Annotated in this window: 59 protein-coding genes, 1 tRNA gene and 1 pseudogene (1 of these 61 only partly in view); 35 read left to right on the forward strand and 26 right to left on the reverse strand. The window is 67.1% G+C overall.

Annotation, left to right across the window (positions count from 1 at the left end):
* Positions 1-183: the 3' portion of a hypothetical protein gene (locus O3139_RS10175; RefSeq protein WP_269513971.1), read on the forward strand. Its footprint begins 249 nt before the window's first position; 183 of the gene's 432 nt are visible here — the last part of the coding sequence; its start codon lies off the left edge, out of view; the stop codon is at positions 181-183.
* A 52-nt stretch (positions 184-235) separates the two neighbouring features.
* Positions 236-871, forward strand: a complete 636-nt coding sequence (locus O3139_RS10180; protein WP_269513972.1) for a S24 family peptidase — start codon at positions 236-238, stop codon at positions 869-871.
* Positions 872-956: 85 nt separating this feature from the next.
* Here the strand turns inward: O3139_RS10180 and O3139_RS10185 are convergent, their stop codons facing one another.
* Both O3139_RS10185 and O3139_RS10190 read right to left on the reverse strand, forming a co-directional pair.
* Positions 957-1,436 carry an SH3 domain-containing protein gene (locus O3139_RS10185; protein ID WP_269513973.1) on the reverse strand — a complete coding sequence of 160 codons (480 nt, stop codon included), beginning with the start codon at positions 1,434-1,436 and terminating at the stop codon, positions 957-959.
* Positions 1,437-1,541: 105 nt separating this feature from the next.
* A complete protein-coding gene (locus O3139_RS10190) occupies positions 1,542-3,212 on the reverse strand; it encodes a lysine--tRNA ligase (protein ID WP_269513974.1) in 1,671 nt (556 codons plus the stop codon).
* Between the two features lie 155 nt (positions 3,213-3,367).
* On the opposite strand from O3139_RS10190, the gene queA reads away from it, so the two are divergent.
* The 6 genes from queA to O3139_RS10220 all read left to right on the forward strand — a co-directional run bounded on the left by queA (position 3,368) and on the right by O3139_RS10220 (position 9,365).
* Positions 3,368-4,438 carry a tRNA preQ1(34) S-adenosylmethionine ribosyltransferase-isomerase QueA gene (queA, locus tag O3139_RS10195; RefSeq protein WP_269513975.1) on the forward strand — a complete coding sequence of 357 codons (1,071 nt, stop codon included), beginning with the start codon at positions 3,368-3,370 and terminating at the stop codon, positions 4,436-4,438.
* Positions 4,439-4,529: 91 nt separating this feature from the next.
* Positions 4,530-5,894, forward strand: a complete 1,365-nt coding sequence (radA, locus tag O3139_RS10200) for a DNA repair protein RadA (protein WP_269513976.1) — start codon at positions 4,530-4,532, stop codon at positions 5,892-5,894.
* Positions 5,895-6,068: 174 nt separating this feature from the next.
* Positions 6,069-6,665 carry a CvpA family protein gene (locus tag O3139_RS10205; RefSeq protein WP_269513977.1) on the forward strand — a complete coding sequence of 199 codons (597 nt, stop codon included), beginning with the start codon at positions 6,069-6,071 and terminating at the stop codon, positions 6,663-6,665.
* A gap of 28 nt (positions 6,666-6,693) precedes the next feature.
* Entirely contained in the window at positions 6,694-8,208 is a 1,515-nt protein-coding gene (purF, locus tag O3139_RS10210; RefSeq protein WP_269513978.1) for an amidophosphoribosyltransferase, read from the forward strand.
* A complete protein-coding gene (locus O3139_RS10215) occupies positions 8,205-8,567 on the forward strand; it encodes a VOC family protein (protein ID WP_269513979.1) in 363 nt (120 codons plus the stop codon). Before purF ends, O3139_RS10215 begins: the two co-directional genes overlap by 4 nt.
* Positions 8,568-8,606: 39 nt before the next feature.
* Positions 8,607-9,365: an SDR family NAD(P)-dependent oxidoreductase gene (locus O3139_RS10220; protein ID WP_209320924.1), complete on the forward strand. Its 759-nt coding sequence runs from the start codon at positions 8,607-8,609 to the stop codon at positions 9,363-9,365.
* Here O3139_RS10220 and O3139_RS10225 read toward each other — a convergent pair.
* Genes O3139_RS10225 through lipA form a run of 3 tightly spaced genes read right to left on the reverse strand, consistent with a single transcriptional unit; the run spans position 9,362 to position 11,896 of the window.
* The gene (locus O3139_RS10225) at positions 9,362-10,474 is read right to left on the reverse strand and encodes an NAD(P)/FAD-dependent oxidoreductase (protein ID WP_269513980.1); all 1,113 of its coding nucleotides are present in this window, start codon (positions 10,472-10,474) and stop codon (positions 9,362-9,364) included. The genes O3139_RS10220 and O3139_RS10225 overlap by 4 nt on opposite strands.
* Positions 10,471-10,926, reverse strand: a complete 456-nt coding sequence (locus O3139_RS10230) for a type II toxin-antitoxin system RatA family toxin (protein ID WP_269513981.1) — start codon at positions 10,924-10,926, stop codon at positions 10,471-10,473. Before O3139_RS10230 ends, O3139_RS10225 begins: the two co-directional genes overlap by 4 nt.
* A gap of 7 nt (positions 10,927-10,933) precedes the next feature.
* The gene (lipA, locus tag O3139_RS10235) at positions 10,934-11,896 is read right to left on the reverse strand and encodes a lipoyl synthase (RefSeq protein WP_269513982.1); all 963 of its coding nucleotides are present in this window, start codon (positions 11,894-11,896) and stop codon (positions 10,934-10,936) included.
* A gap of 1,117 nt (positions 11,897-13,013) precedes the next feature.
* On the opposite strand from lipA, the gene O3139_RS10240 reads away from it, so the two are divergent.
* Complete coding sequence (locus O3139_RS10240; RefSeq protein WP_269513983.1) at positions 13,014-14,570, forward strand: AMP-binding protein; 1,557 nt, start codon at positions 13,014-13,016, stop codon at positions 14,568-14,570.
* On the opposite strand, the gene ygiD is transcribed toward O3139_RS10240, so the two are convergent.
* The 4 genes from ygiD to O3139_RS10260 form a co-directional block, all read right to left on the reverse strand.
* The gene (gene ygiD / locus O3139_RS10245; RefSeq protein ID WP_269513984.1) at positions 14,525-15,322 is read right to left on the reverse strand and encodes a 4,5-DOPA dioxygenase extradiol; all 798 of its coding nucleotides are present in this window, start codon (positions 15,320-15,322) and stop codon (positions 14,525-14,527) included. The genes O3139_RS10240 and ygiD overlap by 46 nt on opposite strands.
* A gap of 3 nt (positions 15,323-15,325) precedes the next feature.
* Positions 15,326-15,928 (reverse strand): NAD(P)H:quinone oxidoreductase, encoded by a 603-nt coding sequence (gene wrbA, locus O3139_RS10250; protein WP_269513985.1) that lies wholly within the window; start codon positions 15,926-15,928, stop codon positions 15,326-15,328.
* Positions 15,929-16,011: 83 nt separating this feature from the next.
* Entirely contained in the window at positions 16,012-16,473 is a 462-nt protein-coding gene (locus O3139_RS10255) for a hypothetical protein (protein ID WP_269513986.1), read from the reverse strand.
* Positions 16,470-17,342, reverse strand: a complete 873-nt coding sequence (locus O3139_RS10260; RefSeq protein WP_269513987.1) for a D-alanyl-D-alanine carboxypeptidase family protein — start codon at positions 17,340-17,342, stop codon at positions 16,470-16,472. Before O3139_RS10260 ends, O3139_RS10255 begins: the two co-directional genes overlap by 4 nt.
* Before the next feature lie 116 nt (positions 17,343-17,458).
* Between O3139_RS10260 and O3139_RS10265 the strand changes: the two genes are divergently transcribed.
* Both O3139_RS10265 and mazG read left to right on the forward strand, forming a co-directional pair.
* Complete coding sequence (locus O3139_RS10265) at positions 17,459-18,823, forward strand: MFS transporter (protein WP_269513988.1); 1,365 nt, start codon at positions 17,459-17,461, stop codon at positions 18,821-18,823.
* The gene (gene mazG / locus O3139_RS10270) at positions 18,820-19,605 is read left to right on the forward strand and encodes a nucleoside triphosphate pyrophosphohydrolase (protein ID WP_269513989.1); all 786 of its coding nucleotides are present in this window, start codon (positions 18,820-18,822) and stop codon (positions 19,603-19,605) included. Before O3139_RS10265 ends, mazG begins: the two co-directional genes overlap by 4 nt.
* Positions 19,606-19,658: 53 nt before the next feature.
* Here mazG and O3139_RS10275 read toward each other — a convergent pair.
* The 3 genes and pseudogenes from O3139_RS10275 to O3139_RS10285 all read right to left on the reverse strand — a co-directional run.
* A pseudogene (locus O3139_RS10275) lies at positions 19,659-19,829 on the reverse strand (FAD/NAD(P)-binding protein); the annotation flags it as partial.
* A 79-nt stretch (positions 19,830-19,908) separates the two neighbouring features.
* Positions 19,909-21,273, reverse strand: coding sequence for a PleD family two-component system response regulator (locus O3139_RS10280; protein WP_269513990.1), 1,365 nt, complete (start codon positions 21,271-21,273; stop codon positions 19,909-19,911).
* A gap of 6 nt (positions 21,274-21,279) precedes the next feature.
* Entirely contained in the window at positions 21,280-21,663 is a 384-nt protein-coding gene (locus O3139_RS10285; protein WP_269513991.1) for a response regulator, read from the reverse strand.
* 118 nt (positions 21,664-21,781) lie between these two features.
* On the opposite strand from O3139_RS10285, the gene O3139_RS10290 reads away from it, so the two are divergent.
* Positions 21,782-23,041 carry a DNA polymerase IV gene (locus O3139_RS10290; protein WP_269513992.1) on the forward strand — a complete coding sequence of 420 codons (1,260 nt, stop codon included), beginning with the start codon at positions 21,782-21,784 and terminating at the stop codon, positions 23,039-23,041.
* Between the two features lie 23 nt (positions 23,042-23,064).
* On the forward strand, positions 23,065-23,805 hold the full coding sequence (locus O3139_RS10295; RefSeq protein ID WP_269513993.1) for a polysaccharide deacetylase family protein: 741 nt from the start codon (positions 23,065-23,067) through the stop codon (positions 23,803-23,805).
* Here O3139_RS10295 and O3139_RS10300 read toward each other — a convergent pair.
* The gene (locus O3139_RS10300) at positions 23,802-24,728 is read right to left on the reverse strand and encodes a hypothetical protein (RefSeq protein ID WP_269513994.1); all 927 of its coding nucleotides are present in this window, start codon (positions 24,726-24,728) and stop codon (positions 23,802-23,804) included. The two genes, O3139_RS10295 and O3139_RS10300, sit on opposite strands and share 4 nt — an antisense overlap.
* Before the next feature lie 113 nt (positions 24,729-24,841).
* On the opposite strand from O3139_RS10300, the gene O3139_RS10305 reads away from it, so the two are divergent.
* Entirely contained in the window at positions 24,842-25,300 is a 459-nt protein-coding gene (locus tag O3139_RS10305; RefSeq protein WP_269513995.1) for a RidA family protein, read from the forward strand.
* The gene (locus tag O3139_RS10310; RefSeq protein WP_269513996.1) at positions 25,297-26,454 is read left to right on the forward strand and encodes a GNAT family N-acetyltransferase; all 1,158 of its coding nucleotides are present in this window, start codon (positions 25,297-25,299) and stop codon (positions 26,452-26,454) included. The genes O3139_RS10305 and O3139_RS10310 overlap by 4 nt, the downstream gene beginning before the upstream one ends.
* 27 nt (positions 26,455-26,481) lie before the next feature.
* Here the strand turns inward: O3139_RS10310 and O3139_RS10315 are convergent, their stop codons facing one another.
* A complete protein-coding gene (locus O3139_RS10315; protein ID WP_269513997.1) occupies positions 26,482-27,708 on the reverse strand; it encodes a DUF418 domain-containing protein in 1,227 nt (408 codons plus the stop codon).
* A 178-nt stretch (positions 27,709-27,886) separates the two neighbouring features.
* Here O3139_RS10315 and mutL point away from each other — a divergent pair, with 178 nt between their 5' ends.
* Complete coding sequence (mutL, locus tag O3139_RS10320) at positions 27,887-29,746, forward strand: DNA mismatch repair endonuclease MutL (protein ID WP_269513998.1); 1,860 nt, start codon at positions 27,887-27,889, stop codon at positions 29,744-29,746.
* A gap of 181 nt (positions 29,747-29,927) precedes the next feature.
* Complete coding sequence (locus tag O3139_RS10325) at positions 29,928-30,173, forward strand: hypothetical protein (RefSeq protein ID WP_269513999.1); 246 nt, start codon at positions 29,928-29,930, stop codon at positions 30,171-30,173.
* Positions 30,174-30,265: 92 nt separating this feature from the next.
* On the opposite strand, the gene O3139_RS10330 is transcribed toward O3139_RS10325, so the two are convergent.
* Positions 30,266-30,682: a hypothetical protein gene (locus tag O3139_RS10330; protein ID WP_269514000.1), complete on the reverse strand. Its 417-nt coding sequence runs from the start codon at positions 30,680-30,682 to the stop codon at positions 30,266-30,268.
* A 580-nt stretch (positions 30,683-31,262) separates the two neighbouring features.
* Here O3139_RS10330 and O3139_RS10335 point away from each other — a divergent pair.
* Positions 31,263-31,730 (forward strand): low molecular weight protein-tyrosine-phosphatase, encoded by a 468-nt coding sequence (locus O3139_RS10335; protein ID WP_269514001.1) that lies wholly within the window; start codon positions 31,263-31,265, stop codon positions 31,728-31,730.
* On the opposite strand, the gene O3139_RS10340 is transcribed toward O3139_RS10335, so the two are convergent.
* The 4 genes from O3139_RS10340 to O3139_RS10355 are packed head-to-tail and all read right to left on the reverse strand — an operon-like array spanning position 31,703 to position 35,268.
* Positions 31,703-32,497 carry a MerR family transcriptional regulator gene (locus tag O3139_RS10340; RefSeq protein WP_269514002.1) on the reverse strand — a complete coding sequence of 265 codons (795 nt, stop codon included), beginning with the start codon at positions 32,495-32,497 and terminating at the stop codon, positions 31,703-31,705. The genes O3139_RS10335 and O3139_RS10340 overlap by 28 nt on opposite strands.
* An 18-nt stretch (positions 32,498-32,515) precedes the next feature.
* A complete protein-coding gene (rsmD, locus tag O3139_RS10345) occupies positions 32,516-33,091 on the reverse strand; it encodes a 16S rRNA (guanine(966)-N(2))-methyltransferase RsmD (protein WP_269514003.1) in 576 nt (191 codons plus the stop codon).
* Between the two features lies 1 nt (position 33,092).
* Positions 33,093-33,737, reverse strand: coding sequence for a TMEM175 family protein (locus tag O3139_RS10350; RefSeq protein WP_269514004.1), 645 nt, complete (start codon positions 33,735-33,737; stop codon positions 33,093-33,095).
* Between the two features lie 52 nt (positions 33,738-33,789).
* The gene (locus O3139_RS10355) at positions 33,790-35,268 is read right to left on the reverse strand and encodes a pseudouridine synthase (protein ID WP_269514005.1); all 1,479 of its coding nucleotides are present in this window, start codon (positions 35,266-35,268) and stop codon (positions 33,790-33,792) included.
* 12 nt (positions 35,269-35,280) lie between these two features.
* Here O3139_RS10355 and tadA point away from each other — a divergent pair, with 12 nt between their 5' ends.
* Together tadA and O3139_RS10365 are read left to right on the forward strand one after the other, a co-directional pair.
* Positions 35,281-35,733 (forward strand): tRNA adenosine(34) deaminase TadA, encoded by a 453-nt coding sequence (gene tadA / locus O3139_RS10360; protein WP_269514006.1) that lies wholly within the window; start codon positions 35,281-35,283, stop codon positions 35,731-35,733.
* 44 nt (positions 35,734-35,777) lie between these two features.
* Positions 35,778-36,182, forward strand: coding sequence for an MliC family protein (locus O3139_RS10365; RefSeq protein ID WP_269514007.1), 405 nt, complete (start codon positions 35,778-35,780; stop codon positions 36,180-36,182).
* A gap of 8 nt (positions 36,183-36,190) precedes the next feature.
* Here the strand turns inward: O3139_RS10365 and aroB are convergent, their stop codons facing one another.
* Together aroB and O3139_RS10375 are read right to left on the reverse strand one after the other, a co-directional pair.
* Positions 36,191-37,297 (reverse strand): 3-dehydroquinate synthase, encoded by a 1,107-nt coding sequence (aroB, locus tag O3139_RS10370; RefSeq protein WP_269514008.1) that lies wholly within the window; start codon positions 37,295-37,297, stop codon positions 36,191-36,193.
* The gene (locus O3139_RS10375) at positions 37,294-37,860 is read right to left on the reverse strand and encodes a shikimate kinase (RefSeq protein WP_269514009.1); all 567 of its coding nucleotides are present in this window, start codon (positions 37,858-37,860) and stop codon (positions 37,294-37,296) included. Before O3139_RS10375 ends, aroB begins: the two co-directional genes overlap by 4 nt.
* A 101-nt stretch (positions 37,861-37,961) precedes the next feature.
* Between O3139_RS10375 and O3139_RS10380 the strand changes: the two genes are divergently transcribed.
* From O3139_RS10380 to O3139_RS10390, 4 genes are all read left to right on the forward strand, one after another.
* Positions 37,962-38,864 (forward strand): site-specific tyrosine recombinase XerD, encoded by a 903-nt coding sequence (locus O3139_RS10380; RefSeq protein WP_269516467.1) that lies wholly within the window; start codon positions 37,962-37,964, stop codon positions 38,862-38,864.
* Positions 38,865-38,882: 18 nt separating this feature from the next.
* Complete coding sequence (locus O3139_RS10385; RefSeq protein ID WP_269514010.1) at positions 38,883-39,107, forward strand: DUF1902 domain-containing protein; 225 nt, start codon at positions 38,883-38,885, stop codon at positions 39,105-39,107.
* An 81-nt stretch (positions 39,108-39,188) separates the two neighbouring features.
* Positions 39,189-39,383, forward strand: a complete 195-nt coding sequence (locus tag O3139_RS14760) for a type II toxin-antitoxin system HicA family toxin (RefSeq protein WP_420022313.1) — start codon at positions 39,189-39,191, stop codon at positions 39,381-39,383.
* Positions 39,384-39,467: 84 nt separating this feature from the next.
* On the forward strand, positions 39,468-40,415 hold the full coding sequence (locus tag O3139_RS10390; protein ID WP_269514011.1) for an acetyl-CoA carboxylase carboxyltransferase subunit alpha: 948 nt from the start codon (positions 39,468-39,470) through the stop codon (positions 40,413-40,415).
* On the opposite strand, the gene O3139_RS10395 is transcribed toward O3139_RS10390, so the two are convergent.
* Both O3139_RS10395 and lipB read right to left on the reverse strand, forming a co-directional pair.
* Positions 40,412-42,268 (reverse strand): ABCB family ABC transporter ATP-binding protein/permease, encoded by a 1,857-nt coding sequence (locus tag O3139_RS10395; protein ID WP_269514012.1) that lies wholly within the window; start codon positions 42,266-42,268, stop codon positions 40,412-40,414. The genes O3139_RS10390 and O3139_RS10395 overlap by 4 nt on opposite strands.
* A gap of 82 nt (positions 42,269-42,350) precedes the next feature.
* Positions 42,351-43,049: a lipoyl(octanoyl) transferase LipB gene (gene lipB / locus O3139_RS10400; protein ID WP_269514013.1), complete on the reverse strand. Its 699-nt coding sequence runs from the start codon at positions 43,047-43,049 to the stop codon at positions 42,351-42,353.
* Between the two features lie 75 nt (positions 43,050-43,124).
* Between lipB and O3139_RS10405 the strand changes: the two genes are divergently transcribed.
* The 9 genes from O3139_RS10405 (at position 43,125) to O3139_RS10445 (ending at position 50,487) form a co-directional block, all read left to right on the forward strand.
* Positions 43,125-43,376, forward strand: a complete 252-nt coding sequence (locus tag O3139_RS10405; protein WP_209320507.1) for a FliM/FliN family flagellar motor switch protein — start codon at positions 43,125-43,127, stop codon at positions 43,374-43,376.
* 89 nt (positions 43,377-43,465) lie between these two features.
* On the forward strand, positions 43,466-43,840 hold the full coding sequence (locus O3139_RS10410) for a four helix bundle protein (protein WP_269514014.1): 375 nt from the start codon (positions 43,466-43,468) through the stop codon (positions 43,838-43,840).
* Between the two features lie 97 nt (positions 43,841-43,937).
* A tRNA-Leu gene (locus O3139_RS10415) sits at positions 43,938-44,022 on the forward strand.
* 67 nt (positions 44,023-44,089) lie between these two features.
* Positions 44,090-45,493, forward strand: coding sequence for a magnesium transporter (gene mgtE / locus O3139_RS10420; RefSeq protein WP_269514015.1), 1,404 nt, complete (start codon positions 44,090-44,092; stop codon positions 45,491-45,493).
* Between the two features lie 99 nt (positions 45,494-45,592).
* On the forward strand, positions 45,593-47,206 hold the full coding sequence (locus O3139_RS10425; RefSeq protein ID WP_269514016.1) for a lysozyme: 1,614 nt from the start codon (positions 45,593-45,595) through the stop codon (positions 47,204-47,206).
* Positions 47,207-47,247: 41 nt separating this feature from the next.
* On the forward strand, positions 47,248-48,417 hold the full coding sequence (locus O3139_RS10430; RefSeq protein WP_269514017.1) for an isovaleryl-CoA dehydrogenase: 1,170 nt from the start codon (positions 47,248-47,250) through the stop codon (positions 48,415-48,417).
* 40 nt (positions 48,418-48,457) lie between these two features.
* A complete protein-coding gene (locus O3139_RS10435; protein WP_269514018.1) occupies positions 48,458-49,093 on the forward strand; it encodes an exopolysaccharide biosynthesis protein in 636 nt (211 codons plus the stop codon).
* Between the two features lie 75 nt (positions 49,094-49,168).
* Positions 49,169-49,804, forward strand: coding sequence for an exopolysaccharide biosynthesis protein (locus O3139_RS10440; RefSeq protein WP_269514019.1), 636 nt, complete (start codon positions 49,169-49,171; stop codon positions 49,802-49,804).
* 59 nt (positions 49,805-49,863) lie between these two features.
* Positions 49,864-50,487: an exopolysaccharide biosynthesis protein gene (locus O3139_RS10445; RefSeq protein WP_269514020.1), complete on the forward strand. Its 624-nt coding sequence runs from the start codon at positions 49,864-49,866 to the stop codon at positions 50,485-50,487.
* 393 nt (positions 50,488-50,880) lie between these two features.
* Here O3139_RS10445 and O3139_RS10450 read toward each other — a convergent pair whose 3' ends face one another.
* The 3 genes from O3139_RS10450 to flbT all read right to left on the reverse strand — a co-directional run bounded on the left by O3139_RS10450 (position 50,881) and on the right by flbT (position 52,645).
* On the reverse strand, positions 50,881-51,708 hold the full coding sequence (locus O3139_RS10450; protein WP_269514021.1) for a flagellin: 828 nt from the start codon (positions 51,706-51,708) through the stop codon (positions 50,881-50,883).
* Between the two features lie 122 nt (positions 51,709-51,830).
* Positions 51,831-52,265, reverse strand: coding sequence for a flagellar biosynthesis regulator FlaF (gene flaF / locus O3139_RS10455; RefSeq protein ID WP_420022352.1), 435 nt, complete (start codon positions 52,263-52,265; stop codon positions 51,831-51,833).
* Complete coding sequence (gene flbT, locus O3139_RS10460) at positions 52,262-52,645, reverse strand: flagellar biosynthesis repressor FlbT (RefSeq protein WP_269514022.1); 384 nt, start codon at positions 52,643-52,645, stop codon at positions 52,262-52,264. Before flbT ends, flaF begins: the two co-directional genes overlap by 4 nt.
* A gap of 135 nt (positions 52,646-52,780) precedes the next feature.
* Between flbT and O3139_RS10465 the strand changes: the two genes are divergently transcribed.
* Entirely contained in the window at positions 52,781-54,589 is a 1,809-nt protein-coding gene (locus O3139_RS10465) for a tetratricopeptide repeat protein (protein WP_269514023.1), read from the forward strand.
* Positions 54,590-54,624: 35 nt separating this feature from the next.
* On the forward strand, positions 54,625-55,068 hold the full coding sequence (locus tag O3139_RS10470; protein ID WP_269514024.1) for a hypothetical protein: 444 nt from the start codon (positions 54,625-54,627) through the stop codon (positions 55,066-55,068).
* Positions 55,069-55,221: the final 153 nt, after the last annotated feature.

The following is a 55,221-nucleotide window of genomic DNA, read 5'->3' on the forward strand; positions in this document are numbered from 1 at the left end:
GTCTGGGCTATGGCGTTGCAGCTGCTGACAGTCATGAGCCACATCGTCTATCTGTTTGATGTCCGACCTCCGGTCGCCGCGTTTTATACGGTGATCAATCTGACCAGTTACGGCATCCTTCTGACCATCGGCATCGGCACCTTCTGGGCCTGGCAGGACCGGCGGGCGGCGGGGCTGGAATAGGTCTTTATTCCTGGCTAGGGTATCGACCTTCCCGTCAGCACGGTCGGCGCGCTTGCCCCTCTCCCATCATCGTCTCTGGTCGGCCCTCGACGGACTGGCGCATCGCCACGGTCTCTCGGCCTCGGCCCTGGCGCGCAGGGCGGGGCTGGATGCCACGGCCCTGAATCCGTCCAAGCGGTTCGGGCCGGGCGTTCCGCTGCGACCGCGCTGGCCCTCGACCGAAAGCCTGAACCGCATTCTGGAGGTCACCGGCACGTCGCTGGCCGAATTCGCCGCCCTGGCCGACGATTCACCCGTGCGGATCGCGACGGCGCCGCTGCTGGGCATGGCCCAGGCCGGCCCGGACGGCTTTTTCGACGACGCCGGCCTGCCGACCGGCGATGGCTGGGACCAGACCGACCTGCCTTCGCCCCGGGAAAGCCTGTTCAGCCTGCGAATTTCCGGCGACTCCATGGTGCCCCTGTATCGTGAGGGAGACCGCGTCCTGGTGGACCGCGACCACACCGACGTGCGCAAGGGCGATCGGGTGGTGGCGCGCACCCGGTCCGGTGAAACCCTGGCCAAGCAGGTCGATGCGATCAGCGCAAAGTCCGTCACCCTGGGCTCGATCAACCCCGCCTATCCACCGCGCGAGATTTCCCGCGCGGACATCGACTGGATGGCCCGGATCCTGTGGGTCAGTCAGTAGGCCGGAAATAAGCCGCCCCGTCCGGAGCGGCTTATTTCCTCAGCCCTGAACCGCGCTCAGGCGGTGAGCGGTCGCGGGGCAGGCCTCAGTAGGGCGAGACATAGTTGGCATTGACCCAGCCGCCACCGGCGATCTGGACCCATTCACCCTGCGAACCGATGGCGGTGAAGGGCTGGCCGGCCGACAGGGTGCCGGCCTGGCGGTAATTGGTGCCCGGACCCGAGCGGATGCGCAGATTGGACGAGGCGCGGTACTGGGCTCCCGACGAACTGGCCTCGCCATTGGCGCGCGCACGCTGCTGGTTGCAGCCGATGTAGGACCCGGCGGCAGCGCCGGCACCGGCACCGGCCAGGGCGCCGAGGCCGCGCTCGTTTCTGGAAATCCGGCTGCCGGCCAGAGCGCCGATAGCACCCCCGATCAGGGCCCCGGCGGTCTGACGGCCGCCGGGAGCATCACAGCTGGTGACGCCGTTGGATTGCTGGGCTGAGGCCGCCATCGGCGCGGCGGTGACCAGGGCCGCCAGGGCGGCCGCGGTGGCCAGGGTCGTCTTCATGATCTTCGACATGACTCTCTCCATTTCATCGAGGTTGGTCGATGGAGTGAGAATGCGCCAGCCGCCCTGAAGGCTCCCCAAGCCTCGCCGTTGTTTTCGGTTCATCTTCCCGAACGGCTAGGCCGCGAGTCTTCCCTCTGCGCCCGCCTCGATCAGCTGGATGGTCTGGGGCAGGCCATAGATGGCCGCGAACGACCCGAAGCGTGGCCCCTGCGACGCCCCCAGCAACACCTCGTACAGCGCCGCGAACCAGCCTCTCAGAGGCTCGAACCCGTGTTCCTTGCCCACGGCATAGACCTCGCCCTGGATCAGTTCGCCATCCGTCGTCCCGGCCGGGAGCGCCCCCAGCCGCGCCGCCAGGTCGAGCAGGGCCGCCTTTTCCCGGTCGTCCGGCAGACGGTAGGACTTCGTCGGCTTCACGAAGTCCTCGTAGTAGTTCAGCGCCCGGTCCATCAGCCCGTCCAGCACCGGCTCGTTCTCTGGCGTCGCGTCCGGCAGGTACCGGGCGAAATAGGCCCACAGCTGCGCCTTGTTCGACGCATTGGCCACGCCGACCAGGTTCAGCAGCAGGGCGAAGGACACCGGCGAGGCGACCTCGGGCGGATGGCCCGCGTGGATCGACCAGACGGCGTTGTCGATCCGCCTGGCGGGTTCCTGCGTCCGATAGGCGTCGATGGCCCCCAGCCAGTCGTCGATCGCGCGCGGAATGACGTTGAAGTGCAGGGACTTGGCCGACTTGGGCGACTGGAACATGTACCAGCTCAAGGATTCGGGCGTGCCGTAGCGCAGCCACTGCTCCATCGTCAGGCCGTTGCCCTTGGACTTGGAGATCTTCTTGCCCTCGACGTCGAGGAAGAGCTCGTAGTTGAACCCCTCCGGCGGCACACCGCCCAGGGCGCGGCACAGCTTCGACGACTCGCGCACGCTCTCGATCAGGTCCTTGCCGCTCATCTCGTAGTCGACGTCCAGCGCCGTCCAGCGCATCGCCCAGTCCGGCTTCCACTGCAGCTTCACATGCCCGCCCGTGACCGGCAGTTCGGTGCGCCCCCCGGCCGGGTCGTCGAACACGATCGTGCCCTTCTCCACATTCCGCTCCAGCGTCGGCACCTGGAGCACATGGCCGGTGATCGGGCTGACCGGCAGGAAGGGCGAATAGGTCTCGCGCCGCTCCGGGCCCAGGGTCGGCAGCATGATCGCCTGGACCGCGTCGAACCGCTCCAGCAGCCGCAGCAGGACCGCGTCGAACCGGCCGGACCGATAGGTCTCGGTCGAGGACATGAACTCGTAGTCGAAGCCAAACCCGTCGAGGAAGGCCCTCAGACGCGCATTGTTGTGCGCGCCGAAGCTGTCGTGCGTCCCGAACGGATCGCGCACCCGCGTCAGCGACAGATGCAGGTCCTCGGCCAGCATCTCCGGGTTGGGCACGCCCTCGGGCACCTTGCGCAACCCGTCCATATCGTCCGAAAAGGCGATCAGCCGCGTGGGCCAGTGATCCCCGGTCAGGGCGCGAAAGGCATTGCGCACCATGGTCGTGCGCGCCACCTCGCCGAACGTGCCCATATGCGGCAGGCCGGACGGGCCGTATCCGGTTTCCAGCACCACGGGTCGCTGCAGCGCCTCGAAGGTCGCCAGCGCCTCGTCCGCCTTGCCGGCGTCGATCAGCAGCTTCGCCGCATCGCGCTCCGCGTCCGACAGCCGCTTCTTCAGCACATGGTCCAGCAGGGCGCGGGCCTGTTCGAACGGCCAGGACTTGGCTTCGCGGGCCAGGGTTTCGAGGTTCTGCAGCATGGGCGGGGGTTTGACCTGTCAGGGCCGACGGGTCAACGCGGGCGTGGGTCGCGCGGTCAGGCCGGCCCGTCTGCGGCACCTCGACGCCGGGAGCGTCCGCCCATGACGGCGCGCGGCTTGACCCCCGCGTCCGCGCATGGCCTTTGCGCCGCCTGATGAAGACCGCCGATTTCGACTTCGACCTGCCCGAGGACCGGATCGCCCTGCGCCCGGCCGAGCCGCGCGATGCCGCCCGCCTGCTGGTGGTCCGGGACGGTGCCCTGGCCGACCACATCATTCGCGACCTGCCGGATTTTCTGCGCCCCGGCGACGCCCTGGTCTTCAACGACACCCGCGTCATCCCCGCCCGGCTGTCCGGGGTTCGCGAACGCCCCAATCCCGTCGTCGGAGGGCCGGAGGGCGAGACCCTGATCGTCACCGTCGAAGCCACCCTGCACCACCGCGATGCGCCCGACACCTGGTCCGCCTTCATGAAACCCGGCAAGCGAATCAGGCCGGACGACCGCATCGTCTTCGACAGCCTGAAGGCCACCGTCGTGGCCAAGTCCGAAGACGGCCTGATCACCCTGCGTTTCGACCTTACCGGCCCGGCGCTGGACGAGGCCATCCGTACGGTCGGCGTCATGCCCCTGCCGCCCTATATCGCCGCCAAACGACCCGAGGACGACCGCGACCGGTCGGATTACCAGACCGTCTTCGCCACCCACGACGGCTCCGTCGCCGCCCCCACCGCCGGCCTGCATTTCACCCCGCACCTGCTGGAGGCGATCCGGGCGAAGGGCGTCAGCACCCATGCCGTCACCCTGCACGTCGGGGCCGGGACCTTCCTGCCGGTGAAGGCCGACGACACCGCCGATCACAGGATGCATTCCGAGTGGGGCACGGTTGCGCCCGAGACCGCCGCCGCCCTGAATGCGGTCCATGCGAACGGCGGCCGCATCGTCTGCGTCGGCACGACGTCGTTGCGCCTGCTGGAATCCGCAACGACGCCGGACGGGGTCATCCAGCCCTTCCACGGCGACACGGCCATCTTCATCACACCGGGCTACGCCTTCCGGGCCGTCGACGTGTTGATGACCAATTTCCATCTGCCGAAATCGACCCTGTTCATGCTGGTCAGCGCCTTCGCAGGGCTCGACACGATGAAGGCCGCCTATGCCCACGCGGTCTCGGACGGATACCGGTTCTATTCCTACGGCGATGGATCCCTGCTGTTCCGTCGCTGACGGCGGACCACCATCCGAGGCCCGTCAAAATCGGACGTAGGCCCGGACCTTACCTCTGCCCCGATCCGCACGACTGCTGTAAGCCGGTGACATGGCCAGAGACGGTGCGATCTATGTCTGTCAGTCCTGCGGGGCGGTCCACGGCAAGTGGGCGGGGCAGTGCAATGCCTGCGGCAACTGGAACACCATCGTCGAGGAGGGCCGCTCGGCTCCGCCCGGCGCGCTTAAGCCAGCCGCCACCGCCAGGGCCCGTGGCCTGCAGTTCGAATCGCTGCTGTCCGAGACCGCAGAGCCGCCGCGCATCATCACCGGGGTGACGGAGTTCGACCGGGTCTGCGGCGGGGGCGTCGTGCCCGGCTCGGCCATCCTGCTCTCGGGCGATCCCGGCGTCGGCAAGTCGACCCTGCTGCTGGACGTGGCCGGTCGCGCTGCCCTGGCCGGGGCGCGCGTGGCCTATATCTCGGGCGAGGAGGCGATCGAGCAGATCCGCGCCCGCGCCCGTCGTATGGGTCTGGCCGAGGCCCCCGTCGCCCTGGCCTCCGCCACGGCGCTGCGGGACATTCTGGGCACGCTGAAGCGCGAGACGTTCGACATCGTCATCGTCGATTCGATCCAGACCCTGTGGTCCGACGCGCACGAGGCCGGACCCGGGTCGGTCACCCAGGTTCGCGCCTGTGCCGGCGAACTGGTTCGCCTGGCCAAGGCGGGCGGCCCGGCGGTGGTTCTGGTCGGCCACGTCACCAAGGACGGCCAGGTCGCCGGTCCGCGTGTCGTGGAGCATATGGTCGATGCGGTCCTGAGCTTCGAGGGCGAGCGGGGCTATCCGTTCCGCATCCTGCGCGCCGGAAAGAATCGCTTTGGCGCGACCGACGAAATCGGCGTGTTCGAGATGGGCGACGCCGGTCTGCGCGAGGTCGCCAATCCGTCCGCCCTGTTCCTCGGTGAGGGCAAGGACCGCGCCCCCGGGGCTGCCGTCTTCGCCGGGATCGAAGGCAGCCGTCCCGTGCTGGTCGAGATCCAGGCCCTGGTGTCGAAATCCGCCTATGGCACGCCACGTCGTTCCGTGATCGGCTGGGAGACGGGTCGCCTCGCCATGATCCTGGCGGTGCTGGAGGCCCGCTGCGGCGTCGGCTTCGGCGATCAGGACGTCTATCTGAACGTCGCGGGCGGCTTGCGCATCAATGAGCCCGCCGCCGACCTTGCCGCCGCCGCCGCCCTGATCTCCTCGGTCACCGACATGCCCCTGCCCCAGGGCTGCATCGTCTTCGGCGAGATCAGCCTGTCGGGCGAGGTCCGGGCCGTCGGCCGGGCCGAGGCGCGTCTGCGCGAGGCGCAGAAGCTGGGCTTCGACCAGGCCCTGTCCCCGCCCCTGACGGTCAAGGGCGGGGGCGTCCAGATCACCGGTGTCAGCCGATTGACCGAAGCGGTCGAACGAATCTCGCAGAACAGGTATTGAGCATGAGGTCTCCTCCCCGTTCGCCCCGCGAACGGGGAGGTGGATCGGCGGCGCAGCCGACGAGACGGAGGGGTTCTTGAAGCGAACAAGGTCTGTGGGGCGTCAGAAGCCCCTCCACCGCTTCGCGGTCCCCCTCCCCGTTCGCAAAGTGGCGAACGGGGAGGAGAAGGCTGAATGACCGGCTTCGACGCCTTCGCCCTCCTGGTCATCCTCGCCTCGGCCGCGGCCGGGTGGGTGCGCGGGGGCACGCGCGAGATCATCACCCTGCTGAGCTTCGTGCTTGCGGCCTTCCTGGCCCTCGTGGCCCTGCCCCTCACTGCCCCGATCGGCCGCGCCCTGATGAACCCTGACTGGGCGGGCTCCATCACGGCGGCCATTGGCTCCTTCCTGCTCGTCTATTTCGGCATCCGCATCTTCGGCTCCATCCTGTCGAAACAGGCGCAGGCGCACCCGACGCTCGGCGGCATCGACCGGCTGATCGGGATCGTCGTCGGCGCGGGCCGCGCCCTGGTGCTGCTGGGGGCCATCCACCTGGTGATCGTCGCCGCCATGCCGGGCGAACGGACCCCGAAATGGCTCAGCGAGGCAACGCTGCGGCCCCTCAGCGCCGGTGCCGCCCGCGCCATACAGCTCATCCTGCCCGGCATCGGCCGGGGGGCCGACGCCATCAGCCCGGTCGTCGATTCATCCGTTCGCCGAGGGTTTTCGGACAATAACGCCTTGCCCCCGACCCAATCGCAGCCTACCTCGCGCCCTGCCGCCCCCGAATGAGTATTCGCCTGTCATCGGAGCCCCGTCGATGCGCAGCCTGAGCCATGTGATCCAGCCTCCGGTCGTCCACCGGGCGCATTTCCGGGACGCCGATGACGATCATCCGCGTCTGGAATGCGGCGTCTGCGGCGTCTGGGGCGCGCCCGCCGACGAGGCCTCCGCCATCGTCGCCCTGGGCCTTCATGCGCTTCAGCATCGGGGTCAGGAGGCCTGCGGCATCGCCTCGGTCAACCAGACCCGCTTTCACACCGAACGCCATATGGGCCATGTGGGCGAGGCCTTCGGCGGCACCGACCTGCCCCAGCGGATGCCGGGGACGGCGGCGGTCGGCCACACCCGCTATTCGACGGCCGGCGGCAGTTTCCTGCGCAACATCCAGCCGATGTTCGCCGATCTGGACCAGGGCGGCATCGCCATTGGCCACAATGGCAACCTGACCAATTTCCATTTCCTGCGGAACCAGTTGGTCGGCGAAGGCTCGATCTTCCAGTCGACCTCGGATTCCGAAGTCATCCTCCACCTGATCGCCCGCAGCCGTAAGGCGAAGATCGTCGATCGCTTCATCGACGCCCTGGCCCGGATCGAGGGCGGCTATGCCCTGGTCGCCCAGACGCGTACCAAGATGATCGGTGCCCGCGATCCGCTGGGCATCCGGCCGCTGGTGCTGGGGCAGCTGGGCGATGCCTGGGTGCTGGCGTCCGAGACCTGCGCCCTGGACACCATGGGCGCGACCTTCGTCCGCGACGTCGAACATGGCGAGGTCATCGTCATCGACCACGAGGGCCTGCGCTCGCTGAAGCCTTTCCCGGCCCGGGCGGCCCGACCCTGCCTGTTCGAATATGTCTATTTCTCGCGGCCCGACAGCGTCGTGAACGGCCGCTCCGTCTATGGCGTGCGCAAGCGTATGGGCGAGGGCCTGGCGCGCGAGTTTCCGATCGACGCCGATGTGGTGGTGCCGGTGCCCGACTCCGGTGTGCCGGCCGCCCTCGGCTATGCCCAGGCCAGCGGCATCCCCTATGAGATGGGCATCATCCGCAGCCACTATCTGGGCCGCACCTTCATCCAGCCCAGCCAGGGTGCCCGCCAGAAGGGCGTGGCCATGAAACACAGCCCCAACCGCGCCGTGATCGAGGGCAAGCGCGTCGTCCTGATTGACGATTCCATCGTGCGCGGCACCACCTCGGTCAAACTGGTCCGCGCCGTGCGTGACGCCGGGGCGAAGGAGGTCCACCTGCGTTCGGCCAGCCCGCCGATCCTGTGGCCCGACTTCTACGGCATCGACATGCCCGAACGGGACCAGCTGATCGCCGCCAACAAGACGATGGAAGAGATGCGCGAGCTGCTGGAGGTCGATTCCCTCGGCTTCCTGTCCGTCGACGGTCTCTATAAGGCCATGGGCGAGACGGGCCGCAACGACGCCGCCCCCCAGTTCACCGACCACTATTTCACCGGCGACTATCCGACCCGGCTGGTGGACCGGGAGATCGAGGAAGGCGGCCGCGACGCCATCGGCCGCCAGCTGTCGCTGCTGGTGACCGCATGACCAACCGCCTCGGCTATTTCACCATCGATACGCCCGATCTGGACAAGGCCCGGGCCTTCTATTCGGCCCTGCTGGGCTGGACCTTCGACGACGCGAACTCCAACCCGACCTATGCCCATGTCCGGGCGACGGGCGCTGTCGGAGAGGTGCCGTTCGGTCTGCGCAAGGGCGAGCGCAAGGACTTCCCGAACCTCTATATCCAGGTCGCCGACGTTCACGCCCTGTGCGCCAGGGTGAATGCGCTGGGCGGCCGCGCCTCCATGCCGGCCGAGAGCGAGACCGGCCTGTCGGCCATCATCTGCGACGATCAGGGCGTCAGCCTCAGCCTGTGGCAGCCGGCGCCCGGTCTGGTCGATTAGCCGCTTGGCGCACGGCGAACCCTCGCGCTATCAGGCCGCATGACCTCCGACGCCCTTCCCCTGGATGACCGTATCGCCCTTGTCGTGGGGGCGTCGCGCGGCATCGGCTATCAGGCCGCCCTGGCCCTGGCCGTCGCCGGCGCGCACGTCGTGGCCACCGCCCGGACCCAGGGCGGGCTGGAGGAACTGGACGACGCCATCTATGCCGCGACCGGCCGTCACGCGACGCTGGTGCCGTTCGATCTGGTGGACGGCGGCGGCATCGATCGGCTGGGCGGGGCGATCTTCGGCCGGTTCGGCAAGCTGGACATCTGGGTCAATGCGGCGGCGACCCTGGGGGCCCAGGGCCTGACCCCCGTCAGCCACATCGACCCGCGCGGCTTCGCCAAGATCGAGAAGACCAACTTCACCGCCACATATCGGCTGATCCGGTCGCTGGAGCCCCTGCTGCGCGGCTCCGACGCCGCCCGGGTCATCCACCTGACGACCAGCCTCGCCCGCGATCCCAAGGCCTTCTGGGGTCTGTATGCCGCCACCAAGGCGGGGGCCGAGGCCATGATGCTGGCCTGGGGCGACGAGATCGAAAGCACGCCGATCCGGGTCAGTGTTCTGGACCCGGGGCGCATGCGTACCCAGATGCGCGCCCAGGCCTTCCCGGGCGAAGACCCCCAGACCCTGCCCCATCCGTCCGAGCTGGGACCCCTGATCGTCGAACTGGCGCGTCCGGACCTGACGCCACCGACGCGCATCAGCTTCAGGGAATGGTCGGCCGACCTGCCGACCGCCGCGCTGATCTAGGCCAGCAGACGCCCGGCCACGGCCTCGCCGATCGCCAGAGAACTGGTCAGGCCCGGACTTTCGATGCCGAACAGGGCCATCAGGCCCGGCAGGCCATGCACCTCGACGCCATCCAGCTGGAAGTCGGGCTGGGGCTCGCCCGGTCCGTGCAGTTTGGGCCGGATACCGGCATAGTCGGGCGTCAGGGCGTCGTCGGGCAGGCCGGGCCAGAAGCGGCGGATATAGGTCGCGAACGCCTCGGCCCTGGCGGGATCGACGGCATAGTCCTCGGTCGTGACGTATTCGAGGTCCGGCCCGAACACGGCCTGCCCGCCCAGGTCCTTGCGATAATGGGTGCCCAGCGCCCCCGCGATCGGCGGCGGATAGATCAGCCGGTCGAACGGCGCCTTGCCCGTCAGACGGAAATAGACCCCCTTGCCGAAATGACCCGCCGGAATGCGATCCGCCGGAAAGCCCTCGATCCGGGCCGCGACGGCCTGCGCCGAAAGGCCGGGCGCGGTGACCAGCAGCCGGGTGGTCAGGCTGGCACCGCCCTCGCCCCCTGCCTTGATCCGGAAACCGCCGCCCGGCAGGGGTTCGGCCCGCTCGAACGGCGTCGAGACGACGACAGACCCCCCTGCGTCCTCGATCTCGCCCTGTAGCGACAGCATATAGTCGTGGCTGGCAAAGATGCCACTCTCGGGCGACAGAATGGCGGCGCGGGCATTGAGGGCCGGCTCCAGCGCCCGGGCCTGTTCGCCGCTCAGATGCTCCAGCCCCTCGACGCCGTTGACCGTCGCCTGTTCGAAGATGCGCTCGATCAGGCCGACCTCGTCGTCCTCGGTGGCCACGACCAGCTTGCCGCATTTGCGATGATCGATCTTGTGGCTGTCCAGCCAGCCATACAGCGCCCGCCGCCCCTCGACGCAGAACCGCGCCTTCAGTGACCCGGTCGGATAGTAGAGGCCACCGTGGATGACCTCGGAGTTCCGCGACGACACGCCCTGGCCGATGTGCGGTTCCTTTTCGAGGACGAGCACGCTCTGTCCCCGCTTCGAAAGCGCCCGGCCGCAGGCGAGGCCCACGGCCCCGGCTCCCACCACGACGGCGTCGAAGTCGAACCCGGTCAAGGTCTGGGCCCGAACCGCCGCGCGGCCTCCGCCTCGAACGATCCGATCAGCATCGACACCGCCCGATCGAAATTGGCCTGCAGGGCCGCGTTCAGCAGCGGGGATTTGAAGGCGAAGTCGATCATGAACTCCAGCCGCGTGCCCCCGGGGTCCGGATGGAACTCCCAGCGGTTCTTCAGGTGCCGGAACGGACCGCGCAAAAGCCCGACCTCGACCAGCGGCGCATTCCGGTCATGCCGCACCCAGGTCGAGAACCGCTCCTTCAGGAACGAGAACCCGACCGAGGCCTCCGCATCCAGAAGATCGACGCCGGGGGCCTCCTGCCGCCGGTTCCAGACCCGCATCGAGGTCACCCATTTCACGAAGCGCGGATAGGCCTCCACGTCCGCGACCAGCCCGGCGAGCTGGGCGGGGGTGTAGGGCAGATGACGGGTGACGCGATGGATGGCCAAGCGGGCGTCAGCGTCCGGTCTGGGCGAGACGCGCCGCCTTCAGCCGGGCGAAGTCGTCGCCGGCGTGGTGCGATGAGCGCGTCAGCGGCGAGGCCGAGACCATCAGGAAGCCCTTGGCCCGGGCGATCGCCTCATAGGCCTTGAACTCTTCCGGCGTGACGAACCGGTCGATGGCGGCATGCTTGCGGGTCGGCTGCAGGTACTGGCCGATGGTGATGAAATCGACGCCGGCCGAGCGCATGTCGTCCATCACCTGCATGACCTCCTCCCGGGTCTCGCCCAGGCCGACCATGATGCCGGACTTGGTGAACTGGTTGGGGTCGCGCTCCTTGACCTGCTGCAGCAGGCGCAGGGAATGGAAATAGCGGGCCCCGGGCCGGATCTTCAGATACAGCCGCGGCACGGTTTCCAGGTTGTGATTGAAGACGTCGGGACGGGCATCGATCATCACCTCGGCCGCGCCGTCCTTGCGCAGGAAGTCGGGCGTCAGGATCTCGATGGTCGTCAGCGGGGCCTGCAGCCGGATCTGGCGAACCACCTCCGCGAAATGGGCCGCGCCGCCGTCCGCGACATCGTCCCGGTCCACCGAGGTGATGACGACATGGTTCAGACCCAGCTGAGCGACCGCCAGCCCGACCTTGGCCGGTTCCTCGGGGTCCAGCGGCTGGGGCAGGCCCGTCCTGACGTTGCAGAAGGCGCAGGCCCGCGTGCAGGTGTCGCCCATGATCATCAGGGTGGCATGCTTCTGGCTCCAGCACTCGCCGATGTTCGGACAGGCAGCCTCCTCGCAGACGGTGACCAGCCCCTTGGAGCGGACGATCTCCTTCGTCGCATTGTATTGACCCGACCCGGGGGCCTTGACCCTCAGCCAGTCGGGCTTCTTCAGCACCGCCGTCTCGGGCCGGTTCTGCTTTTCCGGGTGACGCAGTTCCGCAGGGCTTCGCGTCAGGGTGTCGATGAGGGTGACCATCGAGGCAGGCCGGGCTCCAGGGAGGACAGGCCGGTATGTCGTCTTTCCGTCACCGGAAGGCAAGTCACGGCCTGTATCGGTCTGTGTGGGGGCACCTGCCGCAAGAAGGTGAACCGCCCAAAAACAGACTCGCTCAACGGCCGCTAGGGGTGGGAAGCGGTCAATTTCACCGTTAGCTATATGAAATCCGAACGGTCACGAGGGGCAAACGCCGTGGGGCGATATGATTGGTACCGGAACACAAGTTGGAACGCGGAAACCGAGGCAGCATTTCATGAGAAACTGGCGCGTTCGCGCAGCTCGCGTCCACAATACTTGCTCATTCAAGCCTCCTGTTTGGCTCGCAGTCACCCGGTAGATGCGCTCCGCCTGATCAACGAGTATTTTGAGACTGGCGATAACTTCGATGTGCCTAACGCGTGGTGCGCTCGGGCAGAAGCCAACATTGCGCTTGGCAGGATTGGTGAAGCAGTAGCGGCGTTCAAAGAGGCCTTGCGCTGGGAGGCCGAACACCCCGGTCACATTTCAACGGCTAGGATATGTCTTCCGATGATGGTCGCTGAGTACCGTCTAGCTAACGAATACGACTACGCGGTCGAGATCTTGTCCTCGCGTTTTCAGCCGAACGATCATCAGTTCCCGGCAACGCGTTACTGGTGGAACGGGAGCTACGCGCTGATTGCAAGTGAGCGGAGGGAAGTGGCTGACGCCCGCGAATTCGCTGAGCGCGCCCTCCGCGCAGCGGCGCAAACAGAGAGTCCGTTCCGGTATCACCGAGGCGTAGGTTTGGTCAGTGACACGTCTGATGATTTTGGAAGACGGCTGAAACGTCTATGCCGACCATCGGCGTTTCGCTCTTTGTTTCGGCTCCTCCCCGGTGCGTAAGCGAGCATCCGCAATGGGATCGCGAGCCGACTCGGCGAGTGAGTCCGCTAGGGATCGAATACGGAAGTTGGCCCGGGCCTTGGGATCGGCGTCCGGCAAACACTACGGCTGACACCTCGCCCAACCCCAAACCCTCACGCCATGTAACGCATCTTTTCATCGGTGCCGGGCTTAACTAGTTTGCGCGCTTGACAGCGAGGGGCGGTGACAAGGCCCCCGGAGGAGACGCGTATTGTTTAGGCCCGGCCTCGACCCATCGGCAGGCGAAGAATCCCTCTTCGACGCCCTGATCGCCGCGCGCGCCCGCTATGGCGACAAGGAAATCCTGGAGGATCAGGACCGGAAACCCCTGACCTATACCGGCCTGATCCGCGCCGCCTTCGTCCTGGGGCGCAAGATCGCGGCGATGACCAGGCCCGCCGAGCGGGTCGGCATCCTGTTGCCATCGTCGATGGGCGTGGTCGTGACCTTCTTCGGACTGCATGCGTTCGGGCGCGTGCCGGTGATGCTGAACTTCACCTCCGGCGAGCGGAATCTGAAGGCGGCGATCCAGGCGGGCGGGGTCAGGAAGATCCTGTGCGCCCGTCGCTTCGTCGAGCAGGCGAAACTCGAGGACCTGATCGCCCAGCTGGAGACGGTCGCCGAGATCGTCTGGCTGGACGATGTGCGGGCCACCATCGGCCTTCAGGACAAGCTGTTCGGCCTGATGGCGGGCCTGATGCCCAGCCGGTTCCGCGTCGCCACCCGGCCGGACGATCCCGGCGTGGTGCTGTTCACCTCCGGCAGCTTCGGCGCGCCGAAGGGCGTCCTGTTGAGCCAGAAGAACCTCGTCGCCAATGCGCGTCAGGTTCAAACCCACATTCCGCTCGATCCGGACTGGGTGATGTTCAACCCCCTGCCGACCTTCCACTGTTTCGGACTGACCGGCGGGGTGATCCTGCCGCTGCTGCAGGGATTGAAGACCTTCCAGTACCCCTCCCCCCTGCACGGCAAGCAGATCGTGGCCTTGCTGGCCGAGGTGAATGCGTCGCTTCTGTTCGCCACCGACACCTTCCTGAACCAGTGGGCCCGCGTCGCCTCGCCCGACGATTTCCGCACCCTGCAGTTCGTCGTCGCCGGGGCCGAGCGGGTGCGTGACGAGACCCACCACCTGTTCAACACAAGGTTCGGCGGCGTGAAGCTGCTGGAAGGCTATGGCGCGACCGAGGCCGCGCCCGTGGTCGCCGTGAACCACCCGGGCCGCAACCGCCCCGGCACCGTCGGACAGTTGCTGCCCGGCATGGAGGCCCGTATCGAGCCCGTCGAGGGCATCGCCGAGGGCGGCCGCCTGTTCCTGCGGGGGCCCAATGTCATGGCCGGCTATATGTCGCCGGATGATCCAACGCGGATCGAGCCCCTTGAAGGCGGCTGGCACGACACCGGTGACATCGTGGATATCGATCCGGAGGGCTATATCGCCATCCTCGGTCGCGTGAAGCGGTTCGCCAAGATCGGCGGCGAGATGGTCTCGTTGAGCGCGGTGGAAGGCCTGGTCAGCGCCGTCTGGCCAGAGGCGCGCCATGCGGTCATCTCCGTCGCCGACAGCCGGAAGGGCGAGAAGCTGGTGCTGGTGACCGAACGCAAGGACGCGGACGTCAAGCAGATCGCCGACTGGGCGCGGGAACATGGCGCACCGGAGCTGGCGGTGCCCAAGAAGATCGTGAAGGTGGGCGAGCTGCCGGTGCTGGGCACGGGCAAGACGGACTATGTTTCCATCCAGTCGCTGGTCGACCTGGCCGAGGCGGCCTGACCGATCCTGACGCCCGTCATCGAGATCGATCCGCCGTCGATCACGTCATTGAAGAAGGTCACCGCGTCGACGGGTTCGGCCTGGGCGGCGACGTAGAGCAGCGGCAGATAGTGTTCGTCGGTCGGGACGCTCAGCTGGGCGTCTTCGGCCAGGCCGACCCAGTCGATCAGGGCGTCATGATCGCCCCTCTCCAACGCCGATTTGACCGCCGCGTTGAAGCGGGTGGCCCACGGGTAGGCCTCGCCACCATCCCGCTTCCAGGTCCGCAGATTGTGCACGAAGTCGCCGCTGCCGGCGATGACGATGCCCTCGCCGCGCAGGGGCCGCAGGCGTTTGGCCAGCTCATAGTGACCGCGCGCGTCCAGCTCGCGGTTCAGCGACAGCTGCACGACCGGTACGTCTGCGTCCGGCCAGACATGCGCCAGCACCGACCAGGTTCCGTGATCCAGCCCCCAGGCCTCGACGGCCTGGGCACCGGTCAGCTCAGCGACCCGCGTCGCCAGCGTCGGAGACCCCGGAGCCGGATACTGCATCGCATGCAATTCCGGCCCGAAGTTCCCGAAATCGTGGATGGTTTCAGGGTTCGCCTGGGCCGTAACGCCGAGGCCGCGGGTCTCCCAATGGGCCGAGACCATGACCATGCCGGCGGGTTTTCCGAGCTCACGCCCGATGGCGCGCCAGGCCTCCGCGTGCGGACCGCCCAGGGCGTTCATCGGTGAGCCGTGCCCGAAGAAGACCGCCGGCTGGCGCATGGATCAGGCCTTCAGCTTCTTCGCCAATCCGGCGATGTAGGCGCCCTGGTGGCGTGCACCGGCCAGTTCGTTGGCGCTGGGCTGACGCGATCCATCGCCGCCCGTGATCGTCGTCGCACCATAGGGCGAACCGCCCGAGATCTCGTCCAGGGTCATCTGACCGGCGAAGGCATAGGGCAGACCGGCCACGACCATGCCGTGGTGCATCAGGGTCTGGATCAGGCCGATCAGCGTCGTCTCATTGCCGCCATGCTGGGTCGCCGAGGAGGTGAATGCCCCGCCGACCTTGCCGACCAGCTTGCCCTGGAACCACACGCCGCCGGTCTGGTCCCAGAAGTTCCGCATCTGGGCCGCCGCCGTACCGAACCGCGTCCCCGCGCCCACGATGATGGCGTCGTAGTTTTCCAGCTCATTGACGTTGGCCAGGGGTGCCTTCTGGTCGAGCTTGTAGTGCGACTGGATCGCCAGTTCCTCGGGCACGGTTTCCTGGACGCGGCGGATATCGACGGCCACGCCCTCGACGGACGCTGCGCCTTCCGCGACCGCCTCGGCCATCTGCTCGATATGGCCATAGGTCGAATGATAGAGAACCAGCACCTTGGTCATGGATCGCTCCTGTAAAGGGTTTCGCGCTTCTGCAACAACTGCAGTAGCGGATGTAGCGCGCGCCTCATCCGGTGCAAGCCCTCTCAGTGCGAATTCGATCCGCCGATCGGACAGACGGAGGCGTAATGGCCTGCATCGGCGGGCACCCGAAGGCCGCGCGCCGCCCTGAACCGATGCTCGACCGCCATCGCCTGCTGTTCGATGTTCAGCGCCTCCCACTCGCAGGGCGCGGCCGGATAGCCATAGGCCGAGGGGCCGTCGCCGGCCCTGAGCTTGCCCGTCAGCAGGTTCACGCCCGACTGGCCCTGCCAGACGTGGACCATCTCGTGGATCAGCACAGCCTGAAGCGCGACCGGCGCGACCGCAAAATCTCCCGGCAGCGACCGCCCCGGCCACAGCACCCAATCCCGCCCGAACCAGCGGCCCGGCACGAAGGCGCGATCGAACGGCCAAGGGGTACCCAGAAGCCGCACGGCCTCCAGGGCCACCGCGTCGCCGAACTCGCCCTTTATCAATCGCCGCTCGCCGTCGGTCAGAGCCCTCACGGCGTGCCGGTGGACGTCGACGGTCCCACCCACTCCCAGTGCCAGGGTTCGAAGATGTAGGGCACGAAGCCGAACCGTCCGGCATTGCGCACCAGCCAGCGGTAGGTCGGCTGCCGGGTCATGTGCAGGCGGCTGGCCGGTTGGGTGGAGTCGACACCCATGCCCAGCAGCTCGCCGACATAGAGATCGACGGCCGTACCGGTCCGGTGCGGCGAGCAGACGGCGCGCCGGACGCCGTCACAGTTGCGTTCGGCCGCGCACCGCGCCGCGTCCGCTTCCGGATCGCGGTAGCCCGAAAAGATCTGCAGCAGTTCGGGGTCGTTCCTGACCTCCGGCACCTCGGCGCGGGCGGCGGCGACCATGCGACGGTAAGCGTCCAGCACGTCGCGGCGCAGCAAGCGGGTCAGGCGGTCGGCGTGTTCCTCGGACTCAACCAGATAGCCCAGGTCCCGGAGCGGCGGCGGATCGGGGCATTCGTCGCGGACGCGGGCCATCACGAAGGGCCGACGTTCCTGCAGCACGCCCTTGAGGGTCTGGAAGGTCGGCTGGTCGAAGACCCCCGTGGCGGTCAGGGCATAGCGTGTCTGGAAGCCCGCCAAGGCGGCCGCAAAGGCGGGCGTGCCGGCGTCGCAGTCGGTGCCCAATTCCTTCTGCAGAAGCGGCAGATAGGTCACCCAGCCCCACTCGGTCGTGCCAAACGGAGACCACTCCAGCGAATATTCCGAGATGGCGTTGGCAAAGGCCTGATCGGCCCACTGCTCGCGTCCGGCCTGGCAACGGTCGTCCGTGTGCGCCATCGCAGGACCGGTGCCGGCCATCATCAGGCCGAAAAGGATCGCGAGGATCGGGAGGAGCAGGCCACGATGCATGGCGGTCAGGAAGCCTCACTGCGGCGATACAGGCAAGGCCCCTCTCCTGTCGCGATCAGTTCTGGCATGGTCGGTTCGCGCCGACTCAGCCTGCGGCGGATGTACAGGACCGCCGGATGACCGACGCACATCTCTCGAAAGAGACCTTGGCCGCCCCTCGCCGGTCCAATCTGGTGCTCGCCGCCTTCTCCGGCCCCTGCCTGCCCTATGCGGCGATCGGCCTGCCGCTGGCGGTCAGTTTGCCGGCCTTCTACAGCCAGTATGTCGGACTGGATCTGGCGGCGGTGGGGCTGGCCTTCCTGCTGGTGCGCTGCATCGACATCTTCTTCGATCCGGTCGTCGGCTGGGGGATGGACCGGACGACGTCGAAATGGGGCCCCTACCGGACCTGGCTGACGGCCGGCACGCCGATCCTGATGCTGGCGGTATGGTTCATCTTCTTTGTGAAGCCGGGCGCGGGGTTCGGATATCTCTTCGTCTGGCTGCTGGTGCTCTACCTCGGCTTTTCGGTCACCACCCTGGCGCAGCTGGCCTGGGGGGCGGTGCTGGCCCCGCAGTATGACGAGCGCAGCCGCCTTTACGGCTGGTGGCAGTCGGCCAACATCGTCGGCGTGCTGATCGCCCTGTTCATTCCCACCATCGTGCTGCAGGCCGGATGGGGCACCTATGAGGACGGGGTGCGGGCCATGGGGCTGTTCATCCTGATCGGCCTGCCGGTCACCCTGGTCGCCGCCGTCCTGCTGGCGCCCGAGCCGCAGGTGACGCGGGGCGAGACCCACGGCGCGCTGAAGGCCTGGATCGCCCTGATCGTGCGACCGGTGGTGCGCAAGGTGCTGTGGTGCGACCTGTTCCTCGGCATCGCCCCGGGCATCACGGGGGCGCTGCTGTTCTTCTATTTCGAGAGCATCAAGGGCTTCGACCGGGGCCAGAGCCAGATCTTCATGGTGCTGTATTTCGTCGCCGGGCTGATCGCGGCCCCGTTCTGGAGCTGGCTGGCGGTCCGGGTCGGCAAGGACCGGGCGCTGCAGATCGCCTCGATCGCATTCGCCGTCCTGTACGGGCTGGTGGGCTTCCTGCCGGCCGGGAATTTCGCGGTCACGGCCATCGGCCTGTTCATCGCGGGACTGCCCTATGCGGCGGGACTGTTGCTGACCCGGGCGATGATGGCGGATGTGGCCGACGAGGTCCGGCTGGAAACGGGCGAGGACCGGATGGGGCTGCTGTTCTCCTTCCTCAGCCTGACGACCAAGCTGGGCTATGCGATCAGCGTGGGCGTGCTGATCATCCTGGGCTGGGTCGGGTTCGATCAGGCGGTGGGGGCCGTGAACACGCCAACCGCCCTGACGACGCTGACGATCCTGTTCCTGGCGGTGCCGACGGTGCTGCTGGTTCTATCGGCGGTGGTGCTGAGGGCCTATCCGCTGAACGCAGAGCGCCATGCCGAGGTCCGGGCCGGGCTGGCCGCCCGGGATGCAGCATGACCCCCACCGAACGGCTGCGCGAAATCATGGTGCGGCTGCGTGACCCGAACGGCGGCTGCCCGTGGGACGTGGAACAGACCTTCCGGACCATCGCCCCCTATACGATCGAGGAGGCCTATGAAGTCGCCGACGCCATTGAGCGGGGCGATATGGGCGAGTTGAAGAATGAACTGGGGGACCTGCTGTTCCAGGTCGTCTTCCACGCCCGGATGGCCGAGGAACAGGGACTGTTCGCCTATGACGATGTGGCCGAGGCCATGTGCGACAAGCTGATCCGGCGCCATCCTCATGTGTTCGGTGAGGAAGACCCCCAGATCAGCGGACCGGCGCAGAAGCTGCGCTGGGAAGACATCAAGGCGGCCGAGCGGGCGGGAAAGGCCCAGCACGGGGTGCTGGACGACGTGCCGGTGGGCCTGCCCGCCCTGCACCGCGCCGCCAAGCTGACCAGGCGCGCGGCGCGGGTCGGGTTCGACTGGCCGTCCACCGACGAGGTGTTCGCCAAGCTGGACGAGGAGGTCGCCGAGCTGCGCGTCGAGATCGCCGCCGGAGACCTCGACAAGGCCCGCGAGGAAATGGGCGACGTGCTGTTCGTCATCGCCAACCTGGCCCGCAAGCTGGGCGTGGAGCCGGAGGATGCCCTTCGGGGCGCGAACGCCAAGTTCGTGCGGCGCTTCGGCTTCATCGAGGCGGAACTGGCCAGGGACGGGCGAACGCCCGAACAGTCGGATCTGGCCGAGATGGACGCCCTGTGGGATGCGGCGAAGGCGGCCGAGCGGGTCTGACGTCCCTGCCCTGACGGCGTCTGTGCCGGCAGCGGGATTTCCGCGCTGGCGATGTTGGACAGCATGGCCGCGTCATTCCAGCCGGGGCGGTAGGGTGTTCCGGCACCGGCAGACGCCTGGGCCTCGAACACAGTGATGCTGGTGCCGCGGACGCCATGATCCAGCAGCGTTTTCAGTGCGTAAAGGGTTGTCGGTCCGGCACCGACAAAGGCGATCGAGGACATTGCCGGGCTTCAATGCTCAGGTCCGCCGCACGATCCAATGTCGGGTCGCAGACCTATCGAAGCCAACGATCCACTGATGTCACGCGGCCCGCGCGATGACCCGGTCGCGCCCGCTGGCCTTGGCCTCGTAGACACCCTCGTCGGCGCGTTTCAGCAGGGCGTCGGGCGTATCCCCGGCCCCGAACGTTGCTGCCACGCCGATAGAGATGGTCACGGTCAGGTGCTCGCGGCCGCCCATCACGCGGAACGGCGTCGTGCCCACGTCGCGGCGGATGCGTTCGGCGATTCGATGGGCATCCTCGATCGAGGTGCCCGGCATGACCACGACGAACTCCTCGCCGCCAAGACGACACGGAAGGTCCACCGCGCGGACGTTGGTGGCCAGACGCACGGCGAACTCGCGCAGCACCTCGTCGCCGGCCGCGTGCCCGAAGCCGTCGTTGACCTTCTTGAAGTGGTCGATGTCCAGAACCAGCACGGACACAGGCTCGCCACCCAGCACGGCGCGACTGACGAAGGCCTGCAACTGCCCGGCCATATAGCGGCGGTTGTGCAATCCGGTCAGCGCATCGGTGACCGCCATTTCGAGACTGTAGTCGAGCTTTTCGCGCAGGAAGTCCGTGTAACGCTTGCGCCGGACCTGGGTTCGCGCCCGGGCGGAGAGCTCTTCCGGATCGACGGGCTTTGTCAGAATGTCGTTGACGCCCAGCTCAAGCGCCTTGACCAGTCGGGGCCGATCGGCCGGGTCCACCACCGCAAGGATCGGCAGGTGCCGCGTCGGTTCGGCCGATCGCACCTGGGCGATCAGGCGCAGGCCGTCGAACTCTGCCGCCGCGACATTGACGATCATGAGGTCGATAGGGGTCTTGGAGGAGATCAGACCCGCAACGGCATCCGTCTCGATCACCGGACGGTGCTCGCGGATCAGTTCCTCGGCAATCCTGGCCGCCTGACGCGCGTTGTCGTCAACGATCAGGACGCGACCACCCGAGCCACGCAGACGTCCTGCGCCGTCGGTGGTGACGCCCATTCGCCTGCCGCTTTCCTCGCGCTCCCGAAGCTCGTCCATGACCAGTTTCAGCCGCGTCAGCGACCGGACACGCGCGAACAGGACCACGTCGTCCAGGGGTTTGGTGACGAAGTCGTCGGCCCCCGCCTCCAGCCCCTTGATCCGGTCTTCGCGGCCGTCCAGCGCCGTCACCAGCACGATCGGGATATGGTTGGTGGTGGGGTCGAGCTTGATCCGGCGACAGGTCTCGAACCCGTCCATACCCGGCATCATGACATCCAGAAGGATGATGTCCGGCTTCTCGGATGCTGCGAGCCTGATGGCCGTCGCGCCGTCGCCGCAGGTCAGGACGTCGTAATACTCGAGCGTCAGCTTGGCCTCGAGCAGGCGAACATTCGCCTCCACATCGTCGACCACCAGGATACGCGCGGTCATCGACCCCTACCCTGCCAGGACCGGGGTGCCGAGGTGTTTGCGCACCGTCTCCAGGAACGGCATCACCGAGATCGGCTTGGAGATATAGGCCTCGCAGCCGCCCTGCCGGATGCGTTCCTCATCGCCCTTCATGGCGAAGGCGGTGACGGCGATGATCGGGATGTGGGCCAGTTCCTCGTCGTCCTTCAGCCATTTGGTGACTTCCAGGCCGCTGATCTCGGGCAGCTGGATGTCCATCAGGATGAGGTCGGGCATGTGCTGGCGCGCCAACGCCATCGCCTGCAGTCCCTCGCGGGTCTGAAACGTCTGATAGCCCTGGGAATCGAGCAGATCATGAAAAAGCTTCATGTTCAGCTCGTTATCCTCGACGATGAGGACTTTCTTGGACATCTTCACCCGGTCTGCGGCCTCGTTTGACGCGCGAACTGCGCATTGAGGCGTTTCGCCCTCTTCGATTGGGATTGTGCCCCGGGCAGTCTTAAGTTGGGGTGAAGTCGGAATCCCACGCATGGCCATGACCGCCATCTGTCGAGAATGCCTCTGGACCGGAGCGGACGCGGTCGCGCGCTGCCCGGCCTGCGGTTCGCCGCGCGTCGTCTGCGATCCCGAGCTTTCCGGCCTGTCGATCGCCCACCTGGATTGCGATGCCTTCTATGCGTCGGTGGAAAAGCGGGACCGCCCCGAACTGCGCGACCGCCCGGTGATCGTGGGGGGCGGCGTGCGGGGCGTGGTGTCGACCTGCTGCTACATCGCCCGCCAGTCCGGCGTGCATTCGGCCATGCCGATGTTCAAGGCCCTGAAGGCCTGTCCCGACGCGGTCGTCATCAAGCCGAACTTTTCGAAATATGTTCCTGAATCGGAACGTATCTTCGGCATGGTGGGCGAACTGACGCCGCTGGTGCAGACCCTGTCTCTGGACGAGGCCTGGATCGACCTGTCAGGGACCGAGCGGCTGAACGGCGGTCCGCCGGCGCTCCAGCTGATCCGCCTGCAGAAGCGGATCGAGGAGGAGACCGGCCTGTCGGTTTCGATCGGACTGGCCCCAAACCGGTTCCTGGCCAAGATCGCGTCGGAGCTGGACAAGCCACGGGGGTTCTCGGTTATCGGGGCGGCAAATGCCGAGGCCCTGCTGGCACCGAAATCCGTCCGCATCCTGCCCGGCGTGGGCCCCGTCTTCGGCAAGACCCTGATCAGCGACGGCTTTGCCACGGTCGGCGACCTGGCCTCGGCCGATGTGCGCGACCTGGTCAAACGCTACGGGGAGACGGGCCTGCGCCTGCACGACCTGGCCCACGCCCGCGACGCGCGCGCCGTGACCCCCGAGCACGACCGACGCGGCATGAGCGCGGAAAATACCTTCAACACCGACCTGACAACGCAGGAAGAGCTGGAAGCCGAGCTGTGGCCCCTGTGCGAGAAGATCGCCTCCAAGGCCCGTCGTGACGGCGTCGCCAGCCGCGTCGTGATGTTGAAGCTGCGACGCACCGACTTCCGGATCGTCACCCGCCGCACCACCATGCCCGAGCCGGTCCAGACGGCGCGCGCCCTGTTCGCCATAGGCCGCGACCTGCTGAAGCCCGAACTGGGCCGCCCCTATCGCCTGATCGGCATCGGCCTGGCCGACATCCAGGACGCCGAAGACATGCCCCCCGCCCTGTTCGATCGTGGCGAGGCCCGAACCCTGAAAACCGAGACCACGATCGATGCCCTGCGGCAGAAGTTCGGTGCCGGAGCCGTGGTGGCGGGACGCGCGTTGAAGCGTCCTTAAGGCGGTTCGGCCAGACTGCGCCCATGTCCGCCCTTCTCGACAAGATGCGCCGCCGCGCCGGTCGCTATCTGGATGTTCGCCCTGCGCCAATCCAGCCTGAGCGGGGCACCTTCAGCCTTTCGTTCGACGACATTCCCGCCACCGCCTGGACCGAGGCCGGGCCGATCCTGGCCGAGCACGGGATCAAGGCGACCTATTTCGTCTGTGGGGGACTGGAGAGCGGTTCGAACCTGGACCGGCCGCAGTTCACCACGGCGCACCTTCAGGCCCTGTTCGAGGCGGGTCATGAGGTGGGATGCCATACTTTCAGCCATGCGAACGCCCTGCGGATGCCGGCGTCCGATTATGCGGAAGACCTCGACCGCAACGCGGCCTGGGTGGCCGAGCGTCTGGACGGGCACCGCATGACCGCCTTCGCCTGGCCGTTCGGCGATGTGGCGCGGGCCACGAAGGCCGTGATCGCAGACCGCTTCGACCTGGGTCGGGGCGTCGGTGACGGGGTCAACGCCGGCACGGCCGACCGCACGAACCTGAAGGCCATCGGTCTGGAGGCCCGGCGCCTGCCCGGCTATGACCTCGAAGCCCTGATGGCGGAAACGGCCGGGCGGAAGGGCTGGCTGATCGCCTGTGGCCATGACGTGATGGATGGACCGACCCCTTACGGCTGCACACCCGACGATCTGGACCGGATGATCCGGCTGGCCAGGGCAGCGGGGCTGGAGATCATGCCGATCGGCGCGGCCTGGGCACGGATGGCGGGCTAGGCCGCCGCCTGCATCTCCAGCGCAACCTTCCGCTGTTCGGCCCACGGGATCAGGGCGCTGCGTGGCCAGGCGACCAGCCAGGAGCTCGGGGTGTATTCTCCGCGCTCGATCAGGGCCTTGCGCGTCGGCGAGGACGCGCTCGCCCGTTCGGAATGGATCGGGGCCGGTCCCTGGTGGATGATGAAGGCACCGCCCTTCAGGGGGTTCAGCCGCAGATAGGCCAGGCGGGGGCTGATGGTTTCCAGCGGGGGATCGAAGAACCAGCTCGATCCGAACATCCCGGCCACATCGGGCCGTGTCTTGCAGATCGCCGCGCCCGTCGCCCAGGTGCGGTCCCAGCCGGCCTCGTTGAAATCGACCAGTTGGCGGCCTTCGGTGTGGGTTTCGAGCCAGGGCCGGTCCCAGCCGCGAGCCTGAGTATAGCGGATCAAGGATGCCCATCCGTGACCGTGAAGTCCGTTCCGGACCACCTGACCCGGTCCCAGCGGGGACGACAGATCGATGTTCTGCGTCAGGCTGCCGGGAACACTCAGGACGAGCGCCAGCCGCACATCCTTGGCCCAGTGGTCGGCGTCATAGTTCGCGTCGCTGTCGGCCGCCGACGTCAGGAACTCGGCCATCCTGTCGAGCCAGTAGGGATAAAGCTCCATCACCTCGCCCGGCAGGGCCGCCTGTTTCGCCCGACCGGGCAACTCCAGCGCCCAGGTGGCGACGAGGGCGCGGCGCATGGCGTCGGTCGCATCGGGACCGAGAGCCTGATCGGCGGCATGGGCGGGCAGATCGAAATTCCAGTGCCGCGCGGCGGTCGTTGCCGGCTCCACGGCCTCGACCGAGGCGATATCGACCCGCACCCGATCTTCGGCGCTCAGGCGGGCCCGGACGGCGTTGAACGCCGCGACCTGGCTGGGAGAAAGCGTTTCCATGGCCTGGACGATGCCACACGCCGGTTAATGTCTCCTGCCCATGCGACGCAGGGGGAGGAGACGCCGCGCGCGACCCGCGCTAAACCCCCGCCGACCCCTCTCTGGAGCCCGACATGTCCATCACCGCCCGCCTGGCCGAACTCGGCATCGCCCTGCCCCAGCCCGCTGCGGCCGTGGCCAACTATGTGCCCTTCGTGCGCACCGGCAATCTGATCCACATCTCGGGCCAGCTGTCGAACGATGCGTCGGGCGGGCTCAAGGGCACGGTCGGCGAGGACGTCACCCCGGAACAGGCCCAGGCCGGCGCCCGCCTGTGCGGCATCAACCTGCTGGCCCAGCTGAGCGCCGCGCTGGACGGGGACCTCGACCGCGTCGTCCGTATCGTCAAGCTGGGCGGCTTCGTTCAGGCCGGCCCGGGCTTCACCGCCATTCCCGCCGTCATCAACGGCTGTTCGGACCTGATGGTCGAGGTGTTCGGCGACGCAGGCCGCCACGCCCGCTCGGCCGTCGGCGTCTATCAGCTGCCCCTCGGCTTTGCCGTCGAGGTGGACGCCATCGTCGAGGTGCGGTGACTCCTCAGCCAGAGTTCACCCTCCAGGTCCACGACAGCATCGCGGCCATCGGGCGCGAGGCGTGGGACGCCTGCGCCGGTCCGACCGGCGATCCGTTCGTCAGCTTCGACTTCCTGCACGCCTGTGAAGCCTCGGGCAGCGCGGTCGCGAGGCAGGGCTGGGGTCCGCGCCATCTGACCCTGATGGGGCCGGACGAGGCGGTCCTCGGGTGCATGCCCCTCTATCTGAAGGGCCACAGCCAGGGCGAATACGTCTTCGACCATTCCTGGGCCGACGCCTGGCAGCGGGCGGGCGGGCAGTACTATCCCAAACTGCTGGGAGCGGTGCCCTTCACCCCCGCGACCGGGCCCCGGTTCCTGCATGCGCCCGGGACGGACGAGGCCACGGTCCGCGCGGCCCTGATCCAGGGTGCCCTGACCCTGACGCAGCGCCTGGAAGTGTCGTCGCTGCACGTCAACTTCCCGACCGAGCCCGAATGGTCGGCCATGGGCGAGGCCGGGATGCTGCGTCGCCAGGACATGCAGTTTATCTGGAGGAACGACGGCTACGCCACCTTCGACGAATTTCTGGCCGCCCTGTCGTCGAACCGGAGGAAGACCATCCGGCGCGAACGCCGCGACGCCCAAACCGGTCTCGACATCCGCATCCTGACCGGTCCGGACATTCTGGAGGCCCACTGGGATGCCTTTTTCGAATTCTATCAGGACACGGGGGCCCGAAAATGGGGCCGCCCCTATCTGACCCGCGCCTTCTTCTCCATGATCGGGGAGACGATGACCGACCGCATCGCCCTGGTCATGGCGTTCCGCGACGAGACGCCCGTCGCCGGTGCCCTGAACTTCATCGGCCGCGACGCCCTGTATGGCCGTCAGTGGGGCGCGCTGGAGGAGGTGCCCTTCCTCCATTTCGAGCTCTGCTACTATCAGGCCATCGATTTCGCCATCGCGCGTGGCCTGTCCCGCGTCGAGGCGGGGGCGCAAGGGCAGCACAAGATCGCCCGCGGCTACCTGCCCTCCTCCGTCTATTCCGCCCACTGGATCGCGGACCCGGCCCTGCGGACGCCGGTGGCGCGGTATCTGGAGCAGGAGCGCAGTGGCGTGGAAGCGGAGATCTTGGCGATGACGGCGGAGCTGTCGCCGTATCGGGCCTCCTGAAGAGACAACGGGCCTGACCGGCCTCCCTCACATCCCATTCGCGATGCGCGGATCCGGTCGTTTCCAGGACTGGACCGACCCGTATGTCAGCGACCGCCATACCCATTCGAGGGGTCCATACCGGTAGAACCTGAGCCAGAAGGAACTGGCGATAACCTGCAGAAGAAAAAGGAGAATGGAAACGCCGAGCCCCGCAGACACGCCGAGTTTTCCCATCAGTCCCGCGCCATAGCCATAGAACAGAAGTCCAAGGACGACCGATTGCAGGATGTAGTTCGTGAAGGCCATCTGCCCTGCCGGAGCCGCCCAATTCACGAGCCATCCGGGACGGCTGGACGAGATGACCCAGACGAGCGCGGCATAGCCCACCGCCAGCAGGACAGGCGCAGCGCCGGTCGACACGGACCCGATCCATCCGGGTGCCACGCCCGGGATCGCGGTGATCGACGCAGCCGCCCCCAGGACGACCAGAACGGCGCCCGCGCTGCGGATCGGTGACCTTGCGCCATGGCCGGGTTTCAGGGCTCCGGATCGCCAGATGAGCGCGCCCAGAAGCATGAGGGCGACGGTCCTCGGGAAGACGTAGGCATGCAGTTTCGCGATCTGTGGCAACTCCTCGATGCGGAACCGCAAGACCTCAAGGAACGAGCCGCTGCCGTAGACGGCGCGGGCCGTGGTCACATGGGAGTCTATCCACTCCGCAGAGGGAAAGCTGAACGGCAAGGGTAGCCATGGCACTACGAGATAGAGCAGCATCGCGCCCGCAGCCGCCACGCCGAGGGTCAAGCGGGAGCGACCCAGAAGCGGAATGACGACAAGTCCTGCGATGGCGTACTCGGTCAGAATGTCGCCATTCCAGATCAGGGTCAGGTGAACGACGCCGAACATCAGGAGGACGAGCAGGCGCCGGACCAGAACACGGCTTCGGCTGCTCTCGCGCAGGCGGTCGAACTGCATCGCAAGGCCGACGCCGAACAACAGCGAGAATACGGCGAACGCCTTGAACTCGATCAGGAGGCCGAACAGCATCGAGACAAGGCGATCGAACGACGATGATGCGGCCGCGAGCGCGGCAGGCTGGAACTGTTCGAACAGCGTCACCCGGAACTCGCTGTCCAGATTGATGATCAGAACGCCGAAGAGCGCCAGGCCGCGCACCGTGTCGAGGCTATGGATTCTCGCGCCCTGAGACGTCGGTCCATCCCCCGGCGGGTTTAGTTTCGGCGGGCCGGTCAGTCGGGTGCCGGGTTTCATCTGCGATCTCCCTCTCCCCCACCGTGCACCCCGGCGCAGGCCGGGGTCCAGATGGCAGATGCTCCGGACCGGTTCAGCGTGCCCGGCACCAAATCCCGCCATCGAGTCCGTGATCTGGACCCCGGCCTGCGCCGGGGTGCACGGAGGGAGGGCGAAGGCGTATGGTTGGACGAATCCCATGCCCATCCGTCGCCTCCCCCCCGAGACCGTCAACCGCATCGCCGCCGGCGAGGTGGTCGAACGCCCGGCCAGCGCCATCAAGGAGCTGGTCGAGAACGCGCTGGACGCCGGGGCGACCCGGATCGAGGTCCAGGCGGACGGCGGCGGCCTGTCGCGCATCCTGATCGCCGACGACGGCCATGGCATGGCCCCGGACCAGCTGGCCCTCGCCGTCGAGCGCCATGCGACCTCCAAGCTGGAGCCGGATGACGCCGGCGACGTCGACCTGTTGCGCATCTCGACCCTGGGCTTCCGGGGGGAGGCCCTGCCCTCCATCGGCTCGGTCGCCCGGCTGATGATCACCAGCCGCAGCCCCGGAGGCGACGCCCACCAGATCACGGTCGAGGGCGGCGACACCCGCCCCGTGGCCCCCGCCGCCTTCCCCGGCCCGCACGGCGCCCGCGTCGAGGTCCGCGACCTGTTCTATGCCACCCCGGCCCGGCTCAAATTCATGAAGTCGGAACGGTCCGAGGCCATGGCCATCTCGGAGGAGATCAGGCGTCAGGCCATGGCGCATGAAGGCGTGGCCTTCACCCTCGATCTCGACGGCCGCACGACCCTGCGCCTGCCCGCCGAACACCCGGGCGACGCGGGCCGCCTGAAACGGCTCGCCGCCCTGCTGGGCCGGGATTTCGAGGCCAACGCCCTGCTGATCGACCAGTCGCGCGAGGGTATCCGGCTGTCGGGCTATGCGGGCCTGCCGACCTATTCGCGCGGCAACGGCGGGCACCAGTATCTGTTCGTCAACGGCCGCCCGGTCCGCGACCGGCTGCTGCAGGGGGCGCTGCGCGGGGCCTATGCCGACTTCCTCGCCCGCGACCGGCATCCGGCGGCGGTGCTGTTCCTCGAGATCGATCCCCTGTTCGTCGACGTCAATGTCCACCCGGCCAAGGCCGAGGTCCGCTTCCGCGACCCCGCCCTGGTGCGCGGCCTGATCGTCGGGGCGCTGAGACATGCGCTCCACGCCGCCGGGCACCGTGCCTCGACCACCGTCGCCGACAATGTGCTGGCGGGGTTCACGGCCCACACCGGGGCGGCGTTCAGCCCGACCTCGTCCCGGTCGCAAGGCTTTGCCGCCAGCGGCTTCAGCGGCTGGACCGGCTGGGACCGCCCGGTCGCGGCCCAGGAGATCCCCGGTCTCGGTGAACGCTCCGCCCGCGTCGAGGCGGGGTGGGCCATCGGAGAGGGCGACCTCGCCACCCGCCACGCGCCACTCGCCACTGTCCCGGACCCCATCGACCAGCCCCTGGGGGCCGCCCGCGCCCAGGTGCACGGCACCTATATCGTCGCCCAGACGCGCGACGGCATCGTCGTGGTCGACCAGCATGCCGCCCACGAACGCCTCGTCTATGAGCGGATGAAGACCCAGATGGCGCAAGGGTCCGTCACCCGTCAGGCCCTCTTGACCCCCGAAGTCGTCGAGCTGGACCCGGCCGAGGCTGACCGTGTTGTCGCCCGTGCTGACGAACTGGCGCAACTGGGCCTGATCGTCGAGCCGTTCGGCGGCGGGGCCGTGCTGGTGCGCGAGACGCCCGCCCTGCTCGGCGACACCGACGTGCAAGGCCTGATCCGCGACATCGCCGACGACCTGGCCGAGCACGGCGCGGCCCTGGCCCTGTCCGAGCGCCTCGGCGAGGTCTGCGGCACCATGGCCTGCCACGGCTCCGTCCGCGCCGGTCGCGTCCTGTCCGCGCCGGAGATGAACGCCCTCCTCCGCCAGATGGAGGCCACCCCGCACAGCGGCCAGTGCAACCACGGGCGGCCGACCTATGTGGAGCTGAAGCTGGCGGATCTGGAGAAGCTGTTCGGGCGGCGGTGACAGGTGGGATCAGGTCGCACCAGAGCAAGAAACGGACGTCGTCGCGTCGCCTGAAGATGACATCGCGCCGCCAGGTCGAAACGCGATGGGAGCCTGCTTTTTGGCCTACGGCTGAAGTCGGAGCCCGACCCGTTGCGGACCTTAGCAGCGTGGGAAACACTCCATCCTCAGGGACATGCCCATGCGACTTTTCCGGAATGCTTTAGCGGCGGCTGCCCTCGTGACATGGGGCATCTTTCTGAAGTTCCGATCCTGGCTTGGTCGTAATGGCCCGGACCTACCCACAGGCGACAATGTGGTTCGGCTCTCGGACCATGGTGACCCGTTTTACATCTCTGTTCAGCAGCAATGGGTGCTGAACGGCCTGATGGTGTTGCCGTTCTTGATCTTCATCCTCGCGGTCTGGATCGACAGGAGAAACCGCTGACCAAATGGCGCGGCGCGTCCGCTTTTCACCCTACGGCGACCGTTTGTTTTCGACCCATAGCGGAGGCTCAGATGCGTCGCGCTGCTCATGAGCTATAGCCACTGGCCTGTGGTCGCCATTATCGAAATGAAAGCCGCGACAAAGCAGAACCAGCCATTCAAAAGCACGAGACCAAAGACTGGCAGTCGTGCCTTCTTCGCTTTCACGATAGCGAAAACGCTCAAGCCGATGGTCAAGCCGGCTGCCAAAATCCCTAGCACGTCAGCATGAAATCCTGTTTGCGGTCCGTAAGCTGAACGCGCATGGAGACCGGCCCAGACGGCAAGCGCGATCCACGGTAGCGGCAGAATGAGTGTCGGCCATGCTTGTGACCAGCCAGCCTTGGCTCTCCAAATCAGCATCACCAATGTTGCGATCCAGATCACAGCAACGACCAAGCCGACAATGTTCAGCGTCGCCTGCTCGATAATCCAGAGCGGTAGTTTAAGTGCGTCCGGGAGCGATGGCATCGATAGATACTCCCCCTATAATGTCCGCTGTCCACCCCTAGGCTTCTGTCCGCTCTCGACCCTAAGCGGACACCTGACTAAGCGGGGCGTCGCCATTGCAGGGGGAGTTCGACCTCCTGCCCAATGTGAGCATCATCGGCCAAAAATAGTGCTGACATGCACAAGCCCCACTCTCCAAGCCTGACGTTTGTGGTGCTGCGAACGACGCATCGTTCCAACTCTCCGGCTACACCAACTCGACAACGGAGACGAGCCGAGCCGTCTGGAATGTCGGTAACCGGCGGCTGGCAGCGAGCGATCTCGTCAGGCGTGGGAGTGCGTTTCCATCGGGTGGATGCCGACTGATCCTGAACCGCAGCCGGGGCAAACCCGCATCCGCTGAGTAGAACCGCCACTGTCGCGAACCGAAGGGGAAAGTGTCGTCTCATAGTGAGAGGATAGGCACACGGAGGGTCCGCTTTCCACCCGCAGCGGACGCTTGCCAGGTCCGCGCTGCACAAGTCCCCCGGACACACGGGCCGCCCGATGGCGGGGGTCCCGAAGGTCCCGGACAAGTCAGAATCCGGCCTATACTCCCCCCATGCCCTCCGTCCTGTTCGTCTGTCTCGGCAACATCTGTCGCTCGCCGCTGGCGGAAGCTGCCCTGCGCGCCGAGGCCGAACGGCTGGAGCTCGACCTGGTCGTGGACTCGGCCGGCACCGGCGACTGGCACATCGGCGATCCGCCCGACCCCCGCGCCCGCGCGGTCGCCGCCCGCCACGGCATCGACATCTCCGGTTACCGGGGTCGGCAGGTGAAACCCGCCGATTTCCGGCGGTTCACCCATATCGTCGCGCTGGACCTCGACAACCTCGCCAATCTGCGCCGGCTGGCTCCCGCCGACGCGGTTGCAGAGCTCAGCCTTGCGCTGGACCATGTGCCGGGTCGGGAAGGCCAGCCGGTAACTGATCCGTATTTCGGCGACGACGACGGCTTCGACGTCACCTGGGAAGAGGTCACGGCCGCAGCGGTCGGGCTGGCTCAGGCGCTCAGGACCCGCCGGCCATAGGCCGCCATCGCCTCTGCCATCCATTCCGCCAGCCCCGGTCGGATGCCCTCGTAGCGGGCGTGGAAGTCCGGATTTTCAACATACATCCGGCCCAGCCCCGCATAGGCCTCTGCGGTCGGCCCCATCTTCCAGGTCTTCGCGACCCAGGCGTGATGCCGTTGCAGCAAAGGATCCAGGGCCGGATCATCGGATGCCGCCCCCTCAGCCATCGCGCGCGCGAAATCGGCTTCCATTCCGGCGACCTCGGCCAGCCAGCTGTCGCGCTCTGCCTGCGACAGGGCTGCCATCGCCGCCTTGCCCGCCTCGATGCGGTCCTGAGCCGGCTGGCCGTATCGTTCGACGATCCAGGCCTCGTATCCGGCCTGTTTTTCCGGGCTGAAGCCCTCGTATAGCTGCTTGTCCATGACAGTCGCTCGTCCTTCCAGTTCGGCGATCGTGCGGTCGATCGTCCGGGCCAGACGGCGATAGCGGTCCGCTTCCTGCTCCAGCCGCGCCCGCTGCTGTCGCAGGGCCGTCAGCCGGTCGGAGTCTCCGGCCTCCAGCAGGGCCGGAATGTCGCTGAGCGGCACTCCGAACTCCCGATGGATCAGGATCTGCTGCAGGCGCAGCAGCTCCGTTCGCCCGTAGTAGCGGTATCCATTCTCGCCGACCGTCGCGGGCTTCAGCACTCCGATGGCGTCATAGTGGTGCAGCGTCCGGACCGAGGTCCCGGACAGCCTGGCCAGCTGGCTGACGGTATGGAGGGCGTGGCGCGCGTCGTTCCGCATGGACACCCCTATGGGGTCTTACGCCACCTCAGGGTCAAGCCGCAAAAACAGCACCCGCGCCGCCCCATAGTCGCGCGCGTCCAGCCGCTCATAGCCCGGCGTCTCGATCTCCGGCTCGTCCGACCCGCGCTCGAACACGACGAGCGCGCCGGGTTTCAGCCAATTGCCCTCCAGCAACCGTTGCAGCGACTGCTCGCCCAATCCTCTGCCATAGGGCGGGTCGAGGAAGGCGAGGTCGAAGGCTTCGCCGTCCGATCCCGGCCGCGCGCCCAGATCGATCGCGCTGCGTCGATGCACGCGCGTGGCCCCCATGACCCCGAAGGTGTCCGCGTTCTCGCGGATCGCGCCGCGCGCCGCCTCGTCCGTCTCCACGAACAGGCCGAAGGCGGCCCCCCGGCTCATGGCCTCGAACCCCAGGGCTCCCGACCCCGCGAACAGGTCCATGACCCGCGCGCCGGCCAGGGGCTCGGCCCAGGCGGCATGTTCCAGCACGTTGAAAATCGCCTGCCGCGCGCGGTCGGAGGTCGGGCGCGTCCCCTGCCCCTCCGGCGCGACGATGGCCCGGCCCTTCAGCTTCCCGGCGACGATCCTCAACCTAGCGGTACCGCTTCTCGGCCAAACCGCGCGCGAGCAGGATGACGACGGCCATCGCGAAGCACACGGCTGGCAGCCACAACTCCACACCCCCTCCGACCACGCCGAACATCAGCATCGATCCGGCCGAGATCAGCCCCGGCAACAGACCGGCGGACAGGATCGCCGTGACCCGTCGAGAGACGTGGACAGCCGGATCGACCGCGTGGTTCACAAACACCGCCCATGCCAACATTGCGCCCTGGACAAGCCCGGCGGCGCTGACCACCCCCAGATAGATCAGGAAGGCCTCGCCCCTCGGGCCATCGATGTAGAGCAGGTTGGTCATAAACGGCATCAGGGCGATCAGGCCGAGCAACAGCAGGTTCAGCAGGAAGACGCCTGTCGTGAACCGCCTGATCTGGGTGAACATGCGTCGATGGGAGGTCCAGAAGATTCCGATGACGAGGAAGCTCAGCGCATAGGCCGCGAACCCCGGCCAGCCCTGCCTCAACAGCTGCGCCGCTGTCCCGTCCCAGTCGTGCGGAGGGTGCAGCTCGATCGACAACAGGGTGATAGCGATGGCGAACACGCCGTCGGAGAAGAACAGCAGCCGATCGAGGCTGTTGTCCTTCGGATGCGCGTGGTCGTGCGCGGAATCAGTCATGGCGGAGCCCCCTGCCGTCAGGCCGGCAACGTCCAATGGACGACACCCGGCGTCAACCGCGCGGCTTGCCGCCCGTGCGTGGACCGGTGGAGCGGGGTCCGCCCGTGCCCCCCGCACGGGGCTTGAAGTCGCGCTTCGGCTTGTCCCCGTCGCGGGCCCAGGTCGCCGACTTCGGCCCGATGATCTTGTCCTCGCGCGGCTTGAACACCCGCGCCGGACGTTCGCCGACCGCTGCGCCGTCCTCGCGGGGCTTCCAGGGCTTCTTGGTCGAGGGTCCGCGCGGATTGGGCGGTGCGGCCTTGGCCCAGCCGGCCTTCTTCGGGGGTCGATTGGCCCGCTCGGCCCCCTCGACCTGGGCGGTCGCGGCGGCGCGAACGCGGCTGGGCTTCCTCGACGGATCCGACATGGCCGAGCCCGAAGTGCCCGTGACCTTGGGCGCACCGGTGCGGCGGCCGGGGATCGGCGCGGGCGTCTCGACCGTATTGCCCTGGGGCAGGTTGTCGGGGCGGATGTGTTCGCCCAGCAGTTCGCGGATCACGCGGGGACCGACCTCCTCGACCGATCCCGTGGCCAGGGTGCCCAGCTGGAAGGGGCCATAGGCCAGGCGGATCAGCCGGTTGACGGTCAGACCGACCGATTCCAGCACCTTTCGGACCTCTCGGTTCTTGCCCTCTGCGATCTGGACGCTGATCCACAGGTTGGCGGCCTGCGAGCCGTCCTCCTTGGTCGTCGCCTTGTCGATGGTCGCCTCGACCGGGCCGTAGCGGACGCCGTCGACGGTCACGCCGTCCTTCAGCCTGTCCAGCTCGGCCTGCGTCACCCGCCCCCGGGCGCGGGCCCGGTACTGGCGCACCAGGGCCGTCTCGGGCAGCTCCAGCGCCCGGCTCAGCTCCCCGTCGTTGGTCAGCAGCAGAAGACCTTCGGTATTGATGTCCAGTCGCCCGACCGAGATCACCCGCGGCAGGCCGCTGGGCAGGGCGTCGAACACGGTCGGCCGTCCGGCCGGATCATTGTGCGAGGTCAGCAGACCGACCGGCTTGTTGTAGCGCCAGACACGGGTCGCCTGGGCCGCCGCGATGGGCTTGCCGTCCACGGTGATGACGTCGTCGCGGGTGACCAGGGTCGCGGGCGTATCCAGAATGCGGCCGTTGACCGCCACCTTGCCCAGACCGATCAGCCGCTCGACCTCGCGGCGCGAGGCGATGCCGGCCCGTGCCATGGCCTTGGCGATCCGTTCGCTGCGCTTCGGCTCGGCGGGCGCGGCGTCCTTGCCGGGCTTGCCACCCGGCTTTCCCCCGGGGCGAGGCCCCTTGGCCCGAGGTTCAGGCCGCGCCCCCTTGTCGGCCGGATAGGCGCGCCCGCTGCCGGAGCCGCGTCCGCCTTCGGGTGCCTTCGCGCTGGACTGGAACAGGGAAGCGGAGGCCGAGCCGGGGCGCGCGGAGCCGCCTTTCGGGCGATCCCCGGGCTTGTGCGCCCTCGGGGCTTGACTGGGGCGGGGCTTCTTGTCGTTGTCGTCGGTATGGCGGGCCATGATGAGCGGTTCATGCGCATGGCACTGGACCTTGCGCAAGCGGCGGCGGACGCAGGCGAGGTTCCCGTCGGGGCCGTGATCGTCGACGAAGCGACCGGCGAGGTCGTCGCGACGGGCGCGAACGCCCCGATATCAGGGCATGATCCGACCGCTCACGCCGAGATTCAGGCGATCCGCGCGGCGGCGTCGGCTCTGGGCAATTATCGCCTGACCGGCCTGACCCTCTATGTCACGCTGGAGCCCTGCGCCATGTGCGCCGGTGCCATCAGCCATTCCCGAATCGGCCGGCTGGTCTGGGGTGCCGACGATCCGAAGGGCGGCGCGGTCGTCCATGGACCCCGTCTTTTCGACCAATCCACCCTGCATTCGCGTCCCGCCGTCGAGGGCGGGATCCTGGCAGACGCGTGCGGTGACGCCCTGCGCGCCTTCTTCAGGGCCCGGCGCACCGGAACGCGAACCGGCTGAGCCCGTTACAGCCAAGCCTGACCGCCAGCGCCGCCGGAGTTGCCATGAAGATCGTCGCCCTCGTCGCCCTGCTGGGTCTGGCTCTGCTCGGCGGGTGCGGTCAGTCGCGGTCGGCTCCCGAAAGCGCCGACGCGGTTCAGCAGCGGGCCATCGACGCCCAGACGGCGCAACGTCGGACGGGCGCCGAGCTTCAGGACCGCGCGCTGAACCGCGTGATCCGCACGGTCTATCTCTGCGACAACGGCGAGCGCCTGACGGTCGATTTCGACAATCCTCGCGCCATGGCGACGGTCCGGAACTCACATGGTGAGGCCGCCGACCTGTTCCAGGAGCGGGCCGCCGACGGCATCTGGTACCGGGCGGGCCAGACCGAGCTACGCGGCAAGGGCATCCTGGCCACCTGGACCGCCGACGGCCGCGCCGACACCCAGTGCCGGGCGATCGATTAGGCCCAGGGTCAGTCAGCACCCTCCTGGCGCAGGAACGCCAATATCGGTGCGGCGTCGTCAAACTTCTGCGCAAAGGCCTGGCCGATCCCGGACGCGAGGATCAGGGTGACCGCGCCGCCCTCGGCCTTCTTGTCGCCGGCCATCCGCGCCAGCAAGGCCTCGCTGGAGAACGTCCCGGCCTGGGCCAGTCGCGTCGGCAGACCGGCCGCTGTGACAACCTGTTCGACCCGAGCGGCGTCCGCAGGATCGCACAGCCCCTGCCCGGCCGAGAAGCGGAACGCCATGCAGCACCCCAGCGCGACGGCCTCGCCATGCGCGAGCGCTGCCGCCTCGAACCCCAGCTCGGCCTCGATCGCGTGACCGAAGGTGTGGCCGAGGTTCAGCAGGGCGCGGCGACCGGCCTCCTTTTCGTCCTCGCCGACGATGGCCGACTTGATCTCGACCGAGCGGATGACGGCCCGGGTCAGGGCCTCGGGGTCGCCCCTGGCTCCGGCCGCGCCGTCCCCCGCCAGCCAGTCGAAGAAACCGGCGTCGCAGATCAACCCATGCTTCAGCACCTCGGCCCAGCCCGAGCGCAACTGCACATCAGGCAGTGTGCCCAGGACGTCGATGTCGGCCAGCACCAGACGCGGCTGGTGGAAGGCCCCGACCAGGTTCTTGCCGCGCGCCGTGTCGATCGCCGTCTTCCCACCGACCGAGGAATCGACCTGGGCCAGCAGGGTGGTCGGCAGCTGGATGAAGTCGATCCCGCGCATGTATAGCGCCGCCGCCAGCCCGGCGAGGTCACCGACCACGCCCCCTCCCAGCGCCACGATCACGTCCTTGCGGTCCAGTCCCGTCGCCAGCAGCCGGTCCATCAGCCGTTCGAGCTCGCCGAAGGATTTGGATGCTTCACCCGCTGGAACGGAAACAATTTCCGCTTTTATACCAGCCTCTTCAAGCGATGATCTGAGAGCAGGACCGTGCAGGGCGGCGACCGTTTCGTCGCTGACGACCACGGTGCGGCCCCTGGCGAAGGGCGCGATGCGGTGCCCGGCCTCTCGCAAAAGACCCCGCCCGACGACGACGTCATAGGGCGTGAAGCGCCCGCCCCCGACAGGCACCACGGTCGTCATTGCACGCCCTCCTGGGCCCAATAGGCCTCCAGGGCCTGAAGGATCGCCTCTACGGCCTCGGCGTGGGCTCCCGCGCCGACGTCCACGGTCACGTCTGCGGTCGCATAGACCGGATAGCGCACCTCGGCCATCGTGGTCAGGGTGGCAAGCGGATCCTTGCCGCGCAGCAGGGGCCGAGTGTCGCGCCGCTGGACGCGCGCGGCCACGACCTTGATGTCGGCCCGCATCCAGACCGACGTCGCCTTCGCCTTCATCAGGGCCCTTGTGTCGGGATTCAGCACCGCACCGCCCCCGGTCGCCAGCACGATCGGCGGTCCTTCCAGCAGACGTCGCATCACCCGGGCCTCTCCCGCCCGAAACTCGGCCTCGCCCAGCTGCGCAAAGATTTCAGACACCGTCATGCGGGCCGCGGCCTCGATCGCGTCGTCCCCGTCGACGAACGGCAGGCCAAGGCGGTTGGCCAGGCGGCGACCCACGGTCGATTTTCCCACGCCCATCAGCCCGACCAGCGCTATGATGCGGGTCGGCCTGGGAATCGGTGGACGGGACGTGTCTCGGCTCACCGGACGGTCGCGCTGGGCAGGAAGGCTTGGACAGACATGATCGTGTCGATCTCTACACCAAGCCGCTGTGGGCGCCACCGGAACACGCCGATCTGCGAACGATGACGACGCCGCAGGTCGAGGCCTTTCTCGAGATGATGGCGGTCGAGCGCGACGCCTCGCCCCACACCCTGTCCGCCTATGCCCGCGATCTGGCCGATGCGGAGATGGCGGTGGGCAAGGTCGGGCTGCTCGGTGCCGATGAGGCCGCGATCGAAGCCTGGTTCTCCGGACTGTCGACGCGAGGCCTTTCGACCGCCACGGCCGCCCGACGCCGATCGGCCGTGCGCCAGTTCTATCGTTTCGCCCTGGGCGAGGGTTGGCGTGCCGACGACCCCTCCCGCCGCCTCGATGCGCCGAAACAGGGCCGACCCCTGCCCCGCACCCTGACCCGCGAGGAGGTGTTGCGGTTGCTGACCGCATCGGCCGCTCGCGATGGCGCAGCGGGGGTTCGCATGATCGCCCTTGTCGAACTGGCCTATGCCTCGGGCCTGCGAGTATCGGAACTGCTGGCCCTGCGCGTGGAGGCCGTCCGTCGCGATCCCGCCTGGCTGATCGTCCGCGGCAAGGGCGGCAAGGAGCGGCTGGCCCCCCTGAACGCCTCGGCGCGGGAGGCCGTGAAGGCCTGGCTGAACGTTCGCGACGCGCAGCGACCGGAAAAGGCGCCCGACAGCCCCTGGCTGTTCCCGTCCGGCGCGGCGTCCGGCCACCTGACGCCCCGTCGCTTCGCCCAGATGCTGGACCAGGCCGCGATCGACGCCGGGATCGATCCCGCCCGCGTCAGCCCCCATGTCCTGCGCCACGCCTTCGCCACCCATCTGCTGGAAGGGGGCGCGGATCTGCGCGTCGTCCAGACCCTGCTCGGCCACGCCGACATCGCCACCACCCAGATCTACACCCACGTCGCCACGGATCGCCTGACGCAGGTGGTCAACCGTCACCATCCCTTGGCGAGAGACGAGTAAGAGCGCATATTCAGGCTCATGAGCCAGTCCTTCTACGTCAAGGCGATCTGGGATGCCGAGGCGGCTGTCTGGACCAGCGAGTCCAACATCCAGGGGCTCGTGCTCGAGACCGCTACCCTTGCGGAGTTCGAGTCTTTGGCTCGCCATTTTGCCCCGGAGCTTCTTGCGGAAAACCTCGGCATCCACGGCCAGGTGCCGGTCCGATTTGAAGCCTTGGGCGGTTTCGACGTCATCGCAGCGTGACACGGCCACCAAACCCTACCGTGCGTTGAGCGGGTTCCATGTTCGGATACGTCGATTGCGAAGCTGATCGGGCGCCGAACGATGCCCCATGACTTCTATGCGGAACTCACTGCGCTTCTCTCAGCGGCAGGCTGGCGTCGTGCCGAAAGTGCCAAGGGCAGTCATGAGAAATGGCGCCATCCCGACGTCGCCCACAGCGTCATCGTGCCTCGCTCCAAAAGCCGGCACACGGCCAACGGTGTTCTCAAACAGGCTGGCCTGCCCAAAGCTTTCTGAACCCCGCTTGCCCCCCGGCGTTGACCTCTCTAGGTTCCGCCGCCTTGCGACAGGGCCTGTTTGCCCGCCCCTCCCGGACGCCTCATGGCCACCCACTATCTCGAGTTTGAAAAGCCGATCGCCGATCTTGAGGCCAAGATCGAGGAGCTCGGGCTGCTTGCCGCGACCTCCGGCTCGTTCGAGACCGAGATCGAGGGCCTGAAAAAGAAGGCCGAGCAGCTTCGCCGGAAGACCTATGCCGAACTCGATCCCTGGAAGAAGACCCAGGTCGCGCGCCATCCGCAGCGCCCGCATTTCGTCGATTATCTGGACGCGCTGTTCACCGACTATGTCGAACTGCGTGGCGATCGCCAGTTCGGCGACGACCAGGCCATCCTGGGCGGCCTCGCCCGTTTCAGGGGACAGGCCGTCGTCGTCATGGGCCACGAGAAGGGCCACGACACCGCCACCCGCCTGACCCACAATTTCGGGATGGCGCGGCCCGAGGGCTATCGCAAGGCCGTGCGCCTGATGGACATGGCGGATCGCTTCGGCCTGCCGGTCCTGACCTTCGTCGATACGGCCGGTGCCTATCCGGGCCTTGGGGCCGAGGAACGCGGCCAGGCCGAGGCCATCGCCCGCTCGACCGAACGCGGCCTGATCCTGACCACGCCGATGATCGCCACAGTCACCGGCGAGGGCGGCTCCGGCGGTGCCATCGCGCTGGCCGCCGCCAACCGGGTGCTGATGCTGGAGCACTCGATCTATTCGGTGATTTCGCCCGAGGGGGCCGCCGGTATCCTGTGGCGCGACGGGGCGCGGGCAAAGGATGCGGCCAACGCCATGAAGATCACCGGGCCGGACCTGATGGCCATGAAAATCGTGGACCGCGTGGTGCCAGAGCCGGTCGGCGGTGCCCATGCCGACCCGCAGGCGGCGATGAAAGCTGTGGGCGATGCCGTGTGGGAAGAGCTTCAGGCCCTTCTGCCGCTGACACCTGCCGCGCTGCGCAAACAGCGGTCGGACCGCTTCTATGCCATCGGACGCGCCTAGATTTCAACGTCCGCGGCGGTTCGGGCCCCGCGCGTCTGCTTTTTCCACAGCGCGGCGTATTCGCCACCGACCCGGGCGACCAGCTCATGGTGCGCCCCGCGCTCGACGATGCGGCCGGCCTTGAGAACGAGGATCTGATCCGCGTCGGCGATGGTGGACAGGCGGTGCGCCACGACCAGGGTGGTGCGACCCGCCTTGGCCTTCCGCAAGGTCTTCTGGATCGCGGCCTCGGTGCGACTGTCCAGAGCGCTGGTCGCCTCGTCCAGGATCAGGATGCACGGGTCGGCCAGCAGGGCGCGGGCGATGCCGACGCGCTGGCGCTCACCCCCGGACAGCTTCAGGCCCCGCTCTCCGACGCGGGTCTCCATGCCCTCGGGCAGGCTGCGGATGAAGTCCGACAGCTCCGCCGCCTCCGCCGCCGCCTCGATCGCCGCTTTGTCCGCGTCCGGCCGGGCGAAGGCGATGTTGACGCGCAGCGAGTCGTTGAACAGCGCCACGTCCTGCGGCACCAGGGCCACTGCCCGGCGCAGCGACGCCTGGGTCACATCGCGCATGTCCGAGCCGTCGATGACCACGCGTCCCGTCTGGGGGTCCAGCAGGCGCAGCGCCAGTTTGACGATGGTGGACTTTCCCGCGCCGGAGGGGCCCACCAGGGCGGTGGTCGTGCCCGGTGCCACCTGAAAGGACACGTCTTCCAGGCCTTTGGCGCGGGCATCATGACGGAACGAGACGTCCTCGAACGCCAGCGATCCCCCGCGCTGATCCTGGGGACGCACCAGGTCTGCGGCTCCCGGCGCATCGGCGACCTGTGGCGATTGACGCGTAACCTTCAGCATCTCCTCCATGTCGATGAAGGACTGGCGGATTTCCCGATAGGCGAAGCCCAGGATGTTCAGCGGCGCATACAGCGAGATCATGATGAGGACGGCCGCCGTCACGTCGCCCGGCCCCATCCGGCCAGCTGCGGCCTCGAAGCCCGCCATCACGGCCATGACGCCCAGACCCACGTTCATGATCAGGGCCTGGACGGCATTCAGCAGCGCCAGCGAACTGTTCGCCTTGAGCGCCGCAGCGTTATAGACCCCCAACGCCCGGTCATAGCCCTCGGCGGCGCGGCCCTCGGCCCCGAATGACTTGACGGTCTCGTAGTTCAGCAGGGCATCGACGACCTGACCCGCAGCTTCCGTGTCGGCGGTGTTCATCGTGCGTCGATGCTCGATCCGCCAGTTGGATATGGCGAAGGTCAGACCGGTGTAGAGAACCACCACGACCACCGCGACGCCCGCGAACCGCCAGTCGTATTTGCCCCCCAGCACCGCAGCGGCCAGGGCCAGCTCCAGAACCGTCGGGGCCAGGTTGAAGGTCAGGATGCGCAACAGGAAGTCGACCGAGCGCGAACCGCGGTCCACAGTCCGGGACAGGGCGCCGGACCGCTTGGTCTGGTGGAAATCCAGGGACAGGTTCAGCGCATGGGCAAAGGTCTCGGTCGCAGCGCGTCTTTGGGCCGCCTGACGCACGGGGGCGAACACGACGTCAGACAGCTGGGGGGCCGCCGAGGAAATGAATCGCACGATCGCCCAGCCCACCGCGAAGCCTGCGAAGCCCAGACCGACCGAGACGCCCGCCGGTTGATCCCTGGCCAGATGGTTCACCGCCGCCCCGAGCACCAGCGGTGCCACCACGCCCAGCGCCTTGCTGGCAATGATCAGTGCGATCGAAACCACCAGCCGCAGATGCAGTTGCGGCGCACCCGATCGCCCGACCAGCCGGGCCAGGTCGATCATCGCCGGGATCGTCCGGGGTCCATCGGCCGGGTCGGGCGCGACCCCCGCCAGTTGTGCCTTGGCTTCCATCGAGCCACCCCGTTGTCCCGATCGTTCGCCACGTGCCATGCCACGCATATGGACTGCGCCGCTGCTGTCTGAAAGGCGTGGTTCAGAGCACCGGCCCGAAGACCCGCCGGAAACTGGCCTTCAACGCCACATCTGCCTCGTCCATGCCGCAGATGATGCCCAGGTCCATCAGACTGGTCACGCCGTGATCGGTGATGCCGCAGGGAACGATGCCCCCGAAGTGGCCGAGATCGGGCTCGACGTTCAGGCTGATGCCATGAAAACTGACCCATTTGCGGATCTTGACGCCGATGGCCGCGATCTTGTCCTCGCGCGACCATCCCGGCCCGCTGCGCTCGACCCAGACACCGACCCGGCCCTCGCGAACGCCGGCCTCGACGCCGAACTCGGCCAGCGCTCCGATCAGCCAGGCCTCCAGCCCCCGCACGAAGCCGCGCACGTCCTTCCCGCGCGCGTTCAGGTCCAGCATCACATAGGCCACGCGCTGGCCCGGTCCATGATAGGTGAACTGGCCGCCGCGGCCCGTCCGGTGCACCGGGAACCGCCCGGCATCCAGCAGGTCGCCATCCCTGGCCGACACCCCGGCCGTGTAGAGCGGCAGGTGCTCCAGCAACCAGACCCGCTCGGCCGCATCCCCGGCCGCGATCGCGGCCACCCGCCTCTCCATTTCGGCGACGGCGTCCTCGTAGGGCACATAGCCGGGCGCGACGACCCATTCGACCGGGCGGCCATCGGAACGAATCAGCGGTGAAACGGCGGCGCTTAACGGCTCGGCAAGCATGATGGGATCAATGTGTCCCCGGGAGCCACCAATGCAAGTCCAGACGTCTGTACCTCCCGCGTATCCGGAGTTCCCTTGAGCCAGATCGAAGCCGTCGACGTCGAATTGTCCGTCGTGCTGGGCCGCTCCGTGCTGCCTATGTCCCAGCTGCTGCGGATGGGGCGCGGTGCCGTGATTCCGCTCGATGCGTCGGAAAACGACGAGGTCTGGATCCTGGCCAACAACCACCCGGTGGCCCGCGGCATGATCGAAATCCGCGAAGACCGCATCGCGATCACGGTGACCCGCCCTGCCGACGTCTACGACTTCATGGCCGGAGCGGCCTAGACGAAGAAATAGGCAGTAGGCAGTAGGCAGTAGGCAGTAGGCAGTAGGCAGTAGGCAGTAGGCAGTAGACAGTTGCGAGGTCGGTGCCAGTGGATACGGTCAACAGCTATCGCGATCTGAAGGTCTGGCAAAGGGCCATGGATTTGACCGTGCTGGTCTATGATCTGAGCCGCGGCTTTCCCAAGGAAGAACAGTTCGGTCTGACGTCACAGATCAGACGCGCATCCGTCTCCATCGCGGCGAACATCGCGGAAGGCTACGGACGCTCTACCACGGGCTCCTACCTCAGCTTCCTGCGCATCGCTCAGGGTTCCCTCAAGGAGGTTGAGACGCACCTGATCCTCGCCGGCCGCGTTTCGATCTGCTCCGAAGACAGGACAAGCCCGGTCCTGGCCCAAACCGACGAACTCGGCCGGATGCTCCGTGCGCTCATTGTGCGCCTGGAACAACACCAGGACCCCTGAAACACGTCTTCTACGACCTACTGCCTACTGCCTATTGCCTGTGTCGCCCCCCTTCCCTTCCCTCCGATCCTCCGCTACAGCCCCCGCTCCGATGCGAGCGGTCGTGGCGGAATTGGTAGACGCGCAGCGTTGAGGTCGCTGTGGGGCAACCCGTGGAAGTTCGAGTCTTCTCGACCGCACCATCTGACGTAACAAGGGATACGATCGGCGCTACCAGCTGATTCACATCGAGAGAGGGAGGCCCCCCGCGTGAGCGAACGAACCGCCACTCTCGACCCTGTCGTCACCGAAGACCACGAGGCGCTGGACGAGGACTACGTCCTGACAGCGTCCTTCGTCGAAAAGGTCGTGGACGCCGCCGATGACGGCGACGGCCTGCGGCTTCGGTCGCTGCTGGAAGACCTTCATCCCGCCGACGTCGCCGACCTGATGGGCTTCCTGACGGCCGAGCACCGCGGCGTTGTCGTGCTGTGGCTGCCGCCGGACCTGCTGGCCGAGACCCTGCCCGAACTGGATGACGGAATCCGCGAGGAGGTGCTGGAGCGTGTGGCACCGGGAACCCTGGCCGAGGCGCTGCAGGAACTGGACTCCGACGACGCCGCCGCCGTGGTCGAGGATCTGGAAGACGATCAGCGCGAAAAGGTCCTGGCCGCCATGCCGGCGACCGATCGCGCCGCGATCGAGAACTCGCTGGGCTATGCCGAGGACACCGCCGGCCGCCTGATGCAGCGCGAGGTGATGGCCGCCCCGCTGTTCTGGAGCGTCGGCGACACCATCGATCACGTGAGAGCGCAGGGCGAGGACCTGCCGGAGTTGTTCTTCGACATCTACGTCGTCGATCCGCACAACAAACCGGTCGGCGGCATTCCGATCAGCGGCCTGCTGCGCGCGGCGCGGACGGTGAAGCTGTCGGACCTGATGGAACCGGTGAACGGCATCGCCGCCGACACCGACCAGGAAGAGGTCGCCTACATCTTCGAGAAATACCACCTGATCTCGGCCCCGGTGGTGGACTCGGCCGGGCGGCTGGTCGGCCAGATTACCGTCGATGACATCGTCAACATCATCCAGGAGGAAAACCGCGAGGACATCCTGCGCCTGGCCGGTGTGTCCGATGAAAGCCGGGGTGCCGGCGTCTTCGGCGTGGTACGGTCGCGCATTCCGTGGCTGGTGGTGAACCTGGGCACGGCCCTGTTCGCCTCCTCGGTGATCGGAGCATTCACCAAGGAGATTCAGGCCCTGGTTCAGTTGGCGATCCTGATGCCCGTGGTCGCGTCGATCGGCGGGAACTCCGGCACACAGGCGCTGACCGTGGCCGTGCGGGCCCTCGCCTCGCGCGAACTGAACTCCGCCAATGCCATGCGCATCCTGAGCCGGGAGGTGCTGGTCGGGCTGTTCAATGGAACGGCCATCGCCATCCTGCTCGGCGGTGTGTCCTTCCTCTGGTTCCACCTGCCACTGCTGTCGCTCACCATCGGACTGGCGGTGCTGATCAATCTCGTCGCGGCCTCCCTTGCGGGAACACTCGTGCCCCTGGCCCTGGATCGGCTGGATCGAGACCCCGCGGTCGCGTCGCCGGTGTTCGTGACCTGGATCACCGATACTGTGGGTTTCCTGTCGTTCCTGGGCCTCGCCGGCGTCATACTGCTGTAGAATGCCCGAGCGGCCCGCGCCTTGCTCCCTCCCCTGCGGGGCGAGCGCGCTCCGTCTCGTTTTGGGTCAATTCCAGTGTCCGACGCCACCAGACCGACCATGAAGATTTCCCGCGAGGGCATCGTCCTGATCAAGAGCTTCGAGGGCTTCCGCCCCCGGGCGATCCGCCGCGAGGACGGCGGCTGGGTCATCGGTTACGACCACACCCTGTCGGCCCGCGAGGGTGCCAGCGTGTCGGAAGCCGATGCCGAGTTGCTGTTGCGCTACGACCTCCTGCCGGTCGAGACATCGGTGAACCAGGCCGGTCCCGCCTTCCTGAACCAGCACCAGTTCGATGCCCTGGTCAGCTTCGCCCATTCCGTGGGCGTCGATCGCTTCCAGTCCTCGGACGTCCTCGCCCATCTGGTCCAGGGCGATGTGGATCGTGCAGCAGATGCCCTGATGGGCTGGCCCGAGTCCGCCCAGCCCCAGGTCTCGCTGCGTCGCCGCGTCGCCGAGCGGGCGCTGTTCCGGGCGAATCCGGACACGGACGTGGTTCTGTCCGACCTCCTCGCAGCAACCTCGGATATCGTTGCGCCCACCGCGCCCGAGGCGAGCCCGGAGACACCGACGGTTTCGCCGGAGACAGCCCCCCCTGCGGCCGACACGCCCGACGCAATCCAGACCGAACCGGGCCAGACCGAACCGGGTGACGCGGACCCAAGGACGGTGGCTGTTTCCATGCTGCTCGGAGAAACCGATGCCGTGGTTCTTCCGAGCTTCCCGCCGCCCCCTCCGGCGTCCGAGGCTGCTGCGGAGAGCGATATCAGGACGGACGCCTGTGCTGCACCGGCCAATGACGTCGACGCCGATGGGCCGACAGCGCCTGCGGTTTCCGATCCCTTCGCGTCGCCCGGAACCACGGCCACACAGCTTCCGGAACCGGAACCGGAACCGGAGCCCGAGCCGGAGCCGGAGTCCGTTCATCTGCCCGAAGTCATGGTCGATGCTGACCCGGCCACCGCCAGCGCACCGGAAGACGCGACGGTTCCGACGGATGCGCCGACGGATGCACCGACGCCGCCAACCGGCTTGCCGGCTGAGCGCATCGCCATCACGCTGAAGCGCTATAATCCTTACGGGGCCGCCATGGTCGGCCCCCTGCCCTTCCTGCAGCCCACGCAGGATCGGGCCATCGAGCCCGAGCCTGTGGTCACGCCGGCCATCGACCCCCAGCTTCCAGCCACGCCGACGGAGGCACCGGTCGTCGCGGAAAGCGAGCCGGCGACGGACATTTCGCCGATCCCGGCGGCGATCGAGGTCGAACCGCTCATCCTCAGTCCGGATGACGATGCGCCGACGCCAGCCCTCTCGCGCGAGCCTTGGACGGTCGAGGAGCGCGTGGAGCTCAGCGACTCGAACGAGGCCGGCCTGTTTGGCGAAGACCTGTCGCTGACCCAGGGCGGCGCGCCGATCCTGCGCCACGGCGACCTCGAAATCCCGGCTCCCGCTTCGTTCGACTGGAGCGAAACGGGGGCCTTCATCATCATGGGAGCCGTCGGGCTGACTGCATTCGGAGCCGCCATGGCCGCGTTCCGGCTGGCGGCGGAGCAGTCGGGGGGCGACGAAACGACCATCATCGCCTGGGTCCTGGCGCTGATCGGCGCGGGCTGCGTCGGGGTTTCCTCGTTCAACCTGTACCGTCGTTGGGGCCTGCCGGGCGGCGACAACTAGCACATTGGCGAACCGGCCCGGGCGGTGCTAGGCCGCTGCCCATGAGCATTCCCAACGCCCCCCAATCGATGGAATTCGGCCTCGGCGAGACAGCCGACGCCATCCGCGAGACCACCGCACGCTGGGCCGCCGACCGCCTGGCCCCGATCGCGGCGGAGATCGACGAGACAAACACCTTCCGCCGCGACCTGTGGCCCGAGATGGGCGACCTGGGCCTGCATGGCATCACGGTCGAGGAGGAATGGGGCGGGCTCGGACTCGGCTATCTCGAACACGTCGTGGCCATGGAGGAGGTTTCGCGCGCCTCCGCCTCGATCGGCCTGAGCTATGGGGCCCACTCCAACCTGTGCGTCAACCAGATCCGCCGCTGGGGCACGGCCGGACAGAAGACGAAATACCTGCCCAAGCTCATCAGCGGCGAGCACGTCGGCTCTCTGGCGATGTCGGAGGCCGGTTCCGGCTCCGACGTCATCTCCATGCGGACCCAGGCGCGCAAGGTCGGCGACCGCTACGTCCTGAATGGCACCAAATTCTGGATCACCAACGCCCCGTCGGCTGACACCCTGGTCGTTTATGCCAAGTCCGACCCCGAGGCGGGATCGAAGGGCGTCACCGCCTTCCTGATCGAAAAGGGCATGAAGGGCTTCAGCGTCTCCAAGAAGTTGGACAAGATGGGCATGCGCGGCTCCGACACGGCCGAACTGGTGTTCGAGGACTGCGAGGTTCCCGAAGAGAATGTCATGGGTCCGGTCGGCGGCGGCGCGGGCGTGCTGATGAGCGGCCTGGACTATGAGCGCGCCGTGCTGGCCGCCGGGCCTCTGGGCATCATGCAGGCGGCCCTGGACGTCGTCCTGCCCTACGTCCGCGATCGCCAGCAGTTCGGCAAGCCGATCGGTTCCTTCCAGCTGATGCAGGGCAAGATCGCCGACATGTATGTCGCCCTGAACAGCGCCCGGACCTATGTCTATGCCGTCGCCAAGGCCTGCGACGCCGGCCTGACCACCCGCTACGACGCCGCCGGCGCGATCCTGCTGGCCTCGGAGAACGCCGTCAGGGTGTCGCTGGAAGCGGTCCAGGCCCTGGGCGGCGCCGGCTACACCAAAGACTGGCCGGTCGAACGGCTGGTGCGCGATGCCAAGCTGTATGACATCGGCGCCGGAACGAACGAGATCCGCCGGTTCCTGATCGGGCGGGAGCTGCTGGGAGCCTGAGCAGGGCGAAAGCGTCATTGTCCTCCTCTAGGGTCGTGCCATGAGCCTGACGGTGACCTCGACCGGCCGACCGATCCGCTTCTCCGACACCCTGGAGCGGCTGGGGGCCCATGGCGGCGAGCGGCTGTTTCTGGGCGAGATCGTCGAGGCCTTCGGCGAGCGGGCGTTCGGGGCGGTCATGCTGCTGTTCGCCATCATCAACATGCTGCCATGGCCACCGGGCGGCACAACCCTGACCGGCGCGCCCCTGCTGTTCCTGTCCGCCGAGCTGGCCTGGGGGCGCGACACCCTGTGGCTACCGCACTGGGTGGGCCGGGCCTCGGTCGGCCGCGAGACGTTTCGCAAGATGAGCGGCCGGCTGATGAAGCTGATCCGCTTCAGCGAGGCCCTGTCGAAGCCACGCCTTTTCTTCCTGACGGGCCGGCTGGGTCAGGGCCTGATCGGTCTGGCCTGCCTGGTGCTGTCGGCCATTCTGGTGCTGCCGGTCTTCGGCGGGAACCTGATCCCGGCCATCGCCATTGGGTTCTTCGCGCTCGGCGTCATGCAGCGGGACGGTGTGGCCGTCCTGCTGGGCTGGATCACGACCGGCATCACGGGAGCCGTTCTGATCTTCGCCTGGACTTTCGTCATCGCCGGATTCCGGCTGGGCCTCGACTGGTTTGGACAGGTCTTCTGAAGATGGCCGAATGTTAAGTGGCGAGCGTTCATGGACGTGCCTAAATCCGGTTAACCCCCTTCAGAGCCCCGCCTGATGCCTGATTACGACTTTCAGAGCGACCAACGTCCTTTCTCGACGGTGCTCGACGACATCGGGGCCAAGGACGATCCGAAACTCTATCTCGGCGAACTGATCAATGCCTTCGGAGAGCGCGGTTTCGGGGCGTTGATGGTGTTCTTCGGACTGATCAATGCGATCGCATCCCCTATCCCGGGCTCGACGACCGTTCTGGGCGCGCCGCTGCTGCTGATCTGCCTTCATCTGGTGATCCGGCGCGATCAGCTGTGGATGCCCGCCTGGGCGTTGAAGAGCAGCCTGCCGCGCGACAGCTATCGCACCACCATCGCCAGGGTACGCAAGCCCCTGCTTCAGATCGAACGTCTGTCCCGCCCCCGGTTCAGCATCATGAGCAACGAGGTATCGGAGGTTCTGATTGGCCTGGTGACCACCCTGCTGACGGTCATCGTCATGCTGCCGATCTTCGGCGGCAACCTGTTCCCGTCGCTGTTCGTTGCCCTGTTCGGATTCGGTCTGATGCAACGGGACGGTGCCCTGATCGCCGCCGCCTGGCTGGGCGTCGCGGGTTTCAGTGTCTTTGTCTGGGCGGCCTGGAACCTGATCGTCGCCGCCTTCCAGACCTCGCTGCAGTGGGTCCAGCATCTGGTGTAATCGCCAGTGGCGCGGGTCGGGGTGTCCGCCTAAAGCTGGACGACCCTTCCGGATGACTCATGCCTTCTTCGCAGACCCACGCCCGCACCTTTTCCGAAGTCCTCGAAGACCTGGGGCACGGGGAGAATCCGAAGCTGTCCCTGCATGAGGTCGTGGACCGTTTTGGCGAGCGCGGCTTCGGCGCGCTGATCCTGGTGCTGGCCCTGGTGGCCATGATCCCCTGGCCCCCGGGCGGCAAGGCCCTGTTCGCCCTCGCCATCATCCTGATGGCCGTTCAGCTGACCCTGCTGCGCCACGAGGTCTGGCTGCCCGCCTGGGCCGGCAAGGCCTCGGTGTCACGGGGCTTCTACAGGAGCGCCAGCGGCAAGATCATGGGCATGGTGCGTAAATTCGAAAGCCTGTCGCGCCCGCGTCTGCTGTTCATGACCGGCAAGGTCGCCGACATCCTGATCGGCGTCGTCGCGGTGTTGATGGCGCTCATGATGGGCACGTCCGCCCCGTTGATCGATGTCCTGCCGGACCTGGCGCTGGTGCTGTTCGGACTGGGACTGATGGCGCGCGACGGGGTCATCCTGATCGGTGCCTGGGTGATGGTCGGTGTCAGTATCCTGACCTATGTCCTGGCCTGGGAATCGCTGGTCGCGCTTTTCCACGGCGTGCAGCACACCCTTCACCTCGGGTAGCAAAAGGGCCGCCGGATCGCTCCGACGGCCCTCATTGTCTGACCGCGTTACGGCCGACCTACAGCTTCAGCCTGAAAGGATCAGGCCCGGACCTCGTGGGAGGACCAAGTTTCGGTCACCGTACGGGTTTGGGACAATGAGATCACTTGATCACCTCCTTTCGCTGTTGAACAGGACGTCAAAGGTAGGACCGCTTTGGCCCCTCCGCAAAGCCCCGATGCCGACTTCGTGATGCCGAACTCCAGGCAGCCGTCAGAGTTTCCACCTGCGCCTGGACCAGCAACCGACGGCGTATCTCAACCTGCATGAGCGTAGTGGGCTCCACGCGCCCGGCGGACAGGCCCTTCAGCAATGCAAAAACGCCGGGAAGCGAACTTCCCGGCGTCCTTGCGTCTACTGGAACAGCGACAGGAGAATCTGTGGCGACTGGTTGGCGATCCCCAGAGCCTGAACACCCAGCTGCTGCTTGGTCTGCAGCGACTGGAGCTTGGCGCTTTCCTTTGCCAGATCGGCGTCCACCAGATTGCCAACACCGGATTCCATCGCGTCCGTCAGCTTCCCGACGAAGATACGATGGGTATCCAGCGCCTTCGACTTGGTGCCCAGGCGTGCGAGCGCAGCCGAGACCTTGTCGAGGGAGGCGTTCACCAGACCCAGGGCCGTGGTGGCCAGGGTCGCGGTGCCGATGGTCGTGGTCGCGGTCACGGTGACGTTCGTCGATCCCAAGGCCAGCACCTCGGCGCCGACCGTCAGGGTCGTTGTACCCGCCGCATTGGCCAGAGCCTGGAAGCCGAGCGCGCCGGTCTTCAAGAGGTTGATCCCGTTGAAGTCGGCGGCGTTGGTTGCCGAGGTGATCTGGTCGCGGAGGGCCTTGAAGTCCTCGTTCAGCGCGTTCCTCGATGACGTCGACAGCGACTTGTCCGTCGCCGCCAGGGCCTTCTCCTTCATTTGGACCAGGAGGTCCGAAATGCTCTCACCTGCTGCAAGACTCACATCCACCGCCGATACGCCGCGGTCGAGCGAGGCTCTCACCGCCCCCAGGGCGCCGATATCGGACCGTTGACCCTGGGCGATCGCCCAGATGGCCCCGTTATCCTTTGCGCTGCCGACCTTCTTGCCGGTGTTGATCCGGGATTGGGTCGCCGACAGCTCGGCATTGGTGGCGTTCAGATTTTGCAGCGCGACGAGAGCGCCAAGATTCGTATTGACCGAGTTGGCCATGAGAAAGTCCTTCCATTCTGGTCGGGGGGGACGGCCTTCTGGCCGTTGAACCGGTTCTGGTCCTGCGCGCATCAACGCAAGGACTGGGCCGGACCTATCCGATTGAAAGGACTATGGTAAATCTAGAGTTGCTGTCGCAGCTCGGCAAAATCTGGCTGGCCGCGGTCAAGGTTGCCGGGCGGCTGGGCTGGCTGGGTGGCCTGCGATCCCTGGGGAGCCAGGCCCTGCATGATCGAGCGGTTGATGTCGATCAGGGTCTCGAAGTCTTCCTCGCCGCGCATGACGGCCGACGAGTGGCGGCCCACAAACAGGCTGATCGAAATGATCTGGGCCTTCAGCGGGTTGGCCAACTGGTTCTGGGAATCCGAGCAGTCGGTGGCCAATACGGACCAGAGGCGCCGGTTCCAGTCGAGGGCGTCGATGCGGGTCTTCACGTCGCTGGGATCGACAGTCGAGGCATGAATCAGGGCCCGGGTGACCTGGCCGAACAGCCGGTATTCCATTTCCCGCGGTGTCTCGGTCCGCGTGGAAGCCTGTGCATACGCGCTCAGCATCAGGTCAGGCTTTCCTCGTAATCTACCAGTTTCCGCGCCGCCATCAGGGCCTTGTAGTATTCCCGGGCCAGGACATGCTTGGAGCAGGCGACGCAGTCGGCCATGGCGACCGGATTGCGGGTCGCGCCCATGAATTCCGAAAGCCGGGTCACGAACTCGTCGTAGACCTTGGACGCGGCGCTCTCGTCCAGATACATCATCATGACCGGGAAATAGATGCGCTTGGCCGGGCTCGTGACCTCGTCCAGCTGCATGATGTCCTTCTCGCGCAGAACCGAGGCCTTGTTCTGCAGGATCAGAACACCACGACGGTCGCCGTTCTGAACGACAGCGCCGTTCAGAACGAACTTCTCTCCGGGCTTCAGTGACAGCTTCAACGGCATGGATGGGCCTCCTCCAGCCCGCGCGATCCTGACTACGCGTGGGGTGACTGACACAGGCTAAACAGCCGTGGTTAACCATGTGTTCTATGTGAAGCGGTATCTCGGTCCCAGTGCATCTGTCAGATCGAGTCGTCCATGACCCACGTCGCCCCCTCACCCGCAGACCTGGCTCCGTCAGAACTCGCGCTTGGCCACATGCCGATTTCCCAGGGCGCGGCCGGCGACGCCGCCTCCCCCGCCTCGATCCGCCGCCTGTCCCAGGCGCTGGCCGGCAAGGGCCCGAGCGTAAAGGCGCAGAAGAAGGCCATCGAGACCCTGAAGGCCGCCGTCGCCGCGATCCGCGTCGGCGACTACGCGTCCGCGACGCGGCGCTGCCTGTCCATCCTGCAGGCGGACGAGCGCAACGGCCTGGCCTGGCACGTCCTTGCCATCGCGCGCGAAAAGGGCGGCCACCTGTCGGAAGCGCTGAATGCCTATGAGGCCGCGCTGCGTGTCATGCCCGAGGATCCGGCCATCGCCCACGACCTGGCCCGGCTGGCGCAGCGGCTCGGCCATCTGGATATCGCCGAAAAGCTGCTGATGAAGTTCCTTGCGGCGGAGCCTGGACATATCGAGGGCACCAACAACCTGGCCTGCGTGCTTCGCGATCAGAAACGCTACGACGAGGCCGTCGACCGGCTTCGCGACCTGATCGAGATCGAACAGGGCAGTCCGGTGCTGTGGAACACACTCGGCACGGTCCTCAGCGATCAAGGCCAGATGAGCGAATCGCTAATCTTCTTCGACGAGGCACTGAGGCTGGACCCGGCCTTCGCCAAGGCGCGCTATAACCGGGCCAATGTGCTGCAGCCGCTGGGGCATCCCGAACAGGCGCTCGCCGATCTCGACGGGGCCCTGCCCGGAGCCGAAACGCCCTACGAACGCGCCATGATGCGCATGGCGCGGGCCATGACACTGATGGGCATGGGCCGCCTGAAAGACGGATTTGAAGAATACGAGGTCCGTCTGGATCCCGAAATGCCCGAAGCCATGCTTGTCGCGGTTGATGCGCCCCGCTGGGATCCCACGACGCAGGACATCGCCGGCAAGCGTCTGCTGGTGGTGGGGGAACAGGGCATCGCCGACGAAATGGTTTTCGGCGGCTGCCTGCCCGATGTGATGGAGGCCGTGGGGCCGGCCGGCAAGGTCTTCATCGCGGTCGAGGCGCGTCTGGTGGACCTGTACCAGCGCAGCTTCCCGACCGCCGTCGTGGGGTCACACAGGGCCGTCCGGCTCGAGGGGCGACTGACGCGCTATTGCCCTTTCATGGAGGAGATCGGCGAAACCGAAGGCAAGGCCGACGCCTGGACACCCATGGCCAGTCTGTGCACCGTCTATCGACAGGATGTCTCGGACTTTCCCGACCGAGACGGCTACCTTGTGCCCGATCCGGTCAAGGTCGCTCGCTGGAAGGCCGAACTGGAGGCCCTGGGGCCGGGACTCAAGGTTGGCCTGCACTGGAAGAGCCTGGTGCTGACCGGGGTAAGGGCGCGCTACTTCTCAAGCTTCGAGCGGTGGAAGCCCGTGCTGACCACGCCGGGCTGCATCATGGTGAACCTGCAGTGCGGGGACGTCACCGAGGACCTGGCAGCCGCCGAGGCGGCGGGTGTCACGATCTGGACCCCCCCGATGGACCTCAAGGACGATCTGGACGACCTCGCCGCGATCTCCTGTGCGCTGGATCTGGTCATCGGCCCGGGCATCGCGGGCACCAACATCGCTGCGGCGGCCGGGGCGCGAACCTGGCTGATCCACGCGCCGGACGACTGGCACCTGCTGGCGACCGACCGATATCCCTTCTATCCGCGTGTGCGGACCTTCGCGACCGGGGGCTTCGACGGCTGGCCGCGCGCGATCGACGCGGTCCGGGCGGCCCTGGACGTCGAGGTCGGGAACGCGGCCTGACGGCTGACGTTCTGCTCCCACACAGGGAGCCGGCCATGACCGATATCGACAGCGGCAGAGACGACCAGGACCAGTCCGAGACCTTCGACGAGGACAACGTCGACGCATCCGAAACGGGCGGCGTCACCAACGAATTCAAGACGTTCGAGGAGATGCCCGATGTCCTTGACGTCACCTCGGCCGACGGCGATGCCGACGACGAGGATTTCGACGAGGACGATCAGGATATCGACGATGAGCTCGGAGCCGATGGCATCGAGCCTGAGGCCGATGCGCAGTACGGCACCGACCGGGCGCGCATCAATGAACTCGACCTCGGGGCTGATACTGCGGGGGTTGGCGAGGTCGAGTTGGTGTATTCCGGTCTGATGGAAGACGTGAAGGGGGCCCAGGCCAGCGCGGCGCACTGGGAGGCCAGAACCCTCTCGGACGACGATATCGCCGACCTGGGCTATGGTCCCGAAGGAAACCGGACATGACCGACACATATCAAAAGACGCCGCGCGACCCGGATCACGACGAGAACACACCCCATGCCCGTCGGGTCGAGCCGATGAGGGACGACCACGACCAAGAAGAAGACGGCCGAGGACCGCCAGGAGGCCCTCGTCGACGAGGGTGTCGAGGAAACC

This window comes from Brevundimonas subvibrioides, from assembly GCF_027271155.1.
GTDB classification, from domain to species: Bacteria; Pseudomonadota; Alphaproteobacteria; order Caulobacterales; family Caulobacteraceae; genus Brevundimonas; species Brevundimonas subvibrioides_D.

Coding starts and splice junctions, on each gene's coding strand:
- O3139_RS10435 (WP_269514018.1), top strand. CDS start 48,458: ATGAGCCTGACGGTGACCTCGACCGGCCGACCGATCCGCTTCTCCGAC.
- O3139_RS10445 (WP_269514020.1), top strand. CDS start 49,864: ATGCCTTCTTCGCAGACCCACGCCCGCACCTTTTCCGAAGTCCTCGAA.
- flbT (WP_269514022.1), bottom strand. CDS start 52,645: ATGCCGTTGAAGCTGTCACTGAAGCCCGGAGAGAAGTTCGTTCTGAAC.
- O3139_RS10185 (WP_269513973.1), bottom strand. CDS start 1,436: ATGTCGAAGATCATGAAGACGACCCTGGCCACCGCGGCCGCCCTGGCG.
- O3139_RS10265 (WP_269513988.1), top strand. CDS start 17,459: ATGACCGACGCACATCTCTCGAAAGAGACCTTGGCCGCCCCTCGCCGG.
- O3139_RS10470 (WP_269514024.1), top strand. CDS start 54,625: ATGACCGATATCGACAGCGGCAGAGACGACCAGGACCAGTCCGAGACC.
- O3139_RS10380 (WP_269516467.1), top strand. CDS start 37,962: ATGACGACGCCGCAGGTCGAGGCCTTTCTCGAGATGATGGCGGTCGAG.
- O3139_RS10355 (WP_269514005.1), bottom strand. CDS start 35,268: ATGGCCCGCCATACCGACGACAACGACAAGAAGCCCCGCCCCAGTCAA.
- O3139_RS10300 (WP_269513994.1), bottom strand. CDS start 24,728: ATGGAAACGCTTTCTCCCAGCCAGGTCGCGGCGTTCAACGCCGTCCGG.
- O3139_RS10335 (WP_269514001.1), top strand. CDS start 31,263: ATGCCCTCCGTCCTGTTCGTCTGTCTCGGCAACATCTGTCGCTCGCCG.
- O3139_RS10450 (WP_269514021.1), bottom strand. CDS start 51,708: ATGGCCAACTCGGTCAATACGAATCTTGGCGCTCTCGTCGCGCTGCAA.
- O3139_RS10220 (WP_209320924.1), top strand. CDS start 8,607: ATGACCTCCGACGCCCTTCCCCTGGATGACCGTATCGCCCTTGTCGTG.
- mutL (WP_269513998.1), top strand. CDS start 27,887: ATGCCCATCCGTCGCCTCCCCCCCGAGACCGTCAACCGCATCGCCGCC.
- aroB (WP_269514008.1), bottom strand. CDS start 37,297: ATGACGACCGTGGTGCCTGTCGGGGGCGGGCGCTTCACGCCCTATGAC.
- O3139_RS10205 (WP_269513977.1), top strand. CDS start 6,069: ATGACCGGCTTCGACGCCTTCGCCCTCCTGGTCATCCTCGCCTCGGCC.
- lipA (WP_269513982.1), bottom strand. CDS start 11,896: ATGGTCACCCTCATCGACACCCTGACGCGAAGCCCTGCGGAACTGCGT.
- lipB (WP_269514013.1), bottom strand. CDS start 43,049: ATGCTTGCCGAGCCGTTAAGCGCCGCCGTTTCACCGCTGATTCGTTCC.
- O3139_RS10315 (WP_269513997.1), bottom strand. CDS start 27,708: ATGAAACCCGGCACCCGACTGACCGGCCCGCCGAAACTAAACCCGCCG.
- O3139_RS10385 (WP_269514010.1), top strand. CDS start 38,883: ATGAGCCAGTCCTTCTACGTCAAGGCGATCTGGGATGCCGAGGCGGCT.
- O3139_RS10325 (WP_269513999.1), top strand. CDS start 29,928: ATGCGACTTTTCCGGAATGCTTTAGCGGCGGCTGCCCTCGTGACATGG.
- purF (WP_269513978.1), top strand. CDS start 6,694: ATGCGCAGCCTGAGCCATGTGATCCAGCCTCCGGTCGTCCACCGGGCG.
- O3139_RS10350 (WP_269514004.1), bottom strand. CDS start 33,737: ATGACTGATTCCGCGCACGACCACGCGCATCCGAAGGACAACAGCCTC.
- O3139_RS10295 (WP_269513993.1), top strand. CDS start 23,065: ATGTCCGCCCTTCTCGACAAGATGCGCCGCCGCGCCGGTCGCTATCTG.
- O3139_RS10260 (WP_269513987.1), bottom strand. CDS start 17,342: ATGCATCGTGGCCTGCTCCTCCCGATCCTCGCGATCCTTTTCGGCCTG.
- O3139_RS10395 (WP_269514012.1), bottom strand. CDS start 42,268: ATGGAAGCCAAGGCACAACTGGCGGGGGTCGCGCCCGACCCGGCCGAT.
- O3139_RS10340 (WP_269514002.1), bottom strand. CDS start 32,497: ATGCGGAACGACGCGCGCCACGCCCTCCATACCGTCAGCCAGCTGGCC.
- O3139_RS10280 (WP_269513990.1), bottom strand. CDS start 21,273: ATGACCGCGCGTATCCTGGTGGTCGACGATGTGGAGGCGAATGTTCGC.
- ygiD (WP_269513984.1), bottom strand. CDS start 15,322: ATGCGCCAGCCGGCGGTCTTCTTCGGGCACGGCTCACCGATGAACGCC.
- O3139_RS10330 (WP_269514000.1), bottom strand. CDS start 30,682: ATGCCATCGCTCCCGGACGCACTTAAACTACCGCTCTGGATTATCGAG.
- tadA (WP_269514006.1), top strand. CDS start 35,281: ATGCGCATGGCACTGGACCTTGCGCAAGCGGCGGCGGACGCAGGCGAG.
- mazG (WP_269513989.1), top strand. CDS start 18,820: ATGACCCCCACCGAACGGCTGCGCGAAATCATGGTGCGGCTGCGTGAC.
- O3139_RS10285 (WP_269513991.1), bottom strand. CDS start 21,663: ATGTCCAAGAAAGTCCTCATCGTCGAGGATAACGAGCTGAACATGAAG.
- O3139_RS10190 (WP_269513974.1), bottom strand. CDS start 3,212: ATGCTGCAGAACCTCGAAACCCTGGCCCGCGAAGCCAAGTCCTGGCCG.
- O3139_RS10430 (WP_269514017.1), top strand. CDS start 47,248: ATGAGCATTCCCAACGCCCCCCAATCGATGGAATTCGGCCTCGGCGAG.
- O3139_RS10440 (WP_269514019.1), top strand. CDS start 49,169: ATGCCTGATTACGACTTTCAGAGCGACCAACGTCCTTTCTCGACGGTG.
- queA (WP_269513975.1), top strand. CDS start 3,368: ATGAAGACCGCCGATTTCGACTTCGACCTGCCCGAGGACCGGATCGCC.
- O3139_RS10290 (WP_269513992.1), top strand. CDS start 21,782: ATGGCCATGACCGCCATCTGTCGAGAATGCCTCTGGACCGGAGCGGAC.
- O3139_RS10465 (WP_269514023.1), top strand. CDS start 52,781: ATGACCCACGTCGCCCCCTCACCCGCAGACCTGGCTCCGTCAGAACTC.
- O3139_RS10425 (WP_269514016.1), top strand. CDS start 45,593: ATGAAGATTTCCCGCGAGGGCATCGTCCTGATCAAGAGCTTCGAGGGC.
- radA (WP_269513976.1), top strand. CDS start 4,530: ATGGCCAGAGACGGTGCGATCTATGTCTGTCAGTCCTGCGGGGCGGTC.
- O3139_RS10365 (WP_269514007.1), top strand. CDS start 35,778: ATGAAGATCGTCGCCCTCGTCGCCCTGCTGGGTCTGGCTCTGCTCGGC.
- wrbA (WP_269513985.1), bottom strand. CDS start 15,928: ATGACCAAGGTGCTGGTTCTCTATCATTCGACCTATGGCCATATCGAG.
- O3139_RS10305 (WP_269513995.1), top strand. CDS start 24,842: ATGTCCATCACCGCCCGCCTGGCCGAACTCGGCATCGCCCTGCCCCAG.
- O3139_RS14760 (WP_420022313.1), top strand. CDS start 39,189: ATGCCCCATGACTTCTATGCGGAACTCACTGCGCTTCTCTCAGCGGCA.
- O3139_RS10215 (WP_269513979.1), top strand. CDS start 8,205: ATGACCAACCGCCTCGGCTATTTCACCATCGATACGCCCGATCTGGAC.
- O3139_RS10390 (WP_269514011.1), top strand. CDS start 39,468: ATGGCCACCCACTATCTCGAGTTTGAAAAGCCGATCGCCGATCTTGAG.